At 71.6% G+C, this 57671-nt stretch carries 55 protein-coding genes and 2 tRNA genes (2 of these 57 running past the window's edge); 34 read left to right on the top strand and 23 right to left on the bottom strand.

Annotation, left to right across the window (positions count from 1 at the left end; translation table 11 throughout):
- From rpe to pyk, 14 genes are all read left to right on the top strand, one after another.
- Positions 1-714, top strand: the 3' portion of a protein-coding gene (rpe, locus tag BR85_RS06145) for a ribulose-phosphate 3-epimerase (protein ID WP_051526175.1). It extends 24 nt beyond the left edge of the window; only the last 714 of its 738 coding nucleotides appear in the window; the start codon falls outside the window, past its left edge; it ends in the stop codon at positions 712-714.
- A 49-nt stretch (positions 715-763) separates the two neighbouring features.
- On the top strand, positions 764-1027 hold the full coding sequence (locus tag BR85_RS06150) for a phosphoribosyl-ATP diphosphatase (RefSeq protein WP_028495733.1): 264 nt from the start codon (positions 764-766) through the stop codon (positions 1025-1027).
- A 44-nt stretch (positions 1028-1071) separates the two neighbouring features.
- Entirely contained in the window at positions 1072-1914 is an 843-nt protein-coding gene (gene hisG, locus BR85_RS06155; RefSeq protein WP_028495734.1) for an ATP phosphoribosyltransferase, read from the top strand.
- Between the two features lies 1 nt (position 1915).
- Entirely contained in the window at positions 1916-2677 is a 762-nt protein-coding gene (gene hisF / locus BR85_RS06160; protein ID WP_028495735.1) for an imidazole glycerol phosphate synthase subunit HisF, read from the top strand.
- A complete protein-coding gene (gene hisI / locus BR85_RS06165; protein ID WP_028495736.1) occupies positions 2677-3033 on the top strand; it encodes a phosphoribosyl-AMP cyclohydrolase in 357 nt (118 codons plus the stop codon). Before hisF ends, hisI begins: the two co-directional genes overlap by 1 nt.
- Positions 3030-3650 carry a Trp biosynthesis-associated membrane protein gene (locus BR85_RS06170; protein ID WP_028495737.1) on the top strand — a complete coding sequence of 207 codons (621 nt, stop codon included), beginning with the start codon at positions 3030-3032 and terminating at the stop codon, positions 3648-3650. Before hisI ends, BR85_RS06170 begins: the two co-directional genes overlap by 4 nt.
- Positions 3651-3722: 72 nt before the next feature.
- On the top strand, positions 3723-3953 hold the full coding sequence (locus BR85_RS06175; protein ID WP_028495738.1) for a DUF6704 family protein: 231 nt from the start codon (positions 3723-3725) through the stop codon (positions 3951-3953).
- Position 3954: 1 nt separating this feature from the next.
- Positions 3955-4731: an indole-3-glycerol phosphate synthase TrpC gene (gene trpC, locus BR85_RS06180; RefSeq protein ID WP_028495739.1), complete on the top strand. Its 777-nt coding sequence runs from the start codon at positions 3955-3957 to the stop codon at positions 4729-4731.
- A complete protein-coding gene (trpB, locus tag BR85_RS06185; RefSeq protein WP_028495740.1) occupies positions 4728-5987 on the top strand; it encodes a tryptophan synthase subunit beta in 1260 nt (419 codons plus the stop codon). Before trpC ends, trpB begins: the two co-directional genes overlap by 4 nt.
- Positions 5984-6769, top strand: a complete 786-nt coding sequence (gene trpA, locus BR85_RS06190; RefSeq protein WP_028495741.1) for a tryptophan synthase subunit alpha — start codon at positions 5984-5986, stop codon at positions 6767-6769. Before trpB ends, trpA begins: the two co-directional genes overlap by 4 nt.
- Positions 6770-6858: 89 nt before the next feature.
- Positions 6859-7827, top strand: coding sequence for a prolipoprotein diacylglyceryl transferase (gene lgt / locus BR85_RS06195; RefSeq protein WP_028495742.1), 969 nt, complete (start codon positions 6859-6861; stop codon positions 7825-7827).
- A gap of 55 nt (positions 7828-7882) precedes the next feature.
- A complete protein-coding gene (gltB, locus tag BR85_RS06200) occupies positions 7883-12472 on the top strand; it encodes a glutamate synthase large subunit (RefSeq protein WP_028495743.1) in 4590 nt (1529 codons plus the stop codon).
- Positions 12465-13931 (top strand): glutamate synthase subunit beta, encoded by a 1467-nt coding sequence (locus tag BR85_RS06205; protein ID WP_028495744.1) that lies wholly within the window; start codon positions 12465-12467, stop codon positions 13929-13931. Before gltB ends, BR85_RS06205 begins: the two co-directional genes overlap by 8 nt.
- A 50-nt stretch (positions 13932-13981) precedes the next feature.
- A complete protein-coding gene (gene pyk / locus BR85_RS06210) occupies positions 13982-15430 on the top strand; it encodes a pyruvate kinase (RefSeq protein ID WP_028495745.1) in 1449 nt (482 codons plus the stop codon).
- 72 nt (positions 15431-15502) lie between these two features.
- On the opposite strand, the gene BR85_RS06215 is transcribed toward pyk, so the two are convergent.
- Positions 15503-16579: a ScyD/ScyE family protein gene (locus BR85_RS06215; protein WP_092896851.1), complete on the bottom strand. Its 1077-nt coding sequence runs from the start codon at positions 16577-16579 to the stop codon at positions 15503-15505.
- 242 nt (positions 16580-16821) lie between these two features.
- A tRNA-Leu gene (locus BR85_RS06220) sits at positions 16822-16902 on the bottom strand.
- A gap of 59 nt (positions 16903-16961) precedes the next feature.
- On the opposite strand from BR85_RS06220, the gene BR85_RS06225 reads away from it, so the two are divergent.
- On the top strand, positions 16962-17582 hold the full coding sequence (locus tag BR85_RS06225; RefSeq protein ID WP_028495747.1) for an ANTAR domain-containing response regulator: 621 nt from the start codon (positions 16962-16964) through the stop codon (positions 17580-17582).
- Positions 17583-17602: 20 nt separating this feature from the next.
- Here the strand turns inward: BR85_RS06225 and BR85_RS06230 are convergent, their stop codons facing one another.
- A complete protein-coding gene (locus BR85_RS06230; protein WP_028495748.1) occupies positions 17603-18037 on the bottom strand; it encodes a hotdog fold thioesterase in 435 nt (144 codons plus the stop codon).
- Between the two features lie 57 nt (positions 18038-18094).
- On the opposite strand from BR85_RS06230, the gene polA reads away from it, so the two are divergent.
- Together polA and BR85_RS06240 are read left to right on the top strand one after the other, a co-directional pair.
- On the top strand, positions 18095-20728 hold the full coding sequence (gene polA, locus BR85_RS06235) for a DNA polymerase I (RefSeq protein ID WP_028495749.1): 2634 nt from the start codon (positions 18095-18097) through the stop codon (positions 20726-20728).
- A 32-nt stretch (positions 20729-20760) separates the two neighbouring features.
- Positions 20761-22437: a DUF885 domain-containing protein gene (locus BR85_RS06240; protein WP_028495750.1), complete on the top strand. Its 1677-nt coding sequence runs from the start codon at positions 20761-20763 to the stop codon at positions 22435-22437.
- A 13-nt stretch (positions 22438-22450) separates the two neighbouring features.
- On the opposite strand, the gene BR85_RS06245 is transcribed toward BR85_RS06240, so the two are convergent.
- Complete coding sequence (locus BR85_RS06245) at positions 22451-23077, bottom strand: phosphoribosyltransferase (RefSeq protein ID WP_028495751.1); 627 nt, start codon at positions 23075-23077, stop codon at positions 22451-22453.
- A gap of 108 nt (positions 23078-23185) precedes the next feature.
- Between BR85_RS06245 and BR85_RS06250 the strand changes: the two genes are divergently transcribed.
- The 4 genes from BR85_RS06250 (at position 23186) to BR85_RS06265 (ending at position 26721) form a co-directional block, all read left to right on the top strand.
- Positions 23186-24217: an LLM class flavin-dependent oxidoreductase gene (locus tag BR85_RS06250; RefSeq protein WP_028495752.1), complete on the top strand. Its 1032-nt coding sequence runs from the start codon at positions 23186-23188 to the stop codon at positions 24215-24217.
- 32 nt (positions 24218-24249) lie between these two features.
- A complete protein-coding gene (locus BR85_RS06255) occupies positions 24250-25611 on the top strand; it encodes an MFS transporter (RefSeq protein WP_028495753.1) in 1362 nt (453 codons plus the stop codon).
- A complete protein-coding gene (locus BR85_RS06260) occupies positions 25601-26374 on the top strand; it encodes an SGNH/GDSL hydrolase family protein (protein WP_197018589.1) in 774 nt (257 codons plus the stop codon). Before BR85_RS06255 ends, BR85_RS06260 begins: the two co-directional genes overlap by 11 nt.
- 89 nt (positions 26375-26463) lie before the next feature.
- Positions 26464-26721 carry a DUF6458 family protein gene (locus tag BR85_RS06265; protein ID WP_028495755.1) on the top strand — a complete coding sequence of 86 codons (258 nt, stop codon included), beginning with the start codon at positions 26464-26466 and terminating at the stop codon, positions 26719-26721.
- A 21-nt stretch (positions 26722-26742) separates the two neighbouring features.
- Here the strand turns inward: BR85_RS06265 and BR85_RS06270 are convergent, their stop codons facing one another.
- Positions 26743-28068, bottom strand: coding sequence for an MFS transporter (locus tag BR85_RS06270; protein ID WP_028495756.1), 1326 nt, complete (start codon positions 28066-28068; stop codon positions 26743-26745).
- 35 nt (positions 28069-28103) lie between these two features.
- On the opposite strand from BR85_RS06270, the gene BR85_RS06275 reads away from it, so the two are divergent.
- The 3 genes from BR85_RS06275 (at position 28104) to BR85_RS06285 (ending at position 30607) form a co-directional block, all read left to right on the top strand.
- The gene (locus BR85_RS06275; RefSeq protein WP_028495757.1) at positions 28104-28847 is read left to right on the top strand and encodes a formylglycine-generating enzyme family protein; all 744 of its coding nucleotides are present in this window, start codon (positions 28104-28106) and stop codon (positions 28845-28847) included.
- Between the two features lie 96 nt (positions 28848-28943).
- Positions 28944-29363 carry a YciI family protein gene (locus BR85_RS06280; RefSeq protein ID WP_028495758.1) on the top strand — a complete coding sequence of 140 codons (420 nt, stop codon included), beginning with the start codon at positions 28944-28946 and terminating at the stop codon, positions 29361-29363.
- Entirely contained in the window at positions 29360-30607 is a 1248-nt protein-coding gene (locus BR85_RS06285; RefSeq protein WP_028495759.1) for an RNA polymerase sigma factor, read from the top strand. Before BR85_RS06280 ends, BR85_RS06285 begins: the two co-directional genes overlap by 4 nt.
- A 3-nt stretch (positions 30608-30610) precedes the next feature.
- Here the strand turns inward: BR85_RS06285 and BR85_RS15650 are convergent, their stop codons facing one another.
- Entirely contained in the window at positions 30611-31231 is a 621-nt protein-coding gene (locus BR85_RS15650; protein WP_051526176.1) for a DUF2087 domain-containing protein, read from the bottom strand.
- Between the two features lie 248 nt (positions 31232-31479).
- Between BR85_RS15650 and BR85_RS06295 the strand changes: the two genes are divergently transcribed.
- The 4 genes from BR85_RS06295 (at position 31480) to BR85_RS06310 (ending at position 34536) form a co-directional block, all read left to right on the top strand.
- Complete coding sequence (locus BR85_RS06295) at positions 31480-31815, top strand: ArsR/SmtB family transcription factor (RefSeq protein ID WP_028495760.1); 336 nt, start codon at positions 31480-31482, stop codon at positions 31813-31815.
- Entirely contained in the window at positions 31808-32701 is an 894-nt protein-coding gene (locus tag BR85_RS06300) for an SRPBCC family protein (RefSeq protein ID WP_051526177.1), read from the top strand. The genes BR85_RS06295 and BR85_RS06300 overlap by 8 nt, the downstream gene beginning before the upstream one ends.
- Before the next feature lie 272 nt (positions 32702-32973).
- Positions 32974-33894, top strand: a complete 921-nt coding sequence (locus tag BR85_RS06305) for an AEC family transporter (protein ID WP_028495761.1) — start codon at positions 32974-32976, stop codon at positions 33892-33894.
- A 90-nt stretch (positions 33895-33984) separates the two neighbouring features.
- A complete protein-coding gene (locus tag BR85_RS06310) occupies positions 33985-34536 on the top strand; it encodes an HdeD family acid-resistance protein (protein ID WP_028495762.1) in 552 nt (183 codons plus the stop codon).
- A 12-nt stretch (positions 34537-34548) separates the two neighbouring features.
- Here BR85_RS06310 and BR85_RS06315 read toward each other — a convergent pair whose 3' ends face one another.
- A complete protein-coding gene (locus BR85_RS06315) occupies positions 34549-36531 on the bottom strand; it encodes a S9 family peptidase (RefSeq protein WP_028495763.1) in 1983 nt (660 codons plus the stop codon).
- 2 nt (positions 36532-36533) lie between these two features.
- Positions 36534-37298 carry an SDR family oxidoreductase gene (locus BR85_RS06320; RefSeq protein ID WP_028495764.1) on the bottom strand — a complete coding sequence of 255 codons (765 nt, stop codon included), beginning with the start codon at positions 37296-37298 and terminating at the stop codon, positions 36534-36536.
- Positions 37299-37419: 121 nt separating this feature from the next.
- On the opposite strand from BR85_RS06320, the gene BR85_RS06325 reads away from it, so the two are divergent.
- The 4 genes from BR85_RS06325 (at position 37420) to BR85_RS06340 (ending at position 40146) form a co-directional block, all read left to right on the top strand.
- Positions 37420-37896 (top strand): NfeD family protein, encoded by a 477-nt coding sequence (locus tag BR85_RS06325; RefSeq protein ID WP_028495765.1) that lies wholly within the window; start codon positions 37420-37422, stop codon positions 37894-37896.
- On the top strand, positions 37889-38896 hold the full coding sequence (locus BR85_RS06330; RefSeq protein ID WP_028495766.1) for an SPFH domain-containing protein: 1008 nt from the start codon (positions 37889-37891) through the stop codon (positions 38894-38896). Before BR85_RS06325 ends, BR85_RS06330 begins: the two co-directional genes overlap by 8 nt.
- Positions 38893-39666: a glycerophosphodiester phosphodiesterase family protein gene (locus BR85_RS06335; protein WP_028495767.1), complete on the top strand. Its 774-nt coding sequence runs from the start codon at positions 38893-38895 to the stop codon at positions 39664-39666. The genes BR85_RS06330 and BR85_RS06335 overlap by 4 nt, the downstream gene beginning before the upstream one ends.
- Before the next feature lie 105 nt (positions 39667-39771).
- A complete protein-coding gene (locus tag BR85_RS06340) occupies positions 39772-40146 on the top strand; it encodes an RNA polymerase-binding protein RbpA (RefSeq protein WP_028495768.1) in 375 nt (124 codons plus the stop codon).
- Between the two features lie 3 nt (positions 40147-40149).
- Here BR85_RS06340 and lnt read toward each other — a convergent pair whose 3' ends face one another.
- From lnt to BR85_RS06385, 9 genes are all read right to left on the bottom strand, one after another.
- Positions 40150-41715 carry an apolipoprotein N-acyltransferase gene (gene lnt / locus BR85_RS06345; RefSeq protein WP_028495769.1) on the bottom strand — a complete coding sequence of 522 codons (1566 nt, stop codon included), beginning with the start codon at positions 41713-41715 and terminating at the stop codon, positions 40150-40152.
- Positions 41716-41753: 38 nt separating this feature from the next.
- Complete coding sequence (locus tag BR85_RS06350; protein WP_197018601.1) at positions 41754-44225, bottom strand: DEAD/DEAH box helicase; 2472 nt, start codon at positions 44223-44225, stop codon at positions 41754-41756.
- Positions 44225-44992 (bottom strand): twin-arginine translocase subunit TatC, encoded by a 768-nt coding sequence (tatC, locus tag BR85_RS06355; protein WP_028495771.1) that lies wholly within the window; start codon positions 44990-44992, stop codon positions 44225-44227. Before tatC ends, BR85_RS06350 begins: the two co-directional genes overlap by 1 nt.
- A 66-nt stretch (positions 44993-45058) precedes the next feature.
- Positions 45059-45325: a twin-arginine translocase TatA/TatE family subunit gene (locus BR85_RS06360; protein ID WP_028495772.1), complete on the bottom strand. Its 267-nt coding sequence runs from the start codon at positions 45323-45325 to the stop codon at positions 45059-45061.
- A 57-nt stretch (positions 45326-45382) separates the two neighbouring features.
- The gene (locus BR85_RS06365; RefSeq protein WP_028495773.1) at positions 45383-46342 is read right to left on the bottom strand and encodes a helix-turn-helix transcriptional regulator; all 960 of its coding nucleotides are present in this window, start codon (positions 46340-46342) and stop codon (positions 45383-45385) included.
- Complete coding sequence (locus tag BR85_RS06370; protein WP_028495774.1) at positions 46339-47331, bottom strand: helix-turn-helix transcriptional regulator; 993 nt, start codon at positions 47329-47331, stop codon at positions 46339-46341. The genes BR85_RS06365 and BR85_RS06370 overlap by 4 nt, the downstream gene beginning before the upstream one ends.
- A gap of 56 nt (positions 47332-47387) precedes the next feature.
- On the bottom strand, positions 47388-48335 hold the full coding sequence (locus BR85_RS06375) for an FKBP-type peptidyl-prolyl cis-trans isomerase (RefSeq protein WP_028495775.1): 948 nt from the start codon (positions 48333-48335) through the stop codon (positions 47388-47390).
- 9 nt (positions 48336-48344) lie between these two features.
- Positions 48345-49352, bottom strand: a complete 1008-nt coding sequence (locus BR85_RS06380; protein WP_028495776.1) for a tRNA (adenine-N1)-methyltransferase — start codon at positions 49350-49352, stop codon at positions 48345-48347.
- Positions 49349-50038 (bottom strand): HAD family hydrolase, encoded by a 690-nt coding sequence (locus tag BR85_RS06385; protein WP_028495777.1) that lies wholly within the window; start codon positions 50036-50038, stop codon positions 49349-49351. The genes BR85_RS06380 and BR85_RS06385 overlap by 4 nt, the downstream gene beginning before the upstream one ends.
- A gap of 103 nt (positions 50039-50141) precedes the next feature.
- On the opposite strand from BR85_RS06385, the gene BR85_RS06390 reads away from it, so the two are divergent.
- Positions 50142-51002: a PAC2 family protein gene (locus BR85_RS06390; RefSeq protein WP_028495778.1), complete on the top strand. Its 861-nt coding sequence runs from the start codon at positions 50142-50144 to the stop codon at positions 51000-51002.
- Positions 51003-51014: 12 nt separating this feature from the next.
- On the opposite strand, the gene BR85_RS06395 is transcribed toward BR85_RS06390, so the two are convergent.
- The 5 genes from BR85_RS06395 to BR85_RS06415 form a co-directional block, all read right to left on the bottom strand.
- The gene (locus BR85_RS06395; RefSeq protein WP_028495779.1) at positions 51015-51848 is read right to left on the bottom strand and encodes an undecaprenyl-diphosphate phosphatase; all 834 of its coding nucleotides are present in this window, start codon (positions 51846-51848) and stop codon (positions 51015-51017) included.
- Positions 51849-51857: 9 nt separating this feature from the next.
- A complete protein-coding gene (locus BR85_RS06400; RefSeq protein ID WP_028495780.1) occupies positions 51858-53156 on the bottom strand; it encodes a M20/M25/M40 family metallo-hydrolase in 1299 nt (432 codons plus the stop codon).
- Between the two features lie 75 nt (positions 53157-53231).
- Positions 53232-53316 (bottom strand) — tRNA-Leu (locus tag BR85_RS06405).
- A gap of 72 nt (positions 53317-53388) precedes the next feature.
- Positions 53389-54462, bottom strand: coding sequence for a VIT1/CCC1 transporter family protein (locus tag BR85_RS06410; protein WP_036272520.1), 1074 nt, complete (start codon positions 54460-54462; stop codon positions 53389-53391).
- A 122-nt stretch (positions 54463-54584) separates the two neighbouring features.
- Positions 54585-56405, bottom strand: coding sequence for a DEAD/DEAH box helicase (locus tag BR85_RS06415; RefSeq protein WP_028495782.1), 1821 nt, complete (start codon positions 56403-56405; stop codon positions 54585-54587).
- Between the two features lie 67 nt (positions 56406-56472).
- Between BR85_RS06415 and BR85_RS06420 the strand changes: the two genes are divergently transcribed.
- Positions 56473-57333, top strand: a complete 861-nt coding sequence (locus BR85_RS06420; RefSeq protein ID WP_036272300.1) for an SGNH/GDSL hydrolase family protein — start codon at positions 56473-56475, stop codon at positions 57331-57333.
- A gap of 87 nt (positions 57334-57420) precedes the next feature.
- Here BR85_RS06420 and BR85_RS06425 read toward each other — a convergent pair whose 3' ends face one another.
- On the bottom strand, positions 57421-57671 hold the end of the coding sequence (locus tag BR85_RS06425; RefSeq protein WP_028495783.1) for a TrmH family RNA methyltransferase. Its footprint extends 550 nt past the window's final position; 251 of the gene's 801 nt are visible here — the last part of the coding sequence; its start codon lies off the right edge, out of view; the stop codon is at positions 57421-57423.

The following is a 57671-nucleotide window of genomic DNA, read 5'->3' on the forward strand; positions in this document are numbered from 1 at the left end:
GGCGCGCGAGCCGGCCCGCCCCGGGATAATGGGGCCGTGCCCTCCGCCGACGCCATCCGCATCAACCCGAGCATCCTCGCCGCCGACTTCGTGAACATGCAGGCCGACCTCGCGCGCATCGCGACGGCCGACTTCGTCCATGTCGACGTCATGGACAACCACTTCGTGCCGAACCTGACGTTCGGGCCGCAGATGGTCGAGCGGATCCAGGCGACGAGCCCCGTGCCGCTGGACGTGCACCTCATGATCGCCGACCCCGACCGGTGGGCTCCCGGCTACGCCGAGCTCGGCGCGGCATCCGTCACCTTCCATCTCGAGGCCGCCACCGACCCCGTCCGGCTCGCGCGTCGGCTGCGGGAGATCGGGGCGCGTGCCGGTGTCGCCGTCAAGCCCGCGACCCCCGTCGAATCGCTCTTCGACGTACTCGACGAGTTCGACCAGATCCTCGTGATGACCGTCGAGCCGGGGTTCGGCGGCCAGCGCTTCATGGCCGACCAGATGCCGAAGCTCGCCTCACTCGCCGACGAGGCGCGGGCCCGCGGCTCGCAGGTGTGGCTGCAGGTCGACGGAGGCATCAGCGCCTCGACGATCGCGCAGGCCGCGGAGGCCGGCGCCGACACGTTCGTCGCGGGGTCGGCGGTGTTCGGCGCGGACGATCCCGGGCAGGCGATCGCGGCGCTGCGGGACCAGGCATCCGCGCATCACCGGCACTGACCGCGGCCCGCGGCAACCGGGGCCTCCCTCGGCCCGGTAACCTGTCAGGGTGAAGACGTTCGACGATCTGTTCGCGGAGCTGACCGCGACCGCGGCGGCACGTCCCGAGGGATCGGGCACGGTCGCCCAGCTCGACCGCGGTGTGCACGCCATCGGCAAGAAGATCGTCGAGGAGGCCGCCGAGGTGTGGATGGCGGCGGAGTTCCAGTCGCAGGACGAGGCGGCCGAGGAGATCTCCCAGCTGCTGTACCACCTCCAGGTGATGATGCTCGCGAAGGGCCTCAGCCTCGAGGACGTCTACCGACATCTCTGAGCGACGCCGCCGACTCCACACCACGAACCGAAAGCCCCCGCAACATGCTGCGTATCGCTGTGCCGAACAAGGGATCGCTCGCCGAGACCGCCGCCGAGATGCTCGGAGAGGCCGGCTACATCGGCCGCCGCGACCCGAAGGACCTGCACGTCATCGATCCCGTCAACGAGGTCGAGTTCTTCTACCTGCGTCCCAAGGACATCGCGACGTACGTCGGCTCCGGCGCCCTCGACGTCGGGATCACCGGCCGTGATCTGCTGCTGGATGCCCGGATGCCCGGTGCCCGGGAGATCGAGAAGCTCGGCTTCGGCGCCTCCACGTTCCGTTTCGCGGGCCCTCCCGGAGCCTTCTCCGAGCTGAGCGACCTCGACGGCGTGCGCGTCGCGACGGCCTACCCCGGCCTCGTGGACGCCTACCTCGACGAACACGGCGTGGCCGTCGACCTCGTGCCGCTGGACGGCGCCGTGGAATCGGCCGTGCAGCTGGGCGTCGCCGACGCCGTCGCCGACGTCGTCTCCACCGGCACGACCCTGAAGCAGGCGGGCCTGGAGATCTTCGGCCCCGTGCTGCTGGAGTCCGAGGCCGTCCTCATCGGCGCTCCGACCGAGGCCGAGGGCACCGACACGCTGCTGCGGCGCCTCCGCGGTGTCATGGTCGCCCGCCAGTTCGTCCTCATCGACTACGACCTGCCGGCGAACCTCGTCGACGACGCCGTGGCGATCGCGCCGGGGATCGAGTCGCCCACCATCTCGCCGCTGCGCGACCCGGAGTGGGTGGCCGTGCGCGTCATGAGCCCCCGCAAGAGCGTCAACCAGGTGATGGATGCGCTGTACGCGATCGGCGCACGCGCGATCCTCGTCACCCCGATCCACAACGCGCGGCTCTGACATGTCGCCGGCCTGCCGCGTCATCCCCTGCCTCGACGTCGCCGACGGGCGCGTCGTGAAGGGGGTGAACTTCGAGAACCTGCGCGAGATGGGCGACCCCGTCGAACTGGCCCGCCGCTACTACGAGCAGGGCGCCGATGAGCTGACCTTCCTCGACGTCACCGCGACGGTCGACGACCGCTCGACGACCTACGACGTCGTGCGACGCACCGCGGAAGAGGTCTTCATCCCGCTCACCGTCGGCGGCGGCGTGCGGACGACCGACGACGTCGCCCGGCTGCTCGGCGTCGGCGCCGACAAGGTCGGCGTGAACTCCGCGGCCATCGCCCGCCCCGAGCTGATCGACGAGATCGCCGACCGCTTCGGCGCGCAGGTGCTCGTGCTGTCGCTGGACGTCAAGCGCGCGCCCGGCACGACCTCCGGATTCGTCGTCACGACGCACGGCGGGCGCACCCTCACGACCCTCGACGCCGTCGCCTGGGCCCGGGAGGCCATCGACCGGGGGGCCGGGGAACTGCTCGTCAACTCCATCGACGCCGACGGCACGAAGGACGGCTTCGACCTGGAGCTCGTCCGGCTCATGCGCGAGGTCTCCAGCGTGCCCGTCATCGCGTCCGGGGGAGCGGGCACCGCCGCGCACTTCGCCCCCGCCGTGCACGCCGGCGCGGATGCCGTGCTCGCGGCGTCGGTGTTCCACTCCGGGCAGCTCACGATCGGCGACGTGAAAGACGCCCTCGCCGCAGACGGAATCGAGGTGCGGTGATGACCGAGGACATCGAGACGCGGATCTCCCGCGTCGCGTTCGACGACGACGGGCTGGCACCGGCCATCATCCAGCAGTTCGACACCGGTGAGGTGCTCATGCTCGGGTGGATGGACGCCGAAGCCCTCCGCCGCACGCTCACCTCGGGCCGGGTGACCTTCTGGTCGCGCTCACGGCAGGAGTACTGGCGCAAGGGCGACACATCGGGGCACGCGCAGTACGTCAAGGGCGCGCGCCTGGACTGCGACGGCGACGCCCTGCTCATCGCGGTCGACCAGGTCGGGGCCGCCTGCCACACCGGCGACCGCACATGCTTCGACGCCGACGACCTGACCCCGGCCGTGGGGGAGCGGTGACGGCACCCGCCGCCGGGCACCGCGCGCGGCGCGCACGCCTCGGGAGCGTGCTCGCCGTCGTCGCGGGCGGCGCGCTCGCCCTCATCTCCTCGACGCAGACGTGGATCGACGTGGCCCTCCGCGACGGGGCGCGCGAGACGCTGCACGTCGCCGGCGCGGACGCCCTGCCGCTCCTGGCCCCGCTGAGCCTCGCGGCCCTCGCCCTGGGGCTCGCGCTCACGATCGCGGGTCGCGTGACCCGCTACGTGTTCGGCGTCATCGCCGTCGCGATCGGTGCCGGGCTGCTCGCCGGGGCCTGGCGGGTCGCGGCCGAGCATCCCATCGACGCGGTCACCTCGACCGTGGCCGAGGCGACCGGCCTGACCGGGACGGAGACGGTCGGCGCGCTCGTGGCATCCCTCGTGACGACGCCGTGGCCGTACGTCGCGATCGTGACGGCGCTGCTCATCGCGGCCGGGGGGATCCTGACGCTCGTGACGGCCCGCACGTGGAGCGGCGCCGGGCGGCGCTACCGCACGGCGGCCGAGCCCGCCGCCGGCGGCCCGGCCTCGTCCCGCCCGCACGACGCGATCGATTCCTGGGACGACCTCAGCCGCGGCGACGACCCGACGCGCTGATGCCCGGCGGCCCCGCGCGGCCCCGCTAGACTTGCCGAGCGGGCACGCCCGCCACGCACGCGAAGGAGAACAATGAGCAACAACATCGGCGATCCCGGCCACGGACACTCCCCGGCTGCCTGGACGGCCGTCGTCATCATGCTCCTCGCGGTCACGCTGGGCACGCTCTTCTTCTTCCTCGACCTGCCCGTGCTCGTCTGGGCCTCGTTCGGCCTGCTGCTCGTCGGTCTCCTCGTCGGCTGGGGCATGGCCAAGGCCGGCTACGGCGTCGGCGGAGACAAGTACGTCGCGAAAGAGCACTGACGTGCTCGCCGACCTCACGGCCGGCGCGGTGGAGGATGCCGAAGAGCGCAGGCTCGCTCGGCCGCTCGACGTCGTCGAGAAGAGCGCCCTCGCCCAGCCGCCCGCGCGCGACGCCCTCGCGGCCCTCGCCCCCGCGGACCGAGTCAAGATCATCGCCGAGGTCAAGCGTGCGAGCCCCTCACGCGGCGACCTCGCCGCCATCCCCGACCCGGCGCACCAGGCGTCGCTGTACGAGCAGGGCGGCGCGTCGGCGATCTCGGTCCTGACCGAGGGACGTCGCTTCAAGGGGTCGCTCGCGGATCTGGAGGCCGTGAAGGCCGCCGTGTCGCTGCCCGTCCTCCGCAAGGACTTCATCGCGACGCCGTACCAGGTGCTGGAGGCCCGCGCCGCGGGCGCCGACCTCGTGCTGCTCATCGTCGCGGCGCTCGAGCAGCCGCTCCTCGCCGAGCTGCACGGCCTGGTCCGGGAGCTCGGCATGACGCCGCTCGTCGAGACGCACTCGCTCGAAGAGGTGCAGCGCGCCGCCGACATCGGCGCGAACCTCATCGGCGTGAATGCCCGGAATCTCTCCAGCTTCGAGCTGGACCGCGACCTGTTCGGCCGTCTCGCCGAGCATCTCCCGGCCGACGCGGTGAAGATCGCCGAGTCCGCGGTGCTGACGCCCGCCGACGTCGCGCACTACCGCGCCGCCGGGGCGGATGTCGTCCTCATCGGCGAGGCGCTCGTCACGAACGACCCCGTCACGACCCTGCACGCATTCCTGGAGGCTGGATCATGAGTCTGCGAGAAGCCGCAGGGCCCTTCTTCGGCGAGTTCGGCGGGCGCTTCATGCCCGAATCCCTCATCGCCGCCATCGACGAGCTCACCGCCGAATACGAGTCCGCGAAAGCCGACCCCGCGTTCGACGCCGAGTTCCGTCACCTGCTGCACAGCTACGCGGGGCGCCCCTCCGCCCTCACCGAGGTGCCACGGTTCGCCGAGCACGCCGGCGGGGCGCGCATCTTCCTCAAGCGCGAAGACCTCAACCACACCGGCTCCCACAAGATCAACAACGTGCTGGGGCAGGCGCTCCTGACGAAGCGCCTCGGCAAGACCCGCGTCATCGCCGAGACCGGCGCCGGCCAGCACGGTGTCGCGACCGCGACGGCCGCGGCGCTCTTCGGGTTCGAGTGCACGATCTACATGGGCGAGGTCGACACCGAGCGCCAGGCGCTGAACGTCGCCCGCATGCGGCTGCTGGGCGCCGAGGTCATCCCGGTCACGACGGGTTCCCGGACGCTCAAGGACGCCATCAACGAGGCGTACCGCGACTGGGTGGCATCCGTGGAGACCACCAACTACATCTTCGGCACCGCGGCCGGTCCGCATCCGTTCCCCGCCATGGTCCGCGACTTCCAGAAGATCATCAGCGAGGAGGCGCGCCAGCAGCTCCTCGACGAGACCGGGCGGCTGCCGGATGTCGTCGTCGCGTGCGTCGGCGGCGGCTCCAACGCCATCGGTATGTTCGACGCGTTCCTCGACGACGAGGGCGTCAAGCTCTACGGCGTCGAGGCCGCCGGCGACGGCGTGGACACGCCCCGCCACGCGGCCTCCATCGAGCGCGGCCGTCCCGGCGTCCTGCACGGCGCGAAGACCTACGTCCTGCAGGACGAGGACGGCCAGACCGTCGAGTCGCACTCCATCTCCGCGGGCCTGGACTATCCCGGCGTCGGACCGGAGCATGCCTGGCTCGCCGACATCGGCCGCGCCACCTACATCCCGGCGACCGACACCGAGGCCATGGACGCCCTGCGGCTCCTGTCGCTGACCGAGGGCATCATCCCGGCGATCGAGTCGGCGCACGCCCTCGCCGGGGCGCTGCGGCTGGGCCGCGAGCTCGGCCCCGACGCGATCATCGCGGTGAGCCTGTCCGGCCGCGGCGACAAGGACATGGACACCGCGGCGAAGTGGTTCGGCCTGTACGACGACGGCGCCGACCCCGTGCAGACGCCGCCGGATGCCGACGAGGCCAAGGGCGAGGGGACGGAGCTGTGACCTCCCGCGTCGCCGCCGCCATCGACGCGGCCCACGCCGAGGGGCGCGGCGCGTTCATCGGCTACCTGCCGCTGGGCTTCCCCGACCTGCAGACGAGCATCGACGCGGCCGTGACCCTCGCGGACAACGGCGCCGACATCCTCGAGCTCGGTCCGCCGTACTCCGACCCGGTCATGGACGGCACCGTCATCCAGGAGGCCACCCAGGCGGCCCTGGCGGGCGGATTCCGCCTGCGCGACACGTTCACCGCGGTGCGCGCGATCGCCGACCGCGTCGACGTGCCCGTGCTCGTCATGACGTACTGGAACCCCGTGCTGCAGTACGGCGTGGACCGCTACGCCGACGAGCTGCTCGCCGCCGGCGGCGCGGGGCTCATCACGCCCGACATCACGCCGGACGCCGCCACCGAGTGGATCGCCGCATCGGAGCGCACGGGCCTGGACCGCATCTTCCTCGCCGCGCCGACCTCGACGGACGAGCGCCTCGAGATGATCGTCGGCGCGTCGACGGGGTTCGTGTACACCGTCTCGACGATGGGCATCACGGGCGAGCGCGCCGAATTGGATGCCGCGGCCCGCGGCCTCGTGTCGCGCCTCCGCGCGCACGGCGCGGAGCACGCCTGCGTCGGCATCGGCATCTCCACGCCCGACCAGGTCACGGGGGTCCTCGAGTACGCCGACGGCGCGATCGTGGGCACCGCCCTCGTCCGGGCGCTGCGCGACGGGGGCCTCGAGGAGCTGGCATCCACCGCCCGCGCCCTCACCTCCGGGACCGCCCGCTGACCGTCCTCTCCTCGCGCCGCGCCCCCGGCGGCGCGGCGCGGCGACCCGGGCCGCGTGGGGGAGGGCGCGGGGCGAAGTAGACTCGCGGCGTGACTTTCTCCGCGCTCTCCGTCGTCGCCAGCATCCCGAGCCCGCCGATCAGCAGCTTCCAGGTCGGCCCGCTGACGATCCACTTCTACGCGCTGTGCATCCTCGCGGGGATCATCGTCGCGGCGTTCCTCACGAACCACCGCCTGACCAAGCGCGGCGGCGAGCCGTGGGTCGTCATCGACATCTGCCTGCTCGCCGTGCCGCTCGCGATCATCGGCGCGCGCATCTTCCACGTCCTCACCCACCCGGGCTTCTACTTCGGCGAGGACAAGAACCCCTGGGCCGTGCTGTTCATCTGGGAGGGCGGCATCGCCATCTTCGGCGCGCTCCTCGGCGGCGCCGTCGGCGCGTGGCTCGGATGCCGGTGGACCGGCATCCGGTTCTGGAGCTTCGCCGACGCCCTCGCCCCGGGCCTCCTCCTCGCCCAGGCGATGGGCCGGTTCGGCAACTGGTTCAACCAGGAGCTGTTCGGCCTCCCCACCGATCTGCCGTGGGGGCTCCAGATCAGCCCCGACAACCCCGCCTTCCCGGCAGGGCTCGCCGACGACACCCTCTTCCACCCGACATTCCTCTACGAAGTCATCTGGAACGTCGCCGGCGTCGTCGTGCTGCTGTGGCTCGGCAGACGCCTGAGCATGCAGTGGGGACGCCTGTTCGCCGTCTACCTCATCTGGTACAGCGCGGGGCGCATCGTGTGGGAGTCGATCCGCATCGACCCGAGCGAGGTCTTCTTCGGGCTCCGCACCAACGTGTGGGCCGCGGTGCTCGGCGTCCTCGTCGGCATCGTGATCCTCGCGGTGCAGCGGCGCCGCCACCCGGGCCTCGAACCGTCCGTGTACGTCCCGGGTCGCGAGTGGACGCCCGAGGGGGTTGTACAATCGGGGAACACCGATGACTTCGTGGACGTCAGCGCACCCACCACGCCCGAAGATGTCGAAGACGCAGCCACAAGCAGAGTCACCACGTAAGGAATACCGCGGGCCGACGTCGTCCCAGTTGAGCATCAATGTGAGGACGGTAGCGATGCCTTCGAGCCTTAATCGCGACGTCGACCGACCCGGCGCACTGCCGGGACCGCCCCCGACGCAGGGTATGTACAACCCCGCGTTCGAGAAGGACGCGTGCGGCCTGGCGATGGTCGCCACACTCCGCGGCGAGCCGGGCCACGACATCGTCGAGCTCGCGCTGACGGCGCTGCGCAACCTCGAGCACCGCGGCGCCATCGGCTCCGACGCGGGCACCGGTGACGGCGCGGGCATCCTCACGCAGATGCCCGACGCCTTCCTCCGCGCGGTCGTCGACTTCGACCTGCCGCCGGTGGGGGAGTACGCCGCCGGCATGGCCTTCCTCCCGCTCGAGGAGGCGGCCCGCTCCGCCGTCAAGGCCGGCGTGGAGAAGATCGCCGCCGCGGAGGGCCTCACGGTCCTCGGCTGGCGCGTCGTCCCGACGGAGCAGGAGAACCTCGGCAAGCTCGCGCACGCGGCGCGCCCGGCGTTCGAGCAGCTCTTCGTCTCGCACCCCGCGTCCGGCGACCAGCCCGCCCTGTCGGGCATCGACCTGGATCGCCGCGTGTACCGGCTCCGCAAACGCGCCCGCCGCGAGTACGACGCGTACTTTGTGTCGCTGTCCTCGCGCACCCTCGGCTACAAGGGCATGGTCACGACCCTGCAGCTGGAGCCCTTCTACCCCGACCTGCAGGATGAGCGGTTCGCCAGCGAGCTCGCCGTCGTGCACTCGCGCTACTCCACGAACACGTTCCCGTCCTGGCCGCTCGCGCAGCCGCTGCGGATGCTGGCGCACAACGGGGAGATCAACACCGTCAACGGCAACCGCAACTGGATGCGGGCGCGCCAGTCGCAGCTGGAATCCCAGCTCATCGGCGACATCCGCCCGCTGCTGCCGATCTGCACGGAGGGCGCCAGCGACTCGGCATCCTTCGACGAGGTCCTCGAGCTCCTGACCCTCACGGGCCGGAGCCTCCCGCACGCGATCATGATGATGGTGCCGGAGGCGTACGAGAAGCAGTCGGACATCGACCCGCAGCTGCGCGCCTTCTACGACTACCACTCCATGCAGATGGAGCCGTGGGACGGCCCCGCCGCCCTCATCTTCACCGACGGCACCCTCGTCGGCGCGACCCTCGACCGCAACGGCCTCCGCCCCGGCCGCTGGACCGAGACGACCGACGGCCTCGTCGTCATCGGCAGCGAGACCGGCGTCCTGGACTTCGCCCCGGAGCGCATCAAGCGCCGCGGTCGCCTGCGTCCCGGCCGCATGTTCCTCGTCGACACGGCCGAACGGCGCATCGTCGAGGACGAGGAGATCAAGGCGCAGCTGGCTTCCGCGGAGCCGTGGCAGGAATGGCTGGACGCCGGGCGGGTGCGCCTGAAGGACCTGCCCGAGCGGGAGCACATCGTGCATCCCATCGCGTCGATCACGCGCCGCCAGCGGACCTTCGGCTACACGGAGGAGGAGGTGCGGATCCTGCTGACCCCGATGGGGCAGACCGGCGCCGAGCCCCTCGGCGCCATGGGGTCGGACACGCCCATCGCGGTGCTCAGCGAGCGCCCCCGTCTGCTCTTCGACTACTTCACGCAGCAGTTCGCGCAGGTCACGAACCCGCCGCTGGACTCCATCCGCGAAGAGGTCGTCACCTCGCTCTCGCACGGCATCGGCCCGGAGCGGAACCTGCTGTCCTGGGGACCGGAGCACACCCGCGTCATCACGCTGGACTTCCCGGTCATCGACAACGACGAGCTCGCGAAGCTCCAGAACATCGACAAGGCCCTCCCCGGGCGCCGGTCGGTGACGATCCGCGGGCTGTACCACTTCGACCAGGGCCCCGGCGCCATGGAGGCGCGCCTGGAGGCCATGTGCGCCGAAGTGGATGCCGCGATCGCCGACGGCGTCGAGTTCATCATCCTGAGCGACCGCGACTCGAACAAGGACCTCGTCCCCATCCCGTCGCTGCTCATGCTCTCCGCCATCCACCACCACCTCATCCGGCAGGAGAACCGGATGAAAGTCGGTCTCGTGGTCGAGGCGGGCGATGTCCGCGAGGTCCATCACGTCGCGACGCTCATCGGCTACGGCGCCTCCGCGGTGAACCCGTACCTCGCGATGGAGACCGTCGAATACCTCGTGCGCGCCGGTTTCATCACGAACGTCACCCCCGAGAAGGCGGTGCGGAACCTCATCTACGCCCTCGGCAAGGGCGTGCTGAAGATCATGTCGAAGATGGGCATCTCCACGGTGTCCTCGTACGCCGGCGCCCAGGTCTTCGAGGCCGTGGGCCTGTCGCACGAGTTCGTCGACAAGTACTTCACCGGCACCGAGACCAAGCTGGGGGGCGTGGGGATCACCGAGATCTCCGCGGAGAACCAGGCCCGGCACGACTACGCGTACCCGGAGGACGAGGCGGCCCGCGCCCACGAGCGCCTCTGGACCGGCGGCGAGTACCAGTGGCGCCGCGACGGCTCCCCGCACCTGTTCAACCCCGACACCGTGTTCCGGCTGCAGCACTCCACCCGCACGCGCCGGTACGACATCTTCCGCGAGTACACGAAGCTCGTCGACGACCAGGCGAAGGAGCTGAAGACCCTCCGCGGGATGTTCGCCCTCCGCACCGGTCAGCGCCCGCCCGTGCCGATCGACGAGGTCGAGCCGGTCTCCTCGATCGTGAAGCGGTTCTCCACCGGCGCGATGAGCTACGGCTCCATCTCGAAGGAAGCCCACGAGACGCTTGCGATCGCGATGAACAGCATCGGCGCGAAGTCGAACACGGGAGAGGGCGGCGAGGACACCGACCGCCTGCTCGACCCGCAGCGCCGCAGTGCGATCAAGCAGGTGGCGTCCGGCCGGTTCGGCGTCACGAGCATGTACCTCACGCACGCCGACGACATCCAGATCAAGCTCGCGCAGGGCGCCAAGCCCGGCGAGGGCGGTCAGCTCCCGCCCGCGAAGGTGTACCCGTGGATCGCGCGCACCCGCGGCGGCACGCCCGGCGTCGGACTCATCTCCCCGCCGCCGCACCACGACATCTACTCGATCGAAGACCTCAAGCAGCTCATCTTCGACCTCAAGCGTGCCAACCCCGGCGCGCGGGTGCACGTCAAGCTCGTCAGCCAGTCCGGCATCGGCGCGGTCGCCGCGGGTACCGCGAAGGCCCTCGCCGACGTCATCCTGGTCTCCGGCCACGACGGCGGCACGGGGGCGAGCCCGCTGAACTCCCTCAAGCACGCCGGCACGCCGTGGGAGCTGGGCCTCGCCGAGACGCAGCAGACGCTCATGCTCAACGACATGCGCGACCGCGTCGTGGTGCAGGCCGACGGCCAGCTCAAGACCGGCCGCGACGTCATCATCGCGGCGCTGCTGGGCGCCGAGGAGTTCGGCTTCGCGACGACGGCGCTCGTCGTCGAAGGCTGCATCATGATGCGCGTCTGCCACCTGGACACTTGCCCCGTGGGCGTCGCGACCCAGAACCCCGTGCTGCGGGAGCGCTTCTCCGGCAAGCCCGAGTTCGTCGTGAACTTCATGGAGTTCATCGCCCAGGAGGTGCGCGAGTACCTCGCCGAGCTGGGCTTCCGCTCCCTCGACGAGGCCGTCGGCCACAACGAGCTGCTGGATGTCAACGGCGCGGTCGAGCACTGGAAGGCCAACGGCCTGGACCTGACCCCCATCCTCGAAGGCCCCGCCTTCGCGGCGGACGTGCCGCGGCGCAACGCCCGGCCGCAGGATCACGAGCTCGAGGACCACTTCGACGTGCAGCTCATCGAGCGCGCGCAGGACGTCCTCGCCCACGGCGGTCACATCTCCATCGACCTGCCGGTCCGCAACACCGCCCGCGCCGTCGGGACGATGCTCGGACACCACGTCACCCGCGCGCACGGCGCGAACGGCCTGCCGTCCGGGTCGATCGAGATCAACCTCACGGGTTCGGCCGGGCAGTCCTTCGGCGCGTTCCTCCCGGCCGGCATCACGCTGCGTCTGGAGGGCGACTCCAACGACTACGTCGGCAAGGGCCTCTCCGGCGGGCAGATCGTCGTCCGCCCGCCGCGCGCCGCGACCTTCGACGCGTCGCAGAACGTCATCGCCGGCAACGTCATCGGCTACGGCGCGACGCAGGGCACGATGTTCCTCCGCGGCGTCGTGGGGGAGCGGTTCTTCGTCCGCAACTCGGGTGCGACCGCGGTCGTCGAGGGGGTCGGCGACCACGCCCTGGAGTACATGACCGGGGGCCTCGCCGTCATCCTCGGCGCCACGGGACGCAACCTCGGCGCCGGCATGTCCGGCGGCTCGGCGTACGTCTACAAGCTCGACCGGGCGCTGGTGAACCGCGAGGCGATCGCGAACGGCGAGCTGGAGCTGCTCGACCTCGGCGCGGGCGATTCGGAGATCCTCCGTGACCTGCTCGTGCAGCACGTGGCCGAGACGGATTCCGCTCTCGCCGCCGCGCTCCTGGACGACTTCGACGCCGAGGTGTCGAACTTCGTCCGCATCCTGCCGCGCGACTACGCCGCGGTTCTGCAGACCCGCCAGGAGGCGGCCGCCGAGGGGCTGGACCCCGACGGCGACGTCGTCTGGACCCGCATCCTGGAGGTGACCGGTGGCTGACCCCAAAGGTTTTCTGAAAGTCACCGAGCGCGAGCTGCCCGCGCGTCGGCCCATCCCTGTCCGCATCATGGACTGGAAAGAGGTCTACGAGCCCGGCGACTCCGCCGTGCTGCGCCGCCAGGCGGGCCGCTGCATGGACTGCGGCATCCCGTTCTGCCACAAGGGATGCCCGCTGGGCAACCTCATCCCGGAGTGGAACGACCTGATGTGGCGGGGCGAGGGCCGTTCGGCCATCGAGCGCCTGCACGCGACGAACAACTTCCCGGAGTTCACCGGACGGCTGTGCCCCGCGCCGTGCGAGAGCTCGTGCGTCCTGGGCATCAACCAGCCCGCCGTCACCATCAAGCAGGTCGAGGTCTCGATCATCGACGACGCGTTCGCGAACGGCTGGGTCGAACCCGAGCCGCCCGCACGCCTCACCGGCAAGACCGTCGCCGTCGTGGGCTCCGGCCCCGCGGGGCTCGCTGCCGCCCAGCAGCTGACCCGCGCCGGGCACACCGTCGCGGTGTACGAGCGCGACGACCGCATCGGCGGGCTGCTGCGCTACGGCATCCCCGACTTCAAGATGGAGAAGCGCCACCTCGAGTCGCGTCTCCGGCAGATGCAGATGGAGGGCACCCGGTTCCGCGCCGGCGTCGAGATCGGCACCGACCTGTCCTGGAGCGACCTGCGCGCCCGGTACGACGCGGTCGTCGTCGCGACCGGTGCCACCGTGCCGCGCGACCTGCCCATCCCGGGCCGCGACCTCGCCGGCGTGCACTTCGCGATGGAGTACCTCGTCGAGTCCAACAAGGTCGTCGCCGGCGACCAGGTCGCCAACCAGATCCACGCCGAGGGCAAGCACGTCATCGTCATCGGCGGCGGCGACACCGGCGCCGACTGCATCGGCACGGCGCACCGCCAGGGCGCGCTGAGCGTGACGAACCTCGCGATCGGCAAGGAGCCGCCGGCCTCCCGCCCCGACCACCAGCCGTGGCCGATGACGCCGACGATCTTCGAGATGCAGTCCGCGCACGAGGAGGGCGGAGAGCGCACGTTCCTCGCCTCCACCGTCGAGTTCCTCGCGAACGACGCCGGCGAGGTCCGGGCGCTCCGGGTGGCCGAGACGGAGTACCGCGACGGCACACGCGTGCCCAAGAGCGGGACCGAGCGGGAGATCCCCGCCGACCTCGTCCTCATCGCCATGGGGTTCACCGGGCCGGAGCGCACCGCGCTCGAGCACCAGCTGGGCGCCGTCTTCACGGGCCGCGGCAATGTGGAGCGCACCGACGACTACCAGACCACCGCTCCCGGCGTCTTCGTCGCCGGTGACGCGGGCCGCGGACAGTCCCTCATCGTCTGGGCGATCGCCGAGGGCCGCGCGGCGGCTGCGGCAGTGGACGAGTACCTTATGGGAGGAACGAATCTTCCCGCCCCCGTCCGACCGCGCGATGTCGCGATCGGGTTGCAGTCCGCCTGAAGCGTAGGCTGTAAGGAACGCTAACAAAACCCGAAGACCGGAGTCAGTACGTGAGACGCGCCAAGATCGTCGCCACCCTGGGACCCGCCACATCCTCGTATGAGAGCCTTCGCGCGATCATCGACGCCGGTGTGGACGTGACCCGATTCAACCTGAGCCACGGGGACTACAGCGAGCATGAGACCCGGCTCGCCAACGTCCGGAAGGCCGCGGACGACGCGGGCCGCACCGTCGCCATCCTGGTGGACCTCCAGGGCCCCAAGATCCGCCTCGGCAAGTTCAAGGACGGCCCCCACGACCTCGCCGTCGGCGACGTGTTCAAGATCACGACCGAGGACATCGAAGGCACCAAGGAGATCGTCTCGACGACCTTCAAGGGGCTTCCCGAAGACGTCACCCCGGGCGACTTCCTGCTGATCGACGACGGCAAGGTGCGCGTCCAGGTCACCGCCGTCGACGGCCCCGTCGTCACGACGGAGGTCATCGTCGCGGGCCCCGTGTCGAACAACAAGGGCATCAACCTGCCCGGCGTCGCGGTCAACGTCCCCGCCCTCTCCGACAAGGACGAGGCGGATCTGCGCTGGGGTCTCCGCGCCGGCGCGGACATCATCGCGCTGTCGTTCGTGCGCAACGCCGCCGACGTGCAGCGCGTGCACGAGATCATGGCGGAGGAGGGTCGCAAGATCCCCGTGATCGCCAAGATCGAGAAGCCGCAGGCCGTCGAGAACCTCGAGGAGATCATCGACGCGTTCGACGGCATCATGGTCGCCCGCGGCGACCTCGGCGTCGAGCTTCCCCTCGAGGCCGTCCCGATCGTGCAGAAGCGGGCCGTCGAGCTCTGCCGGCGCATGGCCAAGCCCGTCATCGTCGCGACGCAGATGCTCGAGTCGATGATCGAGAACCCCGTCCCCACCCGCGCCGAGACGAGCGACGTCGCCAACGCCGTCCTCGACGGCGCGGACGCCGTGATGCTCTCCGGCGAGACGAGCGTCGGCAAGTACCCCGTCGTCGTCGTCGAGACGATGGCGCGCATCATCGCCTCGACCGAGGACCACGGCCTGGAGCGCATCGCGCCGTTCACGACCAAGCCCCGCACGCAGGGCGGCATCATCACGCTCGCCGCGGAGGAGGTCGCCAAGTTCGTCGAGGCGAAGTACATCTGCATCTTCACCGAGTCCGGCGACACCGCGCGGCGCATGTCGCGTCTGCGTCCCATGATCCCGATGATGGCGTTCGCCGCCGACCCCGCGATCCGCCGCCGCATGGCGCTGACGTGGGGCGTGCAGTCGACCCTCGTCGAGCACGTGGCCCACACCGACCTGATGTTCCTGCAGGTGGACGACTTCTTCCTGAAGAACGGGCTGGCCACGGAAGGCGACGTCGTCGTGGTGATCTCCGGTTCGCCTCCCGGAATCATCGGCTCGACCAACGACATCCGCATCCACCGGATCGGCGACGCCGTGCACGGCAAGGCCCCGATCTACCAGGCCGGCAAGTAACCCGGACCGCGGACACGAAGAGCGGATGCCACACGGCATCCGCTCTTCGTCGTTCCCGGGTGATGGCGGTGGTCACCAGCCGCGGTGGTCGATGCACGCCGCCCGGCCGTGGTTCTTCCCGAAGCCGGAGACGGCGCTGACCTTCCACACCTCCCCGTTCAGTGTCGTGACGTACGCGGTGCCTCCCTGGAACGCCACGGAGGTCGGCAGATCCAGGTCGCCCGCGACGACCCGGAACGCGCCGTCGCGCGTGACGGCGAGGAGCTCTCCGCTGTCCGGCAGTGCCGGCGCGCCGGGGTCCACCTGACCGGGGGAGTCACCCTGCGACAACGCGTACAGTCCGCAGGGACCGAACTCGACGTCGACGAGCAGGCTCGCTCCGGATGCCACGACACGCGGCTCCGGGTTCCTCAGCCCGAACGTGACCACCCGCCCCGTCTCCGGCAAGTGCGGCACCGGGCCCGCTTCGGCCATGTACACGCGCGGCCCGCGGACGGCGAGCCCCGTCGGCACGATGTTGCCGAACTGCGCGGCCTCGCTGACGACACCCCCGCTCGTCACCTCCAGGAGGCGGTTGTGGTGCCCGTCCGTCACGAGGAAACCGCCCCGGACGGGCTCCATGGCGAAGAGGACTCCGCGGGTGAGGAAGAACTCGATGTCCGGGGGCGGCGGGTTCTGCAGCGACCAGTCGCCGATGTCGGCGACGACGGTGAAGCTGCTCGGACCGTCGACGCGGTAGATCCCGTCGACGTCGTTGCGTGTGCTGCCGGGGACGTCGTCGCCGACGTTGGCGACGAGCACGTACGCGGTGCGACCGACGAAGGCCACGTCGATGGGCCCGCCGATCGGGATGATCGCCCTCGGCAGACCGGTCACGAAGGGGGTCTTCGCACCCGTCCGCGTGTCGACGCGGGTGACCTGCCCGATCTTCCCCTCGACGACGTAGAGGGCGCCGTCCGGGCCGATGGTGCTGCCGCTGGCCTGCTGCAGCCCCGAAGCGAGGAGCGCTGCCGCGGGCGGCGCGGCACCACCGCCATGCCCGTGGTCGTTCGTCTGCGCGATCGCGTTCGCCGCGGCGGGGGCCAGCAGCGATGAGAGCACGAGCGTCGCGACGGCGGCGCCTGAGCGCAGCGTGTCCTTGATCTTCATGGGGGTTCCTCCGGTCGACTTCTGTCGGTACCGGTCGTTCGCCATGCTTCGCTCGTACGGCCGGCGTTGATGCGCCGCCCATGACGGTGAGAACACCGCTGCATGCTCCATCGTCCGCGCGGCTGGGGCACACCTTCCTCCCTCCGCGGGGCGCGGTCAAGACGGGAAGACGATCCGGCCGTGCGGAGGAGGAGACACGAAGAGCGGATGCCGCACGGCATCCGCTCTTCGTCGTTCCCGGGTGCCGGTGGTGGGAGTCGAACCCACACGTCCGAAGACAACCGAGTTTGAGTCGGTCGCGTCTGCCATTCCGCCACACCGGCGCACGCCGGAATCGACCATACCGCAGGAACGAGTGCGCGCTGGGCTCTAAGATGGACGAGTGAGTGAGCAGGAACAGACCACGGCGTCCACGTCATCCGCCCCCCGACGCGTCGTCGTCGCCGAGGACGAATCGCTGATCCGGCTCGACATCGTCGAGATCCTCCGCGACAACGGCTTCGACGTCGTCGGCGAGGCCGGAGACGGCGAGACGGCCGTCCAGCTCGCGACCGAGCTGCGCCCCGACCTCGTCATCATGGACGTGAAGATGCCCGTCCTCGACGGCATCAGCGCCGCCGAGAAGCTCAGCAAGAGCCACATCGCGCCCGTCGTGCTGCTGACCGCGTTCAGCCAGAAGGAGCTCGTCGAGCGCGCCACGGAAGCCGGCGCCCTCGCGTACGTCGTGAAGCCGTTCACGCCCAACGACCTGCTCCCCGCGATCGAGATCGCGCTGGCCCGCTACGAGCAGATCATCACGCTCGAGGCCGAGGTCGCCGACATGGTCGAGCGCTTCGAGACCCGCAAGCTCGTCGACCGCGCGAAGGGCCTCCTGAACGAGAAGATGGGCCTGTCGGAGCCGGAGGCGTTCCGCTGGATCCAGAAGGCGTCGATGGACCGCCGCCTCACGATGCAGGACGTCGCGAAGGCCATCATCGAGCAGCTCTCGCCCAAGAAGGCCTGACCGCCGCCGGATGCCGCGGCTCAGCGGGCCGGCTGGTCCTTGATCATGTTCGTGATGCGGATGGTGGAGCATCGCCGCCCCTGATCGTCGGTCACGACGATCTCGTGCACCGTGATGCTGCGGCCCAGGTGGATCGGCGTGCAGACGCCCGTGACGACGCCGCTCGTCGCTGACCGGGTGTGCGTCGCGTTGATGTCGACGCCGACCGCGAGGCGGCCGGGACCGGCGTGCAGGTTCGCCGCCATGGATCCGAGGGACTCGCCGAGCACCACGTAGGCGCCGCCGTGCATGAGCCCCACGGGCTGGGTGTTCCCCTCGACTGGCATGGTCGCGGCGGAGCGCTCCACCGTGAACTCGGTGATCCGCATCCCCATCTTGTCGGCGAGGGCTCCGAGCCCGCGGCGCTGCGCCCACTCGAGTCCGTCGACGGATGCAGGGGTGGTGTCAGAGGTCATCGTTCGCCTTCGCACGGGGCCGGATCGGGTGTCGCCGCCGCTGGCTAGGCTTGCAGGGTGACGGACTCCGCAAAGCCTACCCTTCTCGTCGTCGACGGCCATTCGCTGGCCTACCGTGCGTTCTTCGCCCTCCCGGTCGACAACTTCTCCACGAAGGACGGGCAGCACACCAACGGCATCTACGGCTTCCTGTCGATGTTCGTGAACCTCGTGAAGGCCGAGAAGCCCACCCATCTCGCCGTCGCGTTCGACACGTCGCGGCAGTCGTTCCGCACCCGCGAGTACGCGGAGTACAAGGCGAACCGGTCCGAGTCGCCGGCGGAGTTCAAGGGCCAGATCCCGCTCCTGCAGGAGTGCCTGCAGGCCATGAACGTGCGCGTCCTGACGAAGGAGGACGTCGAGGCCGACGACATCCTCGCTACCCTCGCGACCCAGGGCGCCGCGCTCGGCTATGACGTCCTGGTGTGCTCCGGCGACCGCGACACCATCCAGCTCGTCACCGACGACGTGACGCTGCTGTACCCCAACGTGCAGGGCGTCTCGCAGCTCAAGCGCTACACGCCCGACGCCGTCGTGGAGAAGTACGGACTGCCGCCGGAGAAGTACCCCGACATCGCCGCGCTCGTGGGTGAGACCAGCGACAACCTGCCGGGCGTGCCGAAGGTCGGCGAGAAGACCGCCGTGAAGTGGCTCACCCAGTACGGGTCGCTCGACGAGCTCCTCACGCGTGCCGACGAGATCAAGGGCGTCGTGGGCGGCAACCTCCGCGAGCACATCGACGGGGTGCGCCGCAACCGCGCACTGAACACCCTCCTGCGCGACGTCGAGCTGGAGGTGGGGCCCGCCGACCTCGAGGTGCAGCCGATCGACCCGGAGGCCGTGCGCGACATCTTCTCGCGCCTGGAGTTCCGCACCCTCCTGCCGCGCGTCTTCGACGCGATGGGCGCCGACCCGGCGGAGACCCCCGCCCGCCCGGGGGCCACGGCGCCCACCGCGACGGAGCCCGACCCCGCCCAGCTCGCCGCCTGGGTCGCCGCCGCCGGCGGGGAGGTGGGCGTGACGCTCGTCCTGCAGGGCGGCCTCCCCGTCCGGATCGGCCTGGCGACCGCCACCGCCGCCGTCGAGACCGCCTGGACCGAGGAGGCCGCCGCCGCCCTCCGCCCCTGGCTGGAGGGGGACGCCCCCAAGGTCCTCACCGACGCGAAGCCGCAGGTGAAGGCGCTGCGCCGCGCCGGCGCCCACCTGGGCGGGCTCGCCTTCGACACCCTGCTGGCGGGCTGGCTCCTGCGTCCGAGCCTCCCGGACAAGAACCTCGCCGACCTCGTCGGCCGCTACCTCGACGAGACACTGCCCGAGGCCGATCCGACGCAGCTCGTGCCCGAGACCGAGGGCGCGACCCCCGGGCAGCTGTCGTGGTACACCCTGCGCGTCGCCGCGGCGCTGCGCGCCGAGCTGCCGGAGAGCGTGGCCGGTGTCCTCGCCGACATCGAGCTGCCGACCCTCGACACCCTCGCCGACATGGAGCTCGCCGGCGTCGCCGTGTCGCACGAGAAGCTCTCGACCTTCTCCGCAGAGCTCGCCGCGCGCGCCGACGCGATCGCCCAGCAGGCCTACGCGACGATCGAGCGGGAGGTGAACCTCGGCTCGCCCAAGCAGCTGCAGGAGGTGCTCTTCGACCAGCTCCAGCTGCCGAAGACCCGCAAGACGAAGACGGGGTACTCTACGGATGCCGCCGTCCTCGCCGATCTGCAGGAGACGAACCCGCACCCGTTCCTCGACCTCCTCCTGCAGCACCGCGAGGCGATGAAGCTGCGGCAGATCATCGAATCCCTCGACGTCGCGATCGCCGCCGACGGGCGCATCCGCACGACCTACCTGCAGACCGGGAGCCAGACCGGACGGCTGTCGAGCACCGACCCCAATCTGCAGAACATCCCGATCCGCAACGAGGAGTCCAGCCGCATCCGCGCCGCCTTCGAGGTCGGCGCGGGCTACGAGACGCTGCTGACCGCCGACTACTCGCAGATCGAGATGCGGATCATGGCGCACCTGTCCGGCGACCCGGGGCTCGTCGAGGCGTTCAACTCCGGCGAGGACCTGCACCGCTTCGTCGGCGCCCGCGTGTTCGGCGTCGAGCCGGCCGATGTCACCGCCGCGATGCGCACGAAGGTGAAGGCCATGTCGTACGGCCTCGTGTACGGGCTGTCCGCGTTCGGACTCTCCAAGCAGCTGCGCATCGAGCAGACCGAGGCCAAGCAGCTCATGATGGAGTACTTCGCCCGCTTCGGCGCGGTGCGCGACTACCTGCGCTCCTCCGTCGAGCAGGCTCGCATCGACGGCTTCACGGAGACGATCTTCGGCCGCCGCCGCCCGTTCCCCGACCTGTCCAGCCCCAACCGCGTCCTCCGCGAGAACGCCGAGCGCGCCGCGCTCAACGCCCCGATCCAGGGCAGTGCCGCCGACATCATGAAGATCGCGCTGTTCCGCATCCACGGGGAGTTCGCCGCGGAGCAGCTCGCATCGCGCGTCCTGCTGCAGATCCACGACGAGCTCGTCGTCGAGGTCGCCCCGGGGGAGTGGGATGCCGTGGAGCGCATCGTCCGCTCCCGCATGGGCGACGCCGCCGAGCTGACGGTGCCGCTGGACGTGCAGATCGGACGCGGCGCCGACTGGAACGAAGCCGGTCACTGATCCGGCGGCCCGCGTCGGTTTAGGCTCGGAGGATGACTGACGCACAGCGCACCCCCACGCCGATCGACCAGATCGCCGACGGCTGGGTCGACACCCTCGCCGAACTCTCCCCGGGCCTTGCGACCTACATCGGCCGGTCCGAGTACAACGATCGTCTCGACGACCTGTCCCCGGCCGGGACGGAACGCGCGCACGCCGCGGCGAAGGCGGCGCTCGCGGCGCTGGAGGCGGCCGAGCCCGTCGACCAGGTCGACGCCGTCACGAAGGCCGACCTCCGCGGCGACCTGTCGCTGCACCTCGAGCTGCACGACGCCGGCGCGCACCTGCGCGACCTGAACGTCATCGCCTCGCCGGCTCAGGAGCTGCGGAACGTCTTCGATCTCATGCCCACGAGCACCGTGGACGACTGGTCGGTCGTGGCTACCCGCCTCGCCGCGGTCCCCGCCGCGATCGAGGGGTACGTGGAGACCCTCCGCCAGGGGATCGCACAGGGCATCGTTCCCGCGCGCCGTCAGGTGTCCGAGGTCGTAACCCAGATCGGCCGATACACCGCCGACCAGGGCTTCTTCGCCACCTTCGCCGCCGAAGCGGCACCCGAGGAGGGATCCCTCCCCGCCTCCCTCGTCCACGACCTGTCCGGCAACGCCGATGCGGCGCGCATCGCCTACAACGGTCTCGCCTCGTTCCTCTCCGAGGAGCTCGCCCCCGCCGCCGGGGAGCAGGATGCCGTGGGTCGCGAGCTGTACGCCCTGCACTCCCGCCGGTTCCTCGGCGCCACGATCGACCTCGACGAGACCTACGAGTGGGGGATCGAGGAGCTGTCGCGCATGGTCGCGGAGCAGGAGGCGATCGCGAAGGAGATCAAGCCCGGCGCGAGCGTCGAGGAGGCCGTCGCCTTCCTCGAGGCCGACGAGTCCCGCAAGCTCCGCGGCACCGACGCGCTGCAGAAGTGGATGCAGGAGACGAGCGACCGCGCCGTCGCCGAACTCGGCCGCACGCACTTCGACATCCCCGAGCCCATCAAGAAGCTCGAGTGCATGATCGCGCCCACGAACGAGGGCGGCATCTACTACACGGGGCCCACCGACGACTTCTCCCGTCCGGGCCGGATGTGGTGGTCGGTGCCGGAGGGCGTCGACACGTTCGACACCTGGCGGGAGCTCACGACCGTCTACCACGAGGGCGTTCCGGGTCACCACCTGCAGATCGCTCAGGCGGTGTACAACCGCGCGGAGCTCAACTCGTGGCGCCGGCTCCTCGCCGGCTCGAGCGGGCACGCGGAGGGCTGGGCGCTGTACGCGGAACGGCTCATGGAGCAGCTCGGCTACCTCGACGACCCCGCCGACCGCCTCGGCATGCTCGACGGCCAGCGCATGCGCGCCGCGCGCGTCGTGCTGGACATCGGCGTGCACCTGCAGAAGCCGAAGCTCGACGGTGACGGCGTGTGGGATGCCGACTACGCGCTCGCCTTCATGCGCCGGAACGTCAACATGTCGGACGAGTTCATCCAGTTCGAGGTGAACCGCTACCTCGGCTGGCCGGGGCAGGCGCCGTCGTACAAGGTGGGCCAGCGCATCTGGGAGCAGATCCGCGACGAGGCGCAGCAGCGCGCCGGCGACGCGTTCGACATCAAGAAGTTCCACATGCGCGCCCTGACCCTCGGCGGGGTGGGCCTCGACACCCTGCGGATGGCACTCGCGCAGGACTGAGCCCCCGGCACCGTCATTCGGCGCGGAGGTCGCGGGCCAGCAGCGCCACGACCTCCGCGTCGCGGGCCTGCCGGAAATCGTCGTAGTACTGGCCGACGGCCCAGAGGTGCTGCTGCGGATGCGGGCACACGTAGTCGTCGGCCAGCCCGGGCTCCGGGCGCCACGCGGCGGGTGCGACCGGCACCGCCAGGACGATCCGCGCGGCGCCGTGTGCGCGCAGCGAGCGGCAGGCGGCCGTCGCCGTGGCCCCCGTCGCGACTCCGTCGTCCACGACGATCACGGTCCGTCCCGCGGGGTCGCGCCCCGGCACGGTGTACAGCGCTTGACGGCGCCGCAGCTCGGCCCGCTCGTCCTGCTCGACGGCGGCGAGCTGCGCAGGCGTCGCCCAGTCGTCGGCATCCGGATGGACGACCCGGACGCCGTCGGCGATCGCCCCCACGGCGAACTCCGCGTGTCGCGGTGCGCCGAGCTTGCGGACCGCGACGGCCGTGAGCGGGAGACCGAGAACCCGCGCCACCTCCGCCGCCACGACCACGCCGCCGCGCGGCAGGCCGACGACGAGGGCGTCGCCGCCCCGCCAGGCGTCCAGTGCACGGGCGAGGTCGCGGCCCGCCGCGGCGCGATCCTCGAAGAGGGCCATGAGCCCACCGTACGCTGGGGACGGCGCGGGTGGAATGCCCCGGATCTCCGCGGGGAATGCCCGCCCGACGCGCCGAGTTCCATTCATCAGTATGGAAAGGGACGGATCATGACGGTACAGCTGGGCCTCGACACTTTCGGCGACATCACCCTGGACGCGGAGGGTCGGCGCGTCAGCGACGCGCAGACGATCCGGCACGTCGTGGAGCAGGCGGTCCTCGCCGACGAGGTCGGCGTGCACTTCTTCGGCGTGGGGGAGCACCACCGGCCGGACTTCGCGATCTCGAGCCCCGAGATCGTCCTCGCCGCCGCCGCGGCGCGCACCTCCCGCATCCGGCTCGGCACGGCCGTCACGGTCCTCTCCAGCGACGACCCGGTGCGCGTGTTCGAGCGGTTCGCGACGCTGGATGCCGTCTCGCACGGGCGCGCGGAGGTCATCCTCGGCCGGGGGTCGTTCATCGAGTCGTTCCCGCTCTTCGGCTACGACCTGCACGACTACGAGACGCTCTTCGAGGAGAAGCTCGACCTCTTCTCGCAGCTGCTCACCGAGAAGCCCGTCACGTGGCAGGGAACCATGCGCCCCTCGCTCGATGCGGCGGACGTGTACCCCAAGACCGAGCACGGTCTGACGGCCTGGGTCGGCGTCGGCGGAAGCCCGGAGTCCGTCGTCCGCACCGCGCGGTACGGGTACGGACTGATGCTCGCCATCATCGGCGGCCCCGCGGCGCGGTTCCGGCCGTTCGTCGACCTGTACCACCGCTCCCTCGCCGGCTTCGGCCGGGGGACACTCCCCATCGGCATCCACTCGCCCGGGCACATCGCCGACACCGACCAGCAGGCGTGGGAGGAGGCGTATCCCGGTGTGCAGGCCATGAACGACACGATCGGGCGCGAGCGCGGCTGGCCGCCGTACAACCGGCTGCGCTTCCAGCACGACGTCGGGCCGGAGGGCGCGCTGTACGTCGGTTCGCCGGAGACCGTCGCCCGGAAGATCGCCGACACCGTCCGGACGCTCGGCGCGGACCGGTTCGACATGAAGTTCTCGACCGGCACGCTGGGGCACGAGCAGATGATGCGCTCCATCGAGCTCTACGGCACCCGGGTGGCCCCGCTCGTGCAGGACATGCTCGCGTCGCGGTGACGGCGGAGCCCCGGCATCCGTAGCATTCAAGGATGACCGATGTGACGACACCGACGGTGGCGGCGCGCCTGGACGCCCTGCCGTTCACGCGCGGGCACGCCCGCATCCTCGGCGGCTCCGGCGTCGGGTGGGCGCTGGATGCCATGGATGTGGGCCTCATCTCCTTCATCATCACCGTGCTCGTCAGCGAGTGGTCGCTGACGGGGGAGCAGGCCTCCTGGATCGCCTCGGCGGGCTTCGTCGGCATGGCGGTGGGCGCGACCCTCGGCGGGCTCCTCGCCGACCGTCTCGGCCGCCGCTCGGTGTTCGCGATCACGCTGCTCGTCTACGGCGTCGCGACCGGGGCGAGCGCCCTGGTCGGAGGCCTCACGCTGCTGCTCGTCCTCCGATTCTTCGTGGGCCTCGGGCTCGGCGCCGAACTGCCGGTGGCGAGCACGTACGTCAGCGAGTTCGCCCCGGCGCGCATGCGCGGCCGCCTCATCGTCATCCTGGAGGCGTTCTGGGCCGTCGGCTGGACGGCTGCCGCGCTCATCGGCTTCTTCGTCATCCCGAACGTCGCGGAGGGCTGGCGGTGGGCGTTCGCGATCGGGGCGATCCCCGCCGTCTATGCGCTCGTCATCCGGTGGGGGCTGCCGGAGTCGGCGCGCTGGCTGGAGCGGCAGGGCCGCCACAGCGAGGCGGAGGCCATCGTCGCCCGCCTCGAGGCGTCGCCCGCGCTCGCCTCGTCGCAGCGGCGCCGCGGCGAACCGGTCCTCGTGCCCACCCCCCTCGCGGGCCCGGCCGCCACGACGGCGGGGGAGCGCCTGCGGGCCCTGTGGGCCGCGGAGTTCTCCGTCCGGACGGCGTGCCTCTGGCTCGTGTGGTTCTGCGTCAACTTCGCCTACTACGGCGCGTTCATCTGGATCCCCACCCTGCTGTTCTCGCAGGGCTACGACCTCGTGAAGTCGTTCGGCTTCACCCTCATCATCACCCTCGCCCAGCTGCCCGGGTACGCCGTCGCCGCCTGGCTCATCGAGGTGTGGGGGCGGCGCCTCACGCTGTCGGTGTTCCTCGCCGGATCGGCCGTCTCGGCGGTGCTGTTCGGACAGGCCGGCACCGAGGGGCTCATCATCGCGACGGGGATGGCGCTGTCGTTCTTCAACCTCGGCGCGTGGGGCGCGCTCTACGCCGTCACCCCGGAGATGTACCCGACCTCGCTGCGCGGCACGGGCTCGGGCTGGGCGGCGGGCGTCGGACGGATCGCGTCGATCCTCGCGCCGCTGAGCGTCCCGCCGCTCCTCGCCCTGGGGGGAGTGCCGGTCCTGTTCGTCGTGTTCGCGGTCTTCTTCCTCGTGGCCGCGGGCGCCGCGTGGGGACTCGTCGACAAGAGAGGGCAGACGCTCGATGACCGGTGAGGCGGGGGAGGTGCGTTTCGCCGCGATCGGCGACTCCTTCACGGAAGGCGTCGGGGACGAGCTGCCGGACGGCACCGTGCGCGGCTGGGCGGACCTCGTCGCGCAGGGCTGGGCGCGGTCGCGCGGCGCCGACATCGCCTACGCCAACTTCGCGATCCGGGGCAAGCTCGTCTGGCCGATCGTGCACCAGCAGCTCGAGGCGGCGCTGGCACTGGGTCCCACCCACCTGTCCTTCAACGGCGGGGGCAACGACATGCTGCGCCCGCGCACCTCGATCACGCACATCGCGGATGCGTTCAGCCACGTCCTCCGCCGCTGCGACGAGGAGGGCGTGACCCTCATCCTGCTGTCCGGGGCCAACCCGTCGGCGCAGCTGCCCATGGGCCGGCTCATCCAGCGGCGCGGCGACCTCATGTCGACCGCGGTGATCGAGCGGATGGGCGGTCGGGGCGACGTCGTGCAGGCGCTGAACTGGCCGGATGCCGAGCTGTCGCGGCCCGCGTACTGGTCGGAGGACCGGCTGCACATGAATGCGCGCGGCCACCACCGGGTCGCCGCCCGCGTGCTCACCGCCCTCGGGCAGAGCGTGCCCGAGGGGTGGTGGTCGCTCCCGGAGCTGCCGGATGCCGTGCGCCTGCGCCGCGCCGAGTACATGCGCGATCACCTCGGCCCCTGGGTGCGGCGGCGACTCACCGGTACGTCCTCCGGCGATGGGCGGGAGCCGAAGTACGGCATCTGGACGACGGTTGCGGCACCGGTCTGAAGCACAACGGCCGCGGCGCTGTCAAGGGGAGGCGCGCCGGCGGAGGGATCGGTCATGATGTCAGGACGACCGACCCACAAGGAGTCAAAATGAGCATCGGAGCAGGAATCGCGCTCTTCGTCATCGGAGCGATCCTCGTCTACGCCGTGAACGTCGATGTGGAGTTCGTCAACCTCGACATGATCGGCTACATCCTGATGGGCGCGGGCGCACTCATCTTCATCATCGGTATCGTCATGATGCTGCGTCGCCGCCAGACGGAGTCCGTCACCCGGACGGTCGACCCCGTGGCCGGCGAGCGCGTCACGCGCAACTCCACGAGCACCTCGGGGGACCCCACCGTCTGAACCCCTCCCACCCCCGGCGGATCAGCCGCGCTCGCGTCTTCGCGGGCGCGGCTTGTCCATTCCTATGTGCACGCGGGTCTTGCGGCGCTCGACGACGATGAACGCGCCGCCCAGCAGCCACAGCGGCACCTGGGTGAGGAACGCGAGCCGGAAGGCGTCGAGCGTGTACGTGTCGGGGGTCCCGGCGCCCTGGAGATCCATCGCGAGCCCGATCATGAAGATCGCGATGAGGGCGGCCAGGAATCCGCCCGCGTTGGTGACACCGGTGGCCGTGCTGAGCCGATGGGCCGGGTTGTGCGTGCGCGCGTGGTCGAACGCGATCATCGACGCCGGCCCGCCCATCGCCAGGGCGAACGCGAGGGTGTACAGGAGCCACAGCGGCGCCGGGCCGGGCCAGAGGATCACCGTGAGCCACACCACCATCTGCACCGCGACGGCGGGCAGCACGAGCGCGCGGGAGCGCATGTTCGGGATGCGGCGGGACAGCTCGCCCATGATGGGCCCCAGGGCCATCCCGATGAAGACGTAGACCGACGTGATGCCCGCGGCCTGCCCGAGGCTCAGCCCTTCGCCGGCGGTGAGGAACGGCATCCCCCACAGCAGGATGAAGGCGGTGCCGGCGAACGGGGTCGTGAAATGCGACCAGAACGCCAGGCGGGTGCCCGGGTGGGCCCAGGCGGCACGGATGCCCACCCCGGTGTCGACCGAGGACCGCACGACGCGGACGGCACCGGTGTCGGTGTCGACGGAGACGTCCGCGGCGACCTCCGGCGGGTGGTTCCGGATGATCGCGAAGACGAGCACGGCGAACAGGACGCCGAGCCCCCCGACGCTGCCGAATGCGATCGTCCAGGTCGTGGCGTGCAGGAGCGCCGCGAGCGGCAGGACGGCGATGAGCTGGCCTGCCTGCCCGACGATGCCGGTCAGCTGCACCATGACGGGCGCGCGCTGGGCCGGGAACCACGTCGCGATGAGACGGAGCACGCCCGGGAAGACCGCGGCGTCGCCGGCCCCGACGAGCACGCGCGCGACGAGGGCCACCCCGACGCTCTCCGACAGGGCCATCGTGAGCTGACCGGCCGCCATGAGCACCATCCCGATGGTCATGATCGGGCGCGCGCCGTAGCGGTCCAGCAGGACCCCGATCGGCAGCTGCATGCCGCCGTACATGGCCAGCTGGACGACGGCGAAGAGCGACAGGGTCGCCGCATCCGCGGAGAAGCGGTCGGCAGCGTCGACGCCGACTGCGGCGAGCGACGTGCGGTTCGTGACGGCCAGGACGTATCCCGCGACGCCGACGGTCCAGATGATCCAGGCCCGGAGGGACGACGCGGGGGAGGAGGTCACCCTCCCACGCTACCCGCCGGCGCTAGAGTGCCCGGATGGTCGACATCGAGATGGCGCGGATCGGCGCGGGGCGCGTCGAGCTCCACGACGCGCGGCGCCGGCTGCGTCGCACGGTGCAGCTCGCACCGTTCGAGATCGGCGTGTACCCGGTGACCGAGGCGCAGCTGGCCGAGGTCCTGGGGATCATGGCCGCGCATCCGCAGCGTCCGGCGGTGGAGGTCGCATGGCTGCGGGCCGTGCACTTCTGCAACGCCGCGTCGGAGTGGGAGGGCCTGGACCCGGTGTACGCGTTCGACGGGGAGGACGTGACCTGGCATGTCGATGCCGACGGCTACCGCCTGCCGACGGAGGCCGAGTGGGAGTTCGCGTGCCGCGCCGGCTCGACCGGCGCGCACTACGGGCCGCTGCGGGAGGTCGCGTGGACGAGCGCCGACGGCGTGGACGGGCCGAAGAACGTGGGCGGCAAGCTGCCCAACCTCAACGGCCTCTTCGACACGCTCGGGAACGTCTGGGAGTGGTGCTGGGACCTGCTGGACCCCGCCCGGTATCGCGACTACCGGGTCTTCCGCGGCGGCGGGTTCGCCGACGATGCCGCGAGCGTGCGCGCGTCGACGCGGCGCGGCGGTGCGCCGCGCATGCACCATGAGGATGTCGGGTTCCGCCTCGCCCGCGGCGGATTCGACACACCGGGCGCGGCGCAGGGGTGGTCCGCGGCGGACGATGCGGCGCGCGCAGACATCGACGGCCCGCTGCCGCCGGGGTGGACCCCGCTGCGGTGACCGATTCTCCGAGCGATGTCGATTCCGCTCCCGGCCATTCGACGTCATAGTGAGAGGGAGCCGACGGCATCCCCACACACCCAGGGAGAAGAGCACATGAAGCACATGCTGATCATGCGGGCCACCGCCGACGCGGTCGCGGCGTACGAGGAGATGGACTTCGAGACCGTCATCAACGCGATGGGCGCATACAACGAGGCCATGATGAAGGCGGGCGTCATGGTCGCCGGCGACGGCCTCGCGCCCGAGCCCGGCTACGTCGTCGACTTCTCCGCCGACCCGCCGCTGGTCACCGACGGCCCCTACGGCGAAGTGCACGAGCTGTTCAACGGCTTCTGGATCATCCAGACCGCCACCGCCGACGAGGCCGTCGAATGGGCCAAGCGCTGCCCGCTCGGACCGGGGTCGAAGCTGGAGGTGCGCCGCGTGACCGATGAGACCGACTTCGCGGATTACGCCGACAACGAGTTCGTGAAGAAGGAAGCCGGCTGGCGGGACGAGCTCGCGCAGCCATGACGCCGGCGGACGCCGCGCGCGCCGTCGACGCCGTCTGGCGCATCGAGGGCGCGCGCATCGTCGCGGCCCTCGCCCGCATGACGGGCGACCTCGGGTTCGCGGAGGACGTGGCCCAGGAGGCGGTGGCGGAGGCGCTCGCATCCTGGCCGGAGAACGGCATCCCCGCCAACACCGGCGCCTGGCTCACCGCGGTCGCGAAACGCCGGGTGATCGACGCCTGGCGGCGCCGGGAGCGCCTGGACAAGCGCCACCGCGCGATCGCGCACGACCTCGCGGAGGCCGTCGAGGACGAGTGGGAGCCCATCGACGACGACCTGCTGCGCCTCGTGTTCACCGCGTGTCACCCGGCGCTGTCGCGGGAATCGCAGGTCGCGCTGACCCTGCGGGTCGTCGGCGGGCTCACCACCGTCGAGATCGCGCGGATGCTGCTGGTCCCGGTCGCGACGGTCCAGGCGCGCATCACCCGGGCCAAGAAGACGCTCGCCGCGGCGCACGTGCCCTTCGAGACGCCCGACCCGTCGGAATGGCGGCAGCGACTCGATGGCGTGTTGAGCGTCGTGTACCTCGTGTTCACCGAGGGCTATTCCGCGACGGCGGGGGAGCGGTGGACCCGCCCCGACCTTGCGGACGAGGCCCTGCGCTTGGGGCGCGTGCTGGCGGGCCTGCTGCCGCGGGAGCCCGCGACGCACGCGCTCGTCGCGCTCATGGAGCTCCAGCGGTCGCGGTTCGCGGCACGGGAATCGCGGACCGGAGCCCCGATCCTGCTGGCAGACCAGGACCGGAGCCGATGGGACCAGGGTCAGATCGCGCGCGGACGCGCCGCCCTGCGCCGCGCCGACGCGGAGGCCGCGGCCCGCGGCCAGGGGAGAGGCGCCTACGCGCTGCAGGCTGCGATCGCGGAGTGCCACTGCGTCGCGCCCAGCGTCGAGCAGACCGATTGGGAGCGGATCGTGGTGCTCTACGAGGCGCTGGGCCGGATCGCGCCGAGTCCCGTCGTCGAGCTGAACCGGGCCGTCGCCGTCTCGATGGCCACGGGGCCGGCGACGGCGCTGGCGATCGTGGACGACCTCGCCGCGGCGGGGGAGCTGCGCGGGTCGCCGCTCCTGCCGAGCGTCCGCGGCGAGCTGCTGGCCCGGCTGGGACGCGCCGCCGAGGCGCGCGCGGAGTTCGAGGAGGCGGCATCCCGCACCGCGAGCGCGCCGCAGCGCGCGCTGCTGGAGGCGAAGGCGGCGGCTCTGGACTGACCCTCAGTCGGCGACGCGGGCGTACTGCGAGCCGGAGGCGGTGCGCTCCAGGAGCGCGTGGTCGACGAGATGGCGACGGAGCACGGCGACGTCGCCGCCGGGGGCGTAGCGCGCGAGGCGCTCGTTCACCTGCGTCTCGGTGAGCACTTCGCCGTGGCCGATGGCCCGGTCCGCGACCCAGCGCAGCAGGTCGCGACGCTCCGCCGCAGCCGCAGGGTAGCGGTCGATGCGGCCTGCGGCGTCGAGGAACCGGGTGATGTCGCCCTTGGCCGGACGCGGGCGTGGCGCGTCGCGGCGCCACACGTCGTTGCCCTGCGCGTCCGTGCCGGCGAGGGAGAACCCGGCGGCGCGCGCCGTCTCCGCGCTCTCCAGGTCGGCCGGGACGACGGCGAGCGCATACGACACCTCCGAGCCCCACGGTGCGAGGCCGAGGATCCGGCCGATGGCCCCGCCCACGACTCCCTGGGCACGGGCGGCCTGCACGACGGAGAAGGACAGGCCTACGGTTCCCCCCTCGAGCACGCCGTCGAGCCACCCGACGTCGGCGTCGTCGACCCGCAGCAGCCAGCGGCGACGATCACCGTCGTCGGACAGCGGGGTCAGCTCGAGCCGCACGCGGGTCACCCCGACAGGCTAACCGCGCGGCCGCCGTCCGTGCAGGGTCGCGGGCCGGCCGCGGGGCCGTGCGCGCGCATCTGCAGGACCGGCCGTGACCACTGGGACAGAAGTCGCCTCGTACGTCCCACGCGCCACACCCGGTCCTGCATTTCGCCGCGGTCAGCATCCGGCGACGGACCGGCTGCGCCGAGGGCGAAGACGGCCGCGCGACGGGGGAACTTGTCAGCATCAGCCATGCGTGATATCACTGTTCCATGAATGCCTTCGAGATCCTGGCGGATCCGGTGCGGCGCCGCATCCTGGAGCTGCTTTCGGCGGGGGAGTGCACGGCGGGAGAGCTGACGGCGGCGGTGCGTGACGAGTTCGGCATCTCGCAGCCCGCGGTGTCGAACCAGCTGCGCGTGCTGCGGGACAGCGGCTTCGCGCGCGACGAGCGGCGGGGATCGCATCGGCTGTACGCCCTGCGCGACGACGCGCTCGACGAGGTCACGGACTGGATCGACCGGTACCGCGGCTTCTGGCGGAACCGCCTCGACGCGCTCGAAACGGAGCTCGCCCGCGGCGCACGGGACGGAGGAGACCGTGATTGAGGAGTTCACGCGGAGCCTCACCGGCCGCGCGGGACAGCCCGTCCTGCGGTGGGAACGCCGCTACATGGCGCCGCCGAGCGAGCTGTGGTCGGCGCTGACCGAGCCGGAACGACTGCGCCGCTGGCTGGGTGAGGTGACGGGGGAGCGCGCGGCGGGGTACCGCATCAGGTTCGCCGACGCGCCGGACGCGCCCGCGCACGCGCGGATCGAGGAGTGCTCGCCGCCGAGCCGGCTCTGCGTCGCCTGGGAGTGGCAGGGGGAGCGGGCCAGCCGGGTCGTCGTCGACCTCGCGCCGGACGCAGACGGCACGCGCCTGACGCTCACGCACAGCCTGAACGAGCCCGATCACCTGCCGGATTACGGCGGGGGCTGGGAGCGGTGCTTCGCGACCCTCGCGGCGCAGTTCGGGGGCGCCGTGCCGGCGGACGACGAGCCCGCGCGGGCCGCGCGGTGGGGGGACATGCAGCGCCGAGCGGTCGATGTCGCGCTCGATCTGCCGGTGCCGCCGGAGCAGGTCTGGACCGCCTTCGCGACCGCCGAGGGACTCCGGTCGTGGTGGTGGACGCACTGGGATGACGTGGAGATCGCGGCCGACCCGCGACCGGGCGGCGCGTATCGCATCGCGGCGCCGGCCGCCGGCATCCTGCTCGAGGGCCGCTACCTCGAGCTCGAGGCGCCGACCCACCTGGCGTTCACCTGGCAGTGGACGGATGCCGACGGCACGTCCCGAGACGAGGCGTGCGACGTCGCGATCACCGCGACCGACGGCGGCTCCCGCCTCACGGTGCGGCATACCGGGCCCTGGTCAGACGAGGCGCCTGCCGAGAGCTACCGGCAGGGCTGGGAGTTCACCCTCGGCCAGCTCCGACGGACGCTCTCGGGCTGAGCCGGCAGCACCCGCGGGGCGGCAAACTGCAGGATCGGATGTGACGCGTGGGGCCCGTGACGCGTCATCCGCCCCAGGAGTCACATCTCATCCTGCCGTTCGCACGGCGACGTGCTCAGCGCCCTGTCTCGGCTGGCCCGGGGGACGCGCCGCAGCGCGCCGACACCCAGGCGGGGAGCGCCCGATATCACGCGAGCTGACATAATGTGCATTATCGGCTAATGGTTGTCACGGGGTCAGGAGGGCTGCGGCGGGGCGCCTAGGCTCGAGGTGTGCTGGACTCGCTCACCGGATTCGTCGTCGTCGGCGTCGCGATCCTCGTGGGCTGGATCATCGCCCGCATCGATCTGCTCGGCCCGCATGCGCGCCACGTCCTCGGCCGGCTCACGTTCTTCGTCCTTTCACCGTTCCTGCTGTTCGTCGTGCTGGCGCAGGCCGACGTGCACACGCTCTTCTCCGCGCTGCTGCCGGTCTCGGCGATCGCCGCGGCGGCGGTCTTCGTCATCCACGCCGTCGTGGCGCGGTTCGTCTGGCGACGGGATGCCGGAGAGACCCTCATAGGGACGCTCTCGGCCGGCCAGGTCAACTCCAACAACATGGGCATCCCGCTGTCGCTGTACCTGCTCGGCAGCGCCGCGTTCCCGGCACCCGTCATCCTCCTGCAGCTCCTCGTCTTCACGCCGCTGTCGATGGCCGCCTTCGAGGCGATCTCGACCGGTCAGCGGCGCGTCATCCCGATCCTCCGGCGGACGCTGACGAACCCGATCGTCGTGGGATCGGTGCTCGGCGTGGTCGTGTCGCTGTCCGGCATCCGCCTGCCACCGATCATCATGGAGCCGGCGAGCCTCGTCGCGGACGCCTGCATCCCCGTGCTGCTCATCAGCTACGGCATGTCGCTGCACGGCCAGCGCGTCCTGTCCCCGTCCGGCCGGCGCCGCGACATCCTCCTCGCGGCGACGCTGAAGCTCCTCGTCATGCCGGTCGCCGCGTGGACGGTCGCTGCCCTCGTCTTCCGTCTCGGGCCCGCGGATGTCCTCATCGTGACCGTGCTGGCGGCCCTGCCGACCGCGCAGAACGTCTTCAACTACGCGCAGCGCTACGACGTCGGCGAGACGATCGCCCGCGACACCATCCTGCTCACCACCGTCGGCTGCGTGCCGGTCCTGCTGGGCATCACGCTCCTCCTCGGCTGACGGTGCCCGCCGGATGCCGTAGCACCGAGGAAGCCCACGGGTCTACCCTGGTGCCACCTTCGTGCCCGAGACCTCGCAGAAAGGGCCTCCATGACCACCGACACCGACCTCGGCAGACCCGCCACCGACACCCTCCGCGCCGCCCTCGGCATCAGCGGCATGCTCGCCCTCATCGCGGGCCTGCTGATCCTCATCTGGCCGGGCAAGACCGCGCTGGTGGTCGCCGGCATCGTCGCGATCTACGCCATCGCGTCCGGCCTCGCGTACGCCGCGCTGGGCCTCTTCTCGCGCAACAAGGGCGGCTGGGCGCGTGTCGGCCACGTCGTTCTCGGCCTCATCTTCATCGTCGCGGGCATCGTCGCGTTCGCCAACCTCACCGCGACCGCGGTGTGGCTCGCGGCGTTCCTCGGCATCCTCGTCGGCATCATGTGGATCATCGAGGGCCTCGTGTCGCTGTCCACGCTGGGCGCCTCCGGGTCGCGCATCTGGACCGTGATCTTCGCGGTGCTCTCCATCATCGCCGGCATCATGCTGCTGTTCTCGCCGCTCTGGGGTGCCGTCGTCCTGTGGTGGCTGCTCGGCATCGGTGCGGTGGTGCTCGGCATCACGAACATCGTCCGCGCCGTCACCTACGGACGCTGACGACCGGACTCCTCAGGCCGTGACGGGCAGGTGCCTCGCCCACCACTCGAGGACGGCGTCGAAGCGCTGCACACGATGCCGCGGCTGTCCGGCCCGGGTGAGCTCGTGGTCCTCGCCCGGGAAGACGAGCATCTCGGCCGCGGTCCCCTGCCGCTTCAGCGCCGAGTAGTACCGGGTCGCCTGCTCCAGGGGGCACCGGTAGTCCAGTTCGGAATGCAGCACGAGCGTCGGGGTGCGCACCTGATCGACGACGGCCATCGGGCTCTGCGCCGCCATCTGCTCCGGATCGACGCCGACGTACTCGTCGCCGAAGAACGAGCCGATGTCGCTCGTACCCTGGAAGCTCACGGGGTCGAGGAACCCGCGCTCCACGATCGCGCCGGCGAACCGGTGCTCGTGCGCGATGATCCACGCCGTCAGGTATCCGCCGTACGAGCCGCCCATCACCCCGACGCGCTCCCCGTCGAGGCGCGCGTCGGCTGCCACGACGCCGTCGAGGAAGTCGATGACGTCGTGGAAGTCGACGGTGCCCATCGCCTGCCGGATGCTGCGACCGTGGGCGCGGCCGTAGCCGGCACTCCCCCGCGGGTTGCAGTACACGACGGCGTAGCCGGCATCCACGAGCACCTGCGTCTCGTCGAAGACATGTATGCCGTAACTGGCATACGGTCCTCCGTGGATCTGCAGGATGACCGGGAACGGCCCCTCCCCTTCGGGCGCGGCGACCCAGCCGTGGATCGGATAGCCGTCCCGGCCCGCGATCTCCCGCTCCTCCGGGAGCACGAGCCCCGCGCCGCGAAGGGGTGCGCCGAAGTCGGTGAGGGGGCCCCGGCCGATGAGAGCGAGCTCGCCGAAGGAGTCCGGGGTCGTGTACGCGACCACGATCCGCTCCCCCGCCGCGGCATGCCCGACGACCTCGACGGCGCCGGCGAACACCGGGGTCGTCGCGCCGTCCCGCGCGACGCGGAGCAGGGCCACCGTCCCGCGCGAGCGGTTCTGCATGAGGAAGTCGTCGCCGACCACGCTGATGTGCGAGCCGGCCTCACCGAGGTCGACGGCGTCCGGGTCGGTCAGCAGGCGCGGTCCGGCGGCGTCCAGCAGATAGAGGCCGACGGCGGGGGCGATGAAGTCGACCCGCCCTTCGCCGACGCCGCTGGCGAGCATCGCGACGGTCCCGTCCGCGGCGACCGCGATCTCGTCGACGGAGAGCAGCGCGGTCCGCGCGAGCACCTCGCGCGCCGGTCCCCCATCCACGGGCAGCGCCACGACACGCGAGCTCAGGTCGCGCCGGTCGTTCTCGATCTCGTCGACCACCGCGAGGATCTCGCTCCCGTCGGCGGTGAAGACCACGCCGCTGTACGAGGCATCGCCCTCGGTGAGGGGCACCGCGTCCGCGGCGACGAGCCGCTTCTTCGGCGGCTCCGAGCCCTCCGGTCGCACGGCGGGGGCCGGCTCGTAGAACGGCTCGGCGCCCGGATCGGGCACGTCGACGACGAAGACGTGGGCGGGCCGGTCGGCGAGGTAGCCGAGCCCGTTGGCGTGCCAGCGGATGCCGGTGATCCGCCGCGGCGCCTCGGCGGTCGGCTCGAGGCCCTCGACGGTGCCGTACCGGCCCTCCTCGGGGACGCGGGCGGTGAAGGCGAGGCGGGCGCCGTCCGGCGACCATGCGAACGAGCCGGCGCCGGCGGGCGCGTCCGTGACCTGCACGGGCTCCCCTCCCCCCGCTGCCACGACGAAGATCTGCGCCTTGCTCTTGGCGTCGGCGCGCAGGAACGCCACGAGGTCCCCGGCGGGCGAGAGGCGCGGCGTACTGTCCGCGACGCCCCGGGTCAGCCGCCGCGGCGTGCCGTCCGGCAACTCGACGCGCCACAGCTGGCCGACGGTCCGGTTGGCCGCGAGGTCGGGACGGGATGCGGCGAACACCGCGAACGCGCCGTCGGGCGCGATCGTGGGGCGCCCGACGCTGATCAGCTTGTCGATGTCGGTCGCGCGCATGCTCACTCTCCGCCGAACGAGCTCACGTCGCCGACGAGGCGGGTGTTGTCGGCGGGGACGGGCTCGACAGCCGCGAGCGCGACCTCGGCGGCGAACTCGGAGACGTTGTAGAGCTTGCCGGCCGATTCGCGGCGGTTCGCGATCGCGCCGGGGTTGGCGCGCTCGAGCAGGGTGGCCGTGATCGTGCCCTCGATCATGTCGCCGGAGACGACCACGAAGTCGATGCCGCGCTCGGTGAGCGCCGGGATGCGCTCGCGCAGGGCGTCCTCGCCGGCGCGCTTGGACTGGGCGACGACGTCGTACTCGGCCATGGTCGGGGTGGTCCGGATGAAGTGGGCCTGGTGGCTCGTGACGAACACGACGCGGGATCCGTCGTGCAGGAGCGGCAGGGCCGCCTCGAGCACGCCGATCTGGGCGTCGCGGTTGAGCGTGAGGGCGTAGTCCTCCGCCATCCCGCTCTCCATGCCGCCGGAGGCGTTCAGCACGAGGATGTCGAGCCCGCCGAAGCGCTCCTTCACGGCCGCGAACATCTCCTCGACGGATGCCGGGTCGGTGAGGTCCGCGCCGACGACGAGCGCCTCGACGCCGAGGTCGCGCAGCTCGCCCGCGAGCTTCTCGGCGCGGGGGGCCTTGTTGCGGAAGTTGATGACGACGTTCGCGCCCGCCTGCGCGAAGTAGCGGACGGTGTCGGCGCCGATGCCGCGCGAGGAGCCCGTGACGAGGGCGGTCCGCCCGGTGAGCGATCCGGCGGGAATGGGCTGGGACATGTGCTGCTCCTGCTGCGTCGAGTCGCCCACGGCATCCGCCGAGGGCCTCTGCGAGCCTACCAACCGGGGCATTCCGGTCCCGGTGTAGGGTTCGAACAGAACCACGCGGAAGGAGTGGGCGATGCTGCCGGATCTCACCGAGTACCTCTGGATCGCGTGGCTCGTGCTCGCCATCCTCTTCGTCATCATCGAGCTCCTGACCCTCGAGTTCACCTTCCTCATGCTCGGCACCGGCACCCTCATCGGCGGCCTCGGCGTGAACCTGCTGGGCGGCGTGTGGTGGCTCCAGGTGCTCGCGGCGGCGGCCGTGTCCGCCCTGCTGCTGTTCACCATCCGGCCGCTCCTCCTCCGCGCGCTGCGTCGCAGCAGCGCCCTCATCCCCTCGAACGTCGACGCCCTGTACGGCATCGGCGCCCGCGTCGTCACTCCGTTCGTCGGCGGCGACGGCTCCGTCCGCCTCGACAACGGCGAGACGTGGACGGCGCGCCTCGTCGGCGACCCGGCCGGCCTCGATGTCGGCGCCCGCGTGGTCGTCCGCGCCGTGCGCGGCGCCACCGTCGAGGTCGCCCCCGAAGAAAGGACCACCGACCATGGGTGACTTGGGAGCCTTCATCGGCCAGATCTTCATCGTCGTGCTGCTCGTCGTGGTGGCGATCTTCGTCATCGTCGTCGTGTTCCGCTCCATCCGGATCATCCCGCAGGCCTACGCCGGCGTCGTGGAGCGTCTCGGCCGCTACCAGCGGACGCTGAGTCCGGGGCTGAACCTGCTGGTCCCGTTCATCGACCGGGTCCGCCCGCTCGTCGACATGCGCGAGCAGGTGGTCTCCTTCCCGCCGCAGCCGGTCATCACGGAGGACAACCTCGTCGTCTCGATCGACACCGTCGTGTACTTCCAGGTCACCGACGCGCGGGCAGCGACCTACGAGATCGCGAACTACCTCGGCGCCGTCGAGCAGCTCACCACCACGACCCTCCGCAACGTCGTCGGCGGGCTGAACCTCGAAGAGGCCCTGACGAGTCGCGACAACATCAACGGGCAGCTGCGGGTGGTCCTCGACGAGGCCACCGGCAAGTGGGGCATCCGGGTCTCGCGGGTGGAGCTGAAGGCCATCGACCCGCCGCACTCGATCCAGGACTCGATGGAGAAGCAGATGCGCGCCGAGCGCGAGCGCCGGGCCACGATCCTGACGGCGGAGGGCTCGAAGCAGTCGCAGATCCTCGAAGCCGAAGGCCGCCGCCAGGCGGCGATCCTCGGCGCGGAGGGCGACAAGCTCGCCGCGATCCTGCGTGCGGAGGGTGAGGCCGCCGCCATCAAGAACGTCTTCGACGCCATCCACGCGGGACGTCCGAACGAGAAACTGCTCGCCTACCAGTACCTGCAGACCCTGCCGAAGATCGCCTCGAGCGCGTCGAGCAAGCTCTGGATCATCCCCAGCGAGATGACCGAGGCGCTCAAGGGCTTCAGCGCCGGTTTCGCGGGACGGACGACGGATGCCGCGGATGCGCCGCGGCCCGCGACCCCCACGGCCTCCGACACGACCCCGGATGCCCCCGCCGCACACATCCCTCCGCCCCCGCCCTCGGCGCCCGCCCCGTGACGCATCCGTGGTTCCAGGCGTCCGCGGCACCGCGGGTGCTGGCTCACCGCGGGCTCGTGCCGCCGGACGCCGAGGGTGTGGCGGAGAACACGCTCGCGGCCTTCGCCGCCGCGCACGCCGCCGGCGCGACGTATGTCGAGTCGGACTGCCATCTCACGGCCGACGGCGAGGTCATCCTCTTCCACGACGACGACCTCGTCCGCGTCGCGGGAGACCCGCGCCGCGTCGCGGATGTCGGGCTGCGCGAGCTGCAGGCCATCATGGGAACGCGCGGGGGCCTCCTGACCCTCGCGGAAGCGCTCGACTCGTTCCCCACACTGAGGTTCAACCTTGACGTGAAGGTTGAAGCCGCCGCCGCGCCGGTGGGCCGCGCGGTGGCCGCGCATGCCGAGCGGGTGCTCCTGACGAGCTTCTCCGACGAGCGCCGGCGCGTCGCCCTGCGGTCCGCGGCGGACGGCGGCGGCTCCCCCGCGACCTCCGGCGGCACGCGGACGATCGCGCGGGTCCTCGGCGCCGTCGCGAGCCGGTCGGAGCGACTCGCCCGGCGGGCGCTCGCCGGGGTGGATGCCCTGCAGGTGCCGGAGCGGCACCGCGGCGTCCGCATCGTCACCCGCCGCCTCCTGGACGCCGCCCACCGCTCCGGCGTCGAGGTGCACGTCTGGACGGTCAACGACGCCGGCGACATGCGGCGACTGCTCGAGATGGGGGTCGACGGACTCGTCACCGACCGCGCCGACACGGCGCTCGACGTGCTCTCCGGCCGCGCCTGACACGATCCCCTGGGGATCCGCTGTGAAAGGCCGCCGGGAGGCCGCCGTTCGGATGATCCACCCAGGTGGGGACGTTATACCTGAGGACGACGAGAGGACCATACGATGGCAGATCGCAGCCTGCGCGGCATCCGACTCGGCGCTTCCAGCCTACAGAGCGAGGAAGGCGTCGTGTTCCACGAGCGCGCCAATCACACCTACGTCTGCACGCAGTGCAGCCGGGAGACCGTCCTGACCTTCGCGGCCGACGCCGAGGTCCCCGAGGCATGGGAATGCCGCACGTGCGGCGGCGAAGCCGTCCTCCGTGTCGGAGACACCCTGGTGGAGGTCGACCACTCCGGCGACAAGATCGCCCGCACGCACTGGGACATGCTCCTGGAGCGCCGCAGCCTTCCCGAGCTGGAGGAGCTCCTCGAGGAGCGCCTCGCTCTCCTGCGCGCGCGGCGCGGTTCGGGCGAGAACGCCCGCCTCTCCGCCTGACGCTCAGACCACCGAGACGCCGGCCTCTTCGGAGGCCGGCGTCTTCGTCGTGCGCCGACGGCGCACCGCCCAGGCGACCGCGGCGATCGCGAGGACGCTCCCCCAGCCGAGGATGAGCTGCACCGCCGGCCCGATGATGACGGCGGGGGTCAGCCCGGTCCGCAGCGGCACGTCCGCGACGATCGCGCCGGCTTCGCCGGCCGGGAGCGACTCCAGCGTGGCGCCGTCCGGTGCGATGACCTGGCTCGTCCCGACGGTCGACAGGTTCACCACCGACCGTCCGGTCTCGATGGCGCGCATGCGCGCGAACGCCAGCTGCTGCAGGTTCTCGTCGGTGTCGCGGAAGTCGGCGTTGTTGGTCTGGAACATGTACACCTCGGCGCCGTCACGGGCACCGGACCAGATGACGTCGTCGTAGATGACGTCGAAGCAGATCGCCAGTCCGACCCCGATCCCGGCCACATCGAAGAACGGCGGGTTCGTCCCGGGGGTGTATTCGCGCTGGATGAGGCCGATGAGGTCGGGGGCGAGCATCTCGAAGAACCACCGGTCGGGGACGTACTCCCCCATGGGCACGGGATGCGACTTGTCGTGCAGCGCGACGGGATTCTCCTGCCCGGCCTCCCACACCATCGAGGTGTTGTACACGTCCTCGCCGCGCTCGGTGGCGGCGTTGACGACGAGGGGCGCGCCGACCGTGTCGGACAGCCGGTCGAGCGTCCGGGCGACCGAGGCGTTCGCGGTCGGGTCGGCGTCGATCCCGCCTTCCGGCCACAGCAGGATGTCGAGGTCCTCCCCGATCAGCGGCGCCGTCGCGTCGAGCTGCGCCTGCAGCACGGCGTACCGCTCCCGCTCGTCGAAGTAGCCCGCCGGGCCGTTGCCCTGCACCGCCCCGACGCGCGCCGATCCGGCATCCACCGTCGGGAAAGCGGGCAGCGCGACGAGGAGCAGCACGGCCAGCGCCGCCGGCAGCGCGGAGCGGATGTCCCGCCACGCGCCGAGCCGCACCCACTCGATGACGGCGGCGACGAGGAACACCATGACGAAGGTGAGCCCCGTGACCCCGGTCCACGAGGCGAGGTGGGCGAGCGGACTCTCGGACTGGCTCATGCCGATCCGCCCCCAGGGGAAGCCGGTGTACGGCCACGACCCGAGGAAGAGCTCCCGTGCGGTCCAGAGTCCCGCGACGAGCGCCGGCAGGGCGAGCAGGCGGCCCCAGCGGCCGGGCGCGACCTGCGGCATCCACCGGTAGGCGAGCGCGATGAGGATGGCGCCGAGCGCGCTCAGCAGCGTCTCGAGCCCGGCCAGCGCGAACCACGGCACGACGCCGAGGTAGCGGGTGATCCAGACGATGTGGATGAGGTAGAAGCTCGCCGCGAAGACGAGGCCGACGCCGAACGCGCCCCACGCCGTCCGCCCGATGAGGGAGACGAGCGAGAGCGCCACCCCGCCGAACGCGAGCGGCCACCAGCCCACATCGGGGAAGGCGAGGTCGAGGACGGGCCCGCCGGCCGCCGCGGCGAGGAGCGCGGCCCACAGGGGCAGCAGCGGGCGGGGACGTTCGGGCACGGCTTCGAGCCTAGGCGAACGCTCCTCGGCGGTGGCGCTCACACCGAGCTGTACGCGACGATGCCGCGGCGGACGGACTCCAGCGCGCGCCGCGCCGTCCCCGCGACGTCCGCGTCGGCGACGATCGAGAGCTGATCGAGCAGATCGATGGTCTGCTTCACCCAGCGCACGAAGTCGCCGGCGGCGAGGTCGGCCTCGTCGAGCACGATGTCCAGCGGCATCCCGCGCGCCCAGGAGTGCATGGCCCGCGCGAGCCCCGTGGCGACCGGCTCCGAGCCGGGCAGCCGGTGGTCGCGCTCGAGATCGTCCAGCCGCGCCCACAGGTTCTGGGTCTCGCTGAGCGCCTGGCGGAACGCGCCCCGGGGCAGGCCCCGCTCCCCCGGGCCGGATTCGTCGCGCCGCGGCTCGTAGACGAGGCAGCAGGCGAGGGCGGCGAGCCCGGGCGCGTCGAGGTCGCGCCAGAGGCCGAGGCGCAGCGACTCGGCGACGAGCAGGTCGCGCTCGCCGTAGATGCGGCGCATCGTGGCACCGGCATCCGTCAGGGTGACGGCGCCGTCGGGGGCCACCGCGAGGTAGTCGAGGGCGGCGAGCACGTCCACGACCCGGTCGAAGATGCGCGCGACGGTGCCGGTGCGGGTCTCGATCTGCTGCCGGAGCTTGTCGGTGCGCCGGCGGAGCTTCGTGTACCGCTCCGCCCACCGCGCGTGGTGCTCGCGGTCCGGGCAGGTCTGGCACGGGTGCCGCTGCAGCCGCCGGCGCAGCGCCTGCATCTCGTTCTGCCGGTGCTGCCGCGTCTTCGCGGTCGCCGTGCGGTCGGCCCGGTTGAGCTTCTCCAGGTCGCTCAGGTCGCGGCGGAGGGCGGCGAACTCGGCGAAGTCGCCGCGGTCGCACGTCATCGAGGCGGCGTAGCCGGCGAGCGACTCCTCGGCCTCCTTGACCTGGCGGGCGAGGCCCACGACGGCGCGGTCGGCCTGGAACTGCGCGAACGAGGATTCCAGGATCTCCCGCGCCCGCGGCCGGCCGAACTGGTCGATGAGGTTCACGGCCATGTTGTAGGTGGGGCGGAAGCTGGAGTTGAGGGGATACGTGCGGCGCGAGGCCAGGGACGCGACGGACTGCGGGTCCATGCCCTCCGTCCACTGGATGACGGCGTGCCCTTCGACGTCGATCCCGCGCCGCCCGGCGCGGCCCGTGATCTGCGTGTACTCCCCCGAGGTGATGGCGACCCGCGCCTCCCCGTTGAACTTCTCGAGCTTCTCCAGCACGACGGTGCGCGCGGGCATGTTGATACCGAGCGCGAGCGTCTCCGTCGCGAACACGGCCTTCACGAGCTTCCGCTGGAACAGTTCCTCGACGATCTCCTTGAAGGCCGGCAGGAGCCCGGCGTGATGGGCCGCGACGCCGCGTTCGAGGTTCTCCTTCCACTCCCAGTACCCGAGCACCCCGAGATCCTCGTCGAGCATGGTCCGGGTGCGCTCGTCGACGATCTGGCGGATCTCGTCGCGCTCCTCCCGGCTCGTGAGCCGCACCCCCGACCGGCGCACCTGCTGCACGGCGGCGTCGCAGCCGGCCCGGCTGAAGATGAAGAAGATCGCCGGCAGCAGGTTGTTCCGGGCGAGCAGCTCGACGACGTCGGGCCGGTCGAGGCGCTCGATGCGCTGCACGTTCGCGGCGCGGACGGGCCGTTTCCCGCCCTTGTGCGGACGCCGGTGCGTCCCCTCGAACCCGCCGGCGCTGCGCTGCTGCTGCACCTGCCGGTTGCGTTCGAAATTCGGCCCCTTGACCGAGCGGATGCGCATGAGCTCCTGGTTGACCTGTGCCGTCGCGATGCCGGCCCGGTCGTCGAAGAGCGGCAGGAGGTCGCCGCGGACGAGGACGTGCTGCTCCAGCGGCACGGGCCGGATCTCCGAGACGATGACCTCCGTGTCGCCGCGCACGGTGTCCAGCCAGTCGCCGAACTCCTCCGCGTTGGAGACGGTCGCGGACAGCGACACGATCCGCACGGACGGCGGCAGGTGGATGATGACCTCTTCCCACACCGCCCCGCGGAACCGGTCGGCGAGGTAGTGCACCTCGTCCATCACGACGAAGCGGAGACCGCGGAGCGCGGGCGAGTCCGCGTAGAGCATGTTGCGGAGCACCTCGGTCGTCATGACGACGACCCGGGCGCTGCCGTTGATATTGGTGTCGCCGGTGAGCAGGCCCACCTCGTCCGGACCGTACACGTCCTGCAGCTCGCGGAACTTCTGGTTCGACAGCGCCTTCATGGGCGTCGTGTAGAACGCCTTGTCGCCCGGCTCGAGCATCGCGAGGTGGATCGCGAACTCCCCCACGATCGTCTTCCCGGCGCCGGTGGGCGCGGCGACGAGGACGCTCTTGCCGTCCTCCAGCGCGTGGCAGCCCGCGATCTGGAACGGGTCGAGGTCGAACCGCTGTCCCGCGGCGAAGGCGGCCGACAGCGGATGCGACTTCGTGGCCTCGGCCCGAGCGAACCGCTCGGCCGGATCCATCACGACAGGGATCCCGGGGCCTGGGCGAGCATGGCGGCGTCGCGCTTGGCGCGCCGGCGGTCGAAGATCATCGACAGGCCGGCGGCGGCGAAGAACAGCACGACGAGGATGCCGGCGAGCAGCAGCATGCTCACGATGTCGGCGGCCGGCGTCGCGAGGCCGGCGAACACGACCGCGACGAGGATCGCGACCCGCCAGCCGCCCAGGATGGCGCGCCCGCTCATGACGCCCGCGAGGTTCAGCGCGACGAGGAACACCGGCAGGACGAAGGAGACGCCGATGACGACGAGGAGCTTGAACACGAAGTCGTAGTAGTACCGCGCCTCGAACATGTTCGACGCGCCCTCGGGGGTGAAGCCGGCCATGATCTCCACGATGTGCGGCATGACGAGCCAGCCGACGTAGCAGCCGGCGAAGAACAGCGGCACGGCAGCGGCGACGAAGCCGATCGTGTAGCGGATCTCCTTGCGGGTGAGCCCCGGCACGAGGAACGCCCAGATCTGCCAGAGCCACACCGGCGCCGAGATGATGATGCCGACCGCGAAGGCGATCCGCAGGCGCATGTCGAAGGGACCCGTGACGTTCTGGTACATGAGGCTGACGAGCTCGTCGTTCCCGCGGCGCTCGGCGACGAGACGGATGGGCTCGGTCATGGCCCAGATGACGGCATCCGTGAGGAAGAACGCCAGCACCATGCCGACGACGAGCGCGATGCCGGCGATGATGAGGCGCTTGCGCAGCTCGACGAGGTGCTCGGCCAGCGTCATGCGCTTGTCGCGCTGCGGGTTGTCGTCCTCACCGACCCGCGGGCGGAAGGCCGTGGCCACGACCGGCTACGGCCTGGTGGTGTCGGGGCCGGTCGGTCCGGGCGTCGGGTCGGCGGGGGCCGTGGGCGCCACGGTCGGGGACGCCGGGTTCTCGACGGTGGATGCCGTCCCCGCAGCGACGTCATCCTCCTTCATGGCCTTCATCTCGCCCTTGAAGATCCGGGCGGACTGCCCCATGCTCTTCGCCAGCGCCGGCAGCTTGGCCGCCCCGAAGAGCAGCAGGATGACGATCAGGAGGATCCACAGGTGTGGACCTGCGAACAGATTTCCCATGGGCGGCTCCTCGTCGCGAGATTTCCTTCAGTCTACCCGGCCCGACGCCGGGACCGGTCAGCGGTACTGGGCGAGCCCGGCCTCGGCCCAGGCGGCGGCGGCCCGGCGCGCCGACTCGGGTGCGAGGATCTCGACGTCGCCGCCGTGGCGGGCGGCGAGACGCTTCAGGCTGCGCTCGTCCGCGACCCGCAGCCGCGCGTCGCGGAACTCGCCGTCGCCCGTGACGGTGGCCCGGTCGAGGAAGTCGGCCAGCAGGGTCGCGATCGTCGCGCGGTAGCGCACCTCGGCGACGGCATCCGTCTCACTCGGCTCGAAGAGGTCGGGCACGGCGTCGGAACCGTGCGCGATGGGGATGTCGGTGAGCCGCACGTCGCTGACCCGCTCGAGGTGGAAGGTGCGCATGGCCTCGCGGAGGTGGCACCAGCCCTGCAGGTACCACTGCCCGCCCGCGATGTGGACCTTCACCGGGTCGACGGTGCGGGTCGTCGGCTCGTGGTCGGGTGCGTGGTAGGTGAAGGAGACGGCGACGCCGTGGCGGAGGGCCTCGGCGACGCGCACGCGGACATCGTCCACGGCGTCCGGGGCCACGATCACGTCGGCGGGGGCCGCGGAAGCGCCGCGTGCCAGCTTGGCGAGGAGTCCCTGCACGACGCCGCTGTCGCCGACGCCGGGAAGCGACGCGGCCAGCTGCAGACCCGCGAGCAGCGCGGCTGCCTCCCGTGCGGTGAGGCGGGGCGTGCGCTCCAGTCCGACGCTGTTCGTGATGGAGATGATGCCCTGCTCGTCGAGGAGGTCCCAGTCGATGTCGAACAGGTCGTTCGCCATCTGCCAGAAGCCGCCGTCGCCGGGGAGGCCGATGACCGTGAGCTTCTCGACCATCTCCCGCATCTGCTCCGGGGTGACCTCGAAGGCGTCCGCCGCCTCCGCGACGGACACCTCGCCCTTGCCGATGAGGTAGGGCACGAGCTGCAGGATGAGTGCGGCGCGATCGGTGGCGAGCAGGGGCTTCGCGCTCATGCGGCTCCTCCGTGCACGGCGAGCGTGCGCTCCAGCCGGGCGATGACCTCGTCGCGCAGCTGCGCGGGTTCCACGACCCGCACCTCGGGCCCGTAGGAGGCCAGCTCATCGGCGAAGATGTGCACGTCGACGTAGGGCACGTGGATGCCCTGGTCGGCGGGGATCGCGCGGCGGTGCAGCCGCAGCGCGGCCTCCGTGCCCGGCGCCACCTCCACGAGGGCGCGCTGCCTGGCCGCGACGTCCTGGAGGCCCCGGAGGGCCTTGTCCCCCGCCCCGTCGCGCAGCGCGAGGTCGAACGTCTCGCGGGTCGGGCGCACGTCCGAGACGATGCGGGACAGGAGGAAGGTGCGCTCCGCGTCCTGGATCAGATCGAACCCGTAGACGTGCCAGCGGCCCTCGTACTCCAGCAGCGCGAGCGGCTGGATGCGGCGGGTGTGGGCGGTGTCGTCGCCGCCCTTGAGGTACTCGAACTCAGCGACGCGGCCCTGCTCGATGGCACGCTGGAGCGGGGTGAAGGCGGGTTCGCGCAGGTTGATGCGGGGCGAGTACCCGATGATGGGCGCGTCGACCTCGTTGCCGAGGGCGCGGATCTTGCGGAGGCCGCCGCGCGCGTCGGCCGACATCGAGCTTTCGCTCCAGACGCCGCCCGCGAGGTTCAGCACGGCCAGCTCCGCCGGCGTGAAGTCGATGTCCGCGGGCAGCTCGTACTCCGCCGTCGGCACACGGTAGCGCGCTTCGCGCAGGTCGTCCGGGTCGGCGTAGTCGCCGATCGTCTCGATGGGGACGCCGAGCGCACGGAGGTTCTCCTTGTCGCGCTCGAACATCTTCTCCAGCGCGTCCTTCTTGGCGCCGGCCTCGCTCTGCTCGCGGTACCCCGAGACGGACGTGAGGATCGTGTCCTTCGTCAGCCCCTGCTCGGTCGCCATGAGCGCGACGACGAGGTTGACGAGCCGCTCCTCGGGAGCGCTGCGGGTCGGATCCTTGGCCACCGCACCATCCTAGGCCGGTGCGTCGCCGCGCTCCCCGGGTGGCGCCGTGTCGCGGACTACTGCGTCGCGGTGTCGTCGAGGCCGAGGATGTCGATGACGAAGACGAGGGTCGCGCCGCCGGGGACCGTGCCGCTGCCGGCCTCGCCGTAGCCGAGCTCCGGCGGGATGACGACGAGCAGCTGCGATCCGACCGTCTGACCCTCGAGCGCCTGCGCGAAGCCGGGGACCACGCCCTCGAGGGTGACGGTCGCCGATGCGCCCTTCTCCCACGTCGAATCGAACACCTCGTTGTCGTCCCACGTGACACCGGTGTACTGGATGCGGGCCGCGGTGTCGCCGGTGACCGGCTCGCCGTCGCCCTTCTTCAGCACCTCCACGACGAGGTCGGTGGGCGCCTCGGCGTCGGGGACGATGATGCCGGGGCGACCGTCGGGGGCCAGCACGACGGACGGCATCCCCGTCCGGTCGTTGAACTGCGGGGTGCCGTCGGCCGCGGCGAGGAAGACGCGCTGCAGGTCGAGGACGATGACGGCCGCCTGCCCGTCGGTGAGCCCGAGGTTGGTGGCGGCCTCCTCGGAGAGGTCGTCCGGTGCGACGGCGCCCACGATGCGGGAACCCTCCGTCGCGCAGTCGAGCATCTTCGCGATGCCCTCGTAGTAGTTCGCCCATTCGGAGACCCGCTGGACCTGCGTGCCGGCGGAGACGAGGGTCTCGCCGGACTCTCCGTCGACGATCGTCGCGGTGAACTGCACGTCCTGCGCACGCGAGGTCACGGCCAGGCCGTCGCCGACCTCGGCATCCGTGTACACCGTCTCGTCCACGTACACCGGCGGGGCGATCGTCACGGCGGCGGAGCCCGGCGCACCGGTCACGTCGATGAGGTCGAGGGCCGACGAGTCCGCGTCGGGGCGGTCGCACGAGGCGGCCGGGGCCGACGACGAGCAGCCGACGAGGGCCAGGGCGGACAGGCCGAGAACGGCGACGACAGCGGGGATCCTGCGCATCCGATCAGTTTACGGCGTCGCCGGTGCTCCCCCCGCCGCCCGCCGCGCTCCCTCCGCCGCGCGCTGCGCGTCGCGCACCCGCTTGCGGAGGTTCTTGTCGGTGATCTGCCGGTCGCCGACGGCGCCGGGGGTCCACTGCTCGACGTCCTCATCCGCGTACGTGGGCTTCTTGAGCGCCCGTTTCCGCACGTCCGGGGGCACGGCGCCGGGCGCGAGCCGGCGGGCGGTGAGGAGGAAGCCGGTGTGGGCCACCATGCGGTGGTCGGGGCGCACCGACAGGCCCTCGACGTGCCAGCCGCGGACCATCGTCTCCGTCGCCTCGGACTCGGTGAACAGTCCGGTGCCCCGGATGTACTCCGCGACCCGGCTCAGCTGCGTCGCGGTGGCGATGTAGCAGAGGACCACCCCGCCGGGGGTGAGGGCCTCGGCGACGGCGTCGATGCACTCCCACGGCGCGAGCATGTCGAGGACGACCCGGTCGACCGATCCCGGCTCGACGACCTGCGGCAGCTGCTCGACGAGGTCACCCACGACGACCTGCCATGCCGCCGGATAGTGCCCGAGGAAGGTCTCGACGTTCGCTTCGGCGACCTGCGAGAACTCCTCGCGGCGCTCGAACGACAGCAGCCGCCCGGCGTCGCCGATCGCGCGCAGGAGCCACAGCGACAGCGCACCCGACCCGACGCCCGCCTCGACCACCGTCGCGCCCGGGAAGATGTCGGCGGCGGCGAGGATCTGTGCGGCGTCCTTCGGGTAGACGATCGCGGCACCGCGCGGCATCGACATGACGAAGTCGCGGAGCAGGGGGCGCAGCGCCAGGTATTCGTGACCGCCGCTGTTGGTGACCACCGAGCCGTCGGGCTGGTCCACGATGTTCTCGTGCCGGAGCACGCCGTGGTGCGTGTGCAGCTCGCCGCCCTCGCGGAGCGTGACGGTGTGCAGCCGGCCCTTGGGGCCGGTCAGCTGGACGCGGTCGCCGTAGCGGAACGGGCCGCTCGGTCGCAGGTCGGCGCTCATGCGGATGCTCTCTGCCGGCGTGCGGCGTGTTCGGTGTGGAAGTCGCGGAGGTCGGCGGCGGTGCGGCCTCCGAGGGTCGGCCAGAGCCCGTCGGCGCCGGTGCCGACGAGGGACACCATGAGCGGGACCCCGAGCGTGACGGCGCCCGACGCGACGGCCGCGCGCATGCCGTTCGGCGAATCCTCGATCGCGACGGCGTCGGCCGGGTCGACCCCCAGCATCCGGGCCGCCTGCAGGTAGGCGTCCGGGAAGGGCTTGGGGCGCGTCGCGTCGTCGCCGGCGATGACGACGTCGAACGCGTCGAACGGCAGCTGCGCGACGACCGTCTCGGCCATGCGGCGCAGCGACATCGTGACGAGCGCGGTCTTGATCCCCGCCGCGCGCAGGTCGCGCAGCAGCTCGACGGCGCCGGGGCGGTAGGGGTTGCCGCGCTCGGCGAGCTGGTCGGTCACGGCATCGGTGAGGTGGTCGACGATCGCGCCGACGCTCATCCGCACACCCGCCTGCTGCAGGATCGCAGCCGACCCCTCCAGCCCCATCCCGACGAGGCTCAGCGCCTGCTCGTGCGACCACTCCCCGCCGAAGCTGTCCACCAGCGCGGTCTCGGCGGCCATCCAGTAGGCCTCGGTGTCCACGAGGGTGCCGTCCATGTCCCAGAGGACGGCGGCGGGGAGGGGGGAGGTCACTGCCCCATGCTACCCAGCGCGGTCGCGCCGCGACCGCGCCCGGGCCCGCATGAGCCTTCCCGGGCGTATCGTGGGTGGACCGCACAGCGACGGAAGGAGCGGGGTGGACAGTCTGGGTCAGCGCGTCCTCGTGGTCGCCTTCGACGGCTGGAACGATGCCGGAGAGGCGGCCTCGGCCGCCGCCGCGCGCCTGCGCGCCGCGAACGAATACGAGCCGGTCCTCTCGGTCGACCCGGAGCTGTACTTCGACTACCAGTACACCCGCCCGCAGGCGCGGCTGGATGCCGACGGCACGCGGTCGCTCGTCTGGCCGGAGGCGACCCTGTGGCGTCCCGCGCCGGGCGAAGGCACCCGACTGTGGCTCCTGAACGGGGTCGAGCCGGCGCGCGCCTGGCAGGCGTTCGCCGCCGAATTCATCGACGCGGCGCTCAGCGAGGACATCACCGGCCTCGTCGCACTCGGCTCGATGATGTCCGACGTGCCGCACACCCGCCCCATCTCGGTCTTCGCCGGCAGCGACAACGAGCGGCTGCGCACCGAGCTCGGACTCGAGCGCTCCACCTACGAGGGGCCCGTCGGCATCCTGAGCGTGCTGGCAGCCGCCGCCGAGGAGGCCGGCATCCCGACGGCGGCTCTCTGGGCGAGCGTCCCGCACTACGTCGCCGGGCACACCACGTCGCCGAAGGCGACGCTGGCGCTCCTGGACAAGCTCACCGAGCTCACCGGCAGCCCGATCGCGCGCGGCGAGCTGCCCGCCGAGGCGCTCGCCTGGGAAGCGTCGATCGATGCCGCGGCCGCCGATGACGAGGAGATGACGGAGTACATCCGCCAGCTCGAGCGCACCCGCGACACGTGGGACTCCCCCGAGGCGTCCGGCGACGCGATCGCGCAGGAGTTCGAGAAGTATCTGCGGCGCGGCGGCGACGGCCCGTCGAAGCCGGGCCGCGACGAGCCGCGCCGCTGACCCGGCCTGTCGTCAGAACGCCTGCAGGACGCCCGTCGCGAGCAGCACGATGAGCACGACGCCCAGCACGAGCCGGTAGATCACGAACGGCAGGAAGCTGCCCTTCTTGAGGTAGCGCATGAGGTACGCGATGACCGCGAAGCCGACCCCGAACGCGACGACGGTCGCGGCGGCGGTCTCCCCCAGCGTGAACACCGCCGCGCCGGGCTCCCGGATGGCCTGCAGCAGCTCGTAGAGTCCGCTGCCGAACACGGCGGGCACGGCGAGGAGGAACGCGACCTCGGCCGCGGCGGGGCGGGAGTACCCGAGGGCGAGGCCCATCGTCGTGGTCGCGCCGGAGCGCGAGACGCCCGGGATGAGGGCAAGGGCCTGCGCAAAGCCGAGCGCCAGCCCGTGCGGGTAGGTCAGGTCGGCCTCGGTGCGGGTGCGGCGACCGAGGGCGTCGGCGGCGCCGAGGATCAGGCCGAAGACGATCAGGACGATCGCGACGAGCCAGAGGTTGCGGAAGGTGTCCCGGATGACGTCCTGGAAGAGGAAGCCGAGCACGCCGATCGGGATCGTCCCGATGATGACGATCCAGCCCATGCGGGCGTCCGGGTCGTTGCGCGGCACGGCCCCGGTGAGCGAGCGGAACCACTGCGCGATGATGCGCACGATCCGATGCCAGAAGTACACGAGGACCGCGAGCTCCGTGCCGATCTGCGTGATCGCGGTGAAGGTGGCGCCGGGATCCTGGGCCGACGGGAGGAACTCTCCCGCGATCCGCAGGTGCGCGCTGGATGAGATCGGGAGGAACTCGGTCAGACCCTGCAGGAGTCCGAGGATGATCGCCTCGAGGAGGTGCATTCTCGCCTTTCAGTACGTGCGGAGGAGGTCGGTCAGCACGCGCTGCCCGAAGCGGAGCGATTCGATGGGGACCCGCTCGTCGACGCCGTGGAACATGCCGGTGAAGTCCATGTCGGCGGGAAGCTGCAGCGGGGCGAAGCCGAAGCCGGCGATGCCGAGCTCGGCGAGCGCCTTGTTGTCGGTGCCCGCGCCCAGCAGGTACGGCACGACGGGGACGCCGGGGTCGTGGCGGCCGAGCGCGGCGACCATCGCATCCACGAGCGCGCCCGAGAAGGGCACCTCGAGACCGATGTCGCGGTGCGCGACTTCGAGCCGGATGTCGTCGCCGACGATGCGCTGGATCTCGGCGATGACGAGATCCTCCTGACCGGGGAGCGTGCGGACGTCGATCGCGGCGGTCGCGGCGTCCGGGATCACGTTGTGCTTGTACCCGGCGGTGAGCCCCGTGGGGTTCGCCGTCGTGCGGAAGGTGGAGCGCAGGAACGCCGCTGCCGGCCCGGTCGCGTCGGCGAGGGCATCGGGGTCGGCGGGGTCGCCGCCGCTGAGGCGGGCGAGGGCCTCGACGAGCTCGCGGGTCGTGGCCGTGAGCTCCATGGGCCACGCGGTGCGCCCGAGCTTCGCGACGGCCTCGGCGAGGCGCGTGACGGCGTTCTCCGGGTGGTGCCGGCTGCCGTGGCCGGCGACGCCGGTGGCGTGCAGCCGCAGCCAGACGAGGGACTTCTCCCCCACCTGCAGCAAATAGGCGCGGCGGTCGCCGACGGAGATCGAGTAGCCGCCGACCTCGCTGATGGCCTCGGTCGCGCCGGCGAACCACTCCGGCCGGTCGCGGACGACGAGCTGCGAGCCCTCCACCCCGCCGTTCTCCTCGTCGGCGAAGAACGCGACGACGATGTCGCGCGCCGGCTGCTCACCGGCGCGGAGGATGTCGGCGACCGAGGTGAGGATCATGGCGTCCATGTCCTTCATGTCCACGGCCCCGCGGCCCCACAGCATCCCGTCCCGGACGACACCCGCGAACGGGTCGACGCTCCAGTCCTCGGCGACCGCCGGCACGACGTCGAGGTGCCCGTGCAGGACGAGGGCGGGCTTGTCGCGGTCGCGGCCGGGGATGCGCGCCGCGACGTTCGTGCGCCGCGGGATCGGCTCGTAGTACTCCGGCTGCAACCCGAGCGATTCGAGGTACGCGCCGACGTATTCGGCCGCCTCACGCTCGCCCTTCGCGCGGCCCTCGCCGTAGTTCGTCGTGTCGAACCGGATGAGGTCGCGGGCGATGCGGGCGACCTCGGGAAGGTCGGCGGTGTCGGGCATGCCGTCCACGCTACCTCTCCCTGCGGGGCCCTCCGAAAACGAGAACAGGGCCCCTTTCGGGACCCTGTTCCTCTGTGCGCGAGGGGGGACTTGAACCCCCACGCCCTATACGGGCACTAGCACCTCAAGCTAGCGCGTCTACCTATTCCGCCACCCGCGCATTGGGTGTGTGGTTGTCTCCAACCGAAGATCGACATTATCACGTTCCGGCGGTCGCGCAGAATCGGCGGCGTCAGGCGACGGACACGCCGAACAGCAGGCCCAGCAGATACGTGACCAAGGCGGCACCGAAGCCGATCGCGAGCTGGCGGAGACCGCGGCGCAGCGGCGGACCACCGGAGAGGAGCCCGACGGCGGCACCGGTGAGGAGCAGTGCGAGGCCGACCAGGACGAGCGCGGTGATCACGGCGGCGAGGCCGGAGAGCCCGAAGATCCACGGCAGCACCGGGATCACGGCGCCGGAGGCGAAGAACAGGAAGCTCGACACGGCGGCGCCGAGGGCCCCGCCGACGACCTCGTGGTCGTCGCCGTCCGCCGCCGTCGTCCGGTGCGGGGCGGGCAGGTCGGCTCCCTGGGCCGCCCCCACGACACGCCGCGCGCGCTCGAGGGCATCCTCCAGCGGCATCCCGCGGGTGCGGTACACGAGGGCGAGCTCGTTGGCGTCGAGGTCGAGGTCGGAGAGCACGTCGGCGGCGTAGTCGCTGGGCTCGGTCGCGGTGAGCATCTCGCGCTGCGAGCGGACCGAGACGTACTCCCCCGCACCCATCGACAGCGCGCCGGCGAGGAGCCCCGCGATGCCGCTGAAGAGGACGAAGTGCGGCGCGACACCCGTGGCGCCGATGCCCATGACGAGCGCGAGATTGGAGACGAGGCCGTCGTTGGCGCCGAAGACCGCGGCGCGGAACGTGCCGGACAGCCGGCGGCGGCCGCGCGCGGCGAGGCCGCGGACGACCTCCCGGTGGATCTTCTCGTCTGCGGCCATCCGTGCGGTCGCGAACGGCTCCGCCTCGTACGGCGAACGGTCCTCGGCGTTCTGCGCGAGGGCGAGCACGAAGATCGACCCGAAGCGCCGCGCCATCCAGCCGAGGAGGCGCGTGCCGATGCTCGGCGCGGGGAGCCGCGCCGGCTCCTCACCCAGCAGGTCGAGCCAGTGCGCCTCGTGCCTGCCCTCGGCCTCGGCGAGGGCGAGGAGGATCTCCCGCTCCTCTCCGCTCCGGCGGGCCGCGAGGTCGCGGTACACGCGCGCTTCGGAGCGTTCGTCCACGAGGTACTGCGCCCAGCGTCGGCGGTCGCCGGCAGTCGGCATCCGGGGGTCGTTCACGGTTCTCCACACTCTCGATCGGTCGATTCACGCTACCGGCGGGGCGCGGACGGGCCCGCCGGAATGCCGGGATTGCCAGCATTTCGGAGCTCCGAACCCGCCCGGGTTCAGGAGCGGACGCGGGCCCGCAGGAGGTCGATGCGGGCCTGCAGCTGCGCGACGGTCGCCTGCGGGACGGCCGGGCCCCCGCAGATGCGCCGGAGCTCGGCGTGCACGGCGCCGTGCGGCTCGCCGCTCTGCCGCGCGTACACCCCGACGAGGCTGTTCAGCAGCTGCCGCTGCTCGCGGAGCGTCCGGTGCAGGGGCGCCGGCAGAGCGGGGGCCGCGGCCTCCCCCTCGGTCTGCTCGCGCGCCTCGCGGACGCGCCGGTGCCGGGACTGCCGCGACTGGCGCTGCATGAGCAGCTCGTGGACGTGCTCGGGTTCGAGGAGACCGGGGAGCCCCAGGAACTCCTCCTCCTCGGGCGTGCCCGGGACGGCGAGCTGACCGAACTCGCGTCCGTCGTAGAGCACGCGGTCGAAGTGCGCGACCGAGCCGAGCGCCTGGTAGCTGAACTCCTGCTCGAGCTCGTCGGAGGCCTTCTCCTCGCGTTCGGCCGCGTCCAGCAGGCTGTCCTCGAGACCGTCGTCGTCCTTCTCGCCGCGGTCCAGCGCGTGATCCCGCTCGCGTTCCAGCTCGTTCGCGAGATTCAGCAGCTGCGGGACGTTCGGGAGGAACACGGATGCCGCCTCGCCGCGGCGGCGCGCACGCACGAAGCGCCCGATCGCCTGCGCGAAGAACAGCGGCGTGGACGCGGACGTCGCGTACACCCCGACGGCGAGCCGCGGGACGTCGACGCCTTCGGACACCATCCGGACGGCGACCATCCATCGGGTCGTCGCCTGCCCGAACGTCTCGATGCGGCCGGAGGCGGCCTTGTCGTCGGAGAGGACGACGGTCGGCGCCTCCCCCGTGATGTCGCGGAGGATCGCGGCGTACGCGCGCGCGGCGGTCTGGTCTGTCGCGATGACGAGCCCGCCGGCATCCGGCACGTCCTGGCGCACCTCGCTGAGTCTGCGGTCCGCGGACCGCAGCACCGCGGGGATCCAGTCGCCTTCCGGATCCAGCGCCGTCCGCCACGCCTGACTCGTCACATCCTTCGTGTTGTCCTGCCCGAGGTGGGCCTCCAGCTCGTCGCCGGCGCGGGTGCGCCACCGCATCTTCCCGGCGTAGACGAGGAACAGCACGGGGCGGACGACCCCGTCGGCGAGCGCCCGGCCGTAGCCGTAGTTGTAGTCGGTGCGGGAGAGCCGGATGCCCTTGTCGTTCGGGTGGTACTCCACGAACGGGATGGGCGCGGTGTCGCTGCGGAACGGCGTGCCGCTCAGCAGCAGGCGGCGCGTGGCGCGCCCGTACGCGTCGCGGAGCGCGTCGCCCCAGCTGAGCGCGTCGCCGCCGTGGTGCACCTCGTCAAGGATGACGAGGGTCCGCGACTCCTCGACGATCCGCTTGTGCACGGAGGACTTGACGGCGACCTGGGCGTAGGTGACCGCGACGCCGTGGTACTGCCGCGAGGGTGTCCGCTGCGCATTGCTGAATCGGGGGTCGAGGCGGATCGAGACACGGGCCGCGGCATCGGCCCACTGGGTCTTCAGGTGCTCCGTCGGGGCGACCACGACGATCCGGTCGATGACGCCGCGGCGCAGCAGCTCGCTCGCCAGGCGCAGCGCGAAGGTCGTCTTCCCGGCGCCGGGGGTCGCGGCGGCGAGGAAGTCGCGCGGGCCTTTGCCGATGCCCTCCGGACCGTCCATGCCGAAGTACTGGTCCAGCGCCTCGGCCTGCCAGGCACGCAGGCGCTGCGCCGTTCCCCATGGCGCGCGCTGCGGGAACGAGGGCGACAGGTGCTCGGCGGCGAAGCTGCCGAAATGCTCCTGCTGGTCCTCGTACACGAGTGACCACCCTAAGCGAGATGTCCGACGCGCTAGCGTGGAAGGCACCCCGAATCGAGGAAGTGTCATGTCTGAAGACGAGGCCGCTGCGAGCGCCGAGCGCCCGCCGTTCACCCCCAACGAGACGTCGCACCCGTGGCGCCGCATGGTCGCCATCGGCGACTCGTTCACGGAGGGGATCGGCGACCCCGACCCGCTCCGCCCGGGTGGTCACCGCGGCTGGGCGGACCGCGTCGCGGAGGTCCTCGCCGGCTCGGTCGACGACTTCGCGTACGCAAACCTCGCGGTGCGCGGGAAGCTCATCGGCCAGATCGTCGCCGACCAGCTGGAGCCGGCCATCGCGCTGCGACCGGACCTCGTGACCTTCTCGGCCGGCGGGAACGACGTCATCCGCCCCGGCAGCGACCCGGACGCCGTCGCCGAGCAGTTCGAGGACGCCGTCATCCGGCTCTCCTCCGACGGCGCCACCGTCGTCGTGTTCACGGGCATCGACACGAACTTCACCCCCGTGTTCCGCGGCATCCGCGGTCGCGTCGCGATCTACAACGAGAACATCCGCGCGATCGCGGAGCGCTACGACTGCATCGTCGCCGACCAGTGGGCGCTCAAAGAGGTGCAGGACATGCGGTTCTTCGACGACGACCGGCTGCACTACAACGCGCTCGGTCACCACGAGGTCGCGCGGATGGTGCTGCGCGCCCTCAACGTCCCGAACGACCTGCAGGCGATGCAGCCGGAGCCCCTCCCCCGGCTCACGTGGCGCGCCGCCCGCACGAACGACATCGTGTGGGCTCGGACGCACCTCGTGCCCTGGGTGCTGCGGCGCGTGCGGCACCAGTCCTCCGGCGACGCCGTCACCGCCAAGCGCCCCGATGCGCTGCCCGTGCAGCCGCGGATGTCCGGCGAGGAGCCGCCGGCCGACGAGTGACGGCCGGCGGGACGCCGCCGGTCTGCCGCGGGTCGGCCGCAGGTCGGCCGCGGGGCGGCCGCAGGTCGGCCGCGCGGCCGTCGCGGGTCAGTCCCGCGGGCGCAGCTCCCACAGCGCCACGGCGGCGGCCGCCGCGACGTTGAGCGAGTCGACGCCGCCCGCCATCGGGATCGTGACGACGGTGTCGGCGGCCTGCAGGGCCCGGCGCGACAGGCCGTCGCCCTCGGCGCCCAGCAGCAGCGCGACGCGCTCGGGCCGCGCCGCGGAGAAGACGTCGAGCGGGACGGCGCCGTCGGCGAGCGCGAGGGCGGCCAGGTGCAGGCCCGCGTCGTGCAGGA

This window comes from Microbacterium sp. UNCCL10 (assembly GCF_000746195.1).
Classification (GTDB): Bacteria; Actinomycetota; Actinomycetes; order Actinomycetales; family Microbacteriaceae; genus Microbacterium; species Microbacterium saccharophilum.

Coding starts and splice junctions, on each gene's coding strand:
- BR85_RS06295 (WP_028495760.1), top strand. CDS start 31,480: ATGAATGCCTTCGAGATCCTGGCGGATCCGGTGCGGCGCCGCATCCTG.
- BR85_RS06420 (WP_036272300.1), top strand. CDS start 56,473: ATGTCTGAAGACGAGGCCGCTGCGAGCGCCGAGCGCCCGCCGTTCACC.
- BR85_RS06275 (WP_028495757.1), top strand. CDS start 28,104: ATGGTCGACATCGAGATGGCGCGGATCGGCGCGGGGCGCGTCGAGCTC.
- BR85_RS06340 (WP_028495768.1), top strand. CDS start 39,772: ATGGCAGATCGCAGCCTGCGCGGCATCCGACTCGGCGCTTCCAGCCTA.
- BR85_RS06400 (WP_028495780.1), bottom strand. CDS start 53,156: ATGCCCGACACCGCCGACCTTCCCGAGGTCGCCCGCATCGCCCGCGAC.
- hisG (WP_028495734.1), top strand. CDS start 1,072: ATGCTGCGTATCGCTGTGCCGAACAAGGGATCGCTCGCCGAGACCGCC.
- BR85_RS06365 (WP_028495773.1), bottom strand. CDS start 46,342: ATGAGCGCGAAGCCCCTGCTCGCCACCGATCGCGCCGCACTCATCCTG.
- BR85_RS06280 (WP_028495758.1), top strand. CDS start 28,944: ATGAAGCACATGCTGATCATGCGGGCCACCGCCGACGCGGTCGCGGCG.
- BR85_RS06375 (WP_028495775.1), bottom strand. CDS start 48,335: ATGCGCAGGATCCCCGCTGTCGTCGCCGTTCTCGGCCTGTCCGCCCTG.
- BR85_RS06410 (WP_036272520.1), bottom strand. CDS start 54,462: ATGCCGACTGCCGGCGACCGCCGACGCTGGGCGCAGTACCTCGTGGAC.
- BR85_RS06260 (WP_197018589.1), top strand. CDS start 25,601: ATGACCGGTGAGGCGGGGGAGGTGCGTTTCGCCGCGATCGGCGACTCC.
- trpB (WP_028495740.1), top strand. CDS start 4,728: ATGAGTCTGCGAGAAGCCGCAGGGCCCTTCTTCGGCGAGTTCGGCGGG.
- BR85_RS06360 (WP_028495772.1), bottom strand. CDS start 45,325: ATGGGAAATCTGTTCGCAGGTCCACACCTGTGGATCCTCCTGATCGTC.
- hisF (WP_028495735.1), top strand. CDS start 1,916: ATGTCGCCGGCCTGCCGCGTCATCCCCTGCCTCGACGTCGCCGACGGG.
- BR85_RS06255 (WP_028495753.1), top strand. CDS start 24,250: ATGACCGATGTGACGACACCGACGGTGGCGGCGCGCCTGGACGCCCTG.
- gltB (WP_028495743.1), top strand. CDS start 7,883: ATGCCTTCGAGCCTTAATCGCGACGTCGACCGACCCGGCGCACTGCCG.
- BR85_RS06215 (WP_092896851.1), bottom strand. CDS start 16,579: ATGAAGATCAAGGACACGCTGCGCTCAGGCGCCGCCGTCGCGACGCTC.
- BR85_RS06310 (WP_028495762.1), top strand. CDS start 33,985: ATGACCACCGACACCGACCTCGGCAGACCCGCCACCGACACCCTCCGC.
- BR85_RS06230 (WP_028495748.1), bottom strand. CDS start 18,037: ATGACCTCTGACACCACCCCTGCATCCGTCGACGGACTCGAGTGGGCG.
- BR85_RS06240 (WP_028495750.1), top strand. CDS start 20,761: ATGACTGACGCACAGCGCACCCCCACGCCGATCGACCAGATCGCCGAC.
- BR85_RS06320 (WP_028495764.1), bottom strand. CDS start 37,298: ATGTCCCAGCCCATTCCCGCCGGATCGCTCACCGGGCGGACCGCCCTC.
- BR85_RS06285 (WP_028495759.1), top strand. CDS start 29,360: ATGACGCCGGCGGACGCCGCGCGCGCCGTCGACGCCGTCTGGCGCATC.
- BR85_RS06350 (WP_197018601.1), bottom strand. CDS start 44,225: ATGGATCCGGCCGAGCGGTTCGCTCGGGCCGAGGCCACGAAGTCGCAT.
- BR85_RS06250 (WP_028495752.1), top strand. CDS start 23,186: ATGACGGTACAGCTGGGCCTCGACACTTTCGGCGACATCACCCTGGAC.
- hisI (WP_028495736.1), top strand. CDS start 2,677: ATGACCGAGGACATCGAGACGCGGATCTCCCGCGTCGCGTTCGACGAC.
- tatC (WP_028495771.1), bottom strand. CDS start 44,992: ATGACGCTGGCCGAGCACCTCGTCGAGCTGCGCAAGCGCCTCATCATC.
- BR85_RS06265 (WP_028495755.1), top strand. CDS start 26,464: ATGAGCATCGGAGCAGGAATCGCGCTCTTCGTCATCGGAGCGATCCTC.
- BR85_RS06395 (WP_028495779.1), bottom strand. CDS start 51,848: ATGCACCTCCTCGAGGCGATCATCCTCGGACTCCTGCAGGGTCTGACC.
- BR85_RS06245 (WP_028495751.1), bottom strand. CDS start 23,077: ATGGCCCTCTTCGAGGATCGCGCCGCGGCGGGCCGCGACCTCGCCCGT.
- BR85_RS06380 (WP_028495776.1), bottom strand. CDS start 49,352: ATGAGCGCCGACCTGCGACCGAGCGGCCCGTTCCGCTACGGCGACCGC.
- BR85_RS06315 (WP_028495763.1), bottom strand. CDS start 36,531: ATGCGCGCGACCGACATCGACAAGCTGATCAGCGTCGGGCGCCCCACG.
- BR85_RS06330 (WP_028495766.1), top strand. CDS start 37,889: ATGGGTGACTTGGGAGCCTTCATCGGCCAGATCTTCATCGTCGTGCTG.
- BR85_RS06175 (WP_028495738.1), top strand. CDS start 3,723: ATGAGCAACAACATCGGCGATCCCGGCCACGGACACTCCCCGGCTGCC.
- BR85_RS06325 (WP_028495765.1), top strand. CDS start 37,420: ATGCTGCCGGATCTCACCGAGTACCTCTGGATCGCGTGGCTCGTGCTC.